The sequence below is a fragment of the Bacillus cereus group sp. BfR-BA-01310 genome, from assembly GCF_022664325.1.
GTDB lineage: Bacteria > Bacillota > Bacilli > Bacillales > Bacillaceae_G > Bacillus_A > Bacillus_A paramycoides.
This window is the reverse complement of sequence record NZ_JAKUHD010000002.1, coordinates 1-54,817: the sequence shown is the minus strand read 5'-3', so window position 1 is coordinate 54,817 and position 54,817 is coordinate 1. Positions and strand designations below refer to the sequence as shown.

Below are 54,817 nucleotides of genomic sequence, written 5' to 3'. Positions count from 1 at the left end.
AATTGGATCATCTAAGCTAATTTTACCAGCTGCTTTTGGACCAACCGCGATTTTTTCCATGTACATATCAGGAGCATGAAGAAGGTTTCCTTTATCTGCGATTGCGATAACTGCCATTGCATTTGCAAGACCTTTTGCAACGATGTTTGTACCTTCTAATGGATCAACGGCGATATCTACTTCTGGACCGTTACCTGTTCCTAGTTCTTCACCAATATACAACATCGGTGCTTCATCAAGTTCTCCTTCACCGATTACAACTGTACCTGCCATGTTTACTGAATCGAACATATCACGCATAGCTGTAGTTGCTGCATCATCTGCTTCGTTTTTCTTTCCGCGGCCCATCCACTGTGCGGATGCTAAGGCTGCTGCTTCTGTTACACGGACAATTTCTAGTGCGAGTTCACGTTCCAAGGTTGCATTCCTCCAATTTCAAAAATCATACAAATATAACTATAACAAATAACAAGGAAAAGGTGAATTCGAAAAATTGTCGATTTTTTCAGAAGAAAGCGTTACAATTAAAATGTAAATGCTTTAATTTCCAGGTAGGTGACATTCATGTACTTTGTAGACAGAAAGAAAATTGAACAAATGCTAGTATGTTTAGAACAGGCAACAAATACATTTCAAGAGAAAAAGACATATGAAACCGAGTTTGAATTTTACGCATTAGAGCGCATGTCGCATCTTATTATTGATTGTATATTAGATGTAGGAAATGCAATGATTGATGGATTTATTATGCGAGATCCAGGAAGTTATGAAGATATTATTGATATTTTAATGGACGAGAGAGTCATAAGTGGAGAAGAGGGAAAAGACATTAAAGAGATTATTCTTCTTCGAAAAATGCTTATGCAAGATTATATTCAAATGAATCATGATGAATTATATAAGACGATTCAAAAACATATCGCAGTGGTAGAGAAATACCCAGCGAATATTCGCAGTTATTTAGAAAAGGAATTAGGACCTGTATCTGCATTTGTACCAGAATAATTGTGCTTATAAGATCCCCAAAATACCTTTTGGGGATCTTATATTGTATATGAGAAGGAAAAGGGAGAAGGGTGAAATATGGGAGAAGCACGTACTACGAAAGAAGAGATTATACAATTATTGAAGGTAAAGGGCGAGCATACTGTAGCAGACTTAGCTGAAGCTTTAGAGATTACTGAGATGGCGATCCGTCGACATTTAAGTAAACTGGAGAAAGGTGAGCTAATCTATTCAAAGATGGTAAGACAGCATGTTGGACGACCAACATATTTGTATGGATTAAGTCAAAAGGGAGAAGATACATTCCCGAAAGAGTATAAGCAATTTGCTATTGATATGCTAGAAGATTTAGCTCGAATGGGCGATGAAAAAATACTTCGATACGTTTTACAAGCGAGAACGAAACGAATGGAAGAACAGTTGCAAAAGAAGATAAGTAATCAAAGTCATTTAGCCTATAAGGTACAGGAAATAGCTGCTATACAAGAGCGAAACGGTTATATGGTTCAAATAAAGAGAGATGGGGAGCATTCTTTCATACTTGAAAAGCAAAACTGTCCGTTAAAGGAAATTGCAGAGAAATTTCCGCAAGTGTGTGAAGATGAAAAAGATATGTATAAGCGGTTATTTGCAGGTGCAAATGTGAAAACATTAGCAAATATGTGTGAAGGCGATTGTAATTGCTCGTACCAAATAAAAGAGAAAAAATGAACGTTATGGGACGCTTTAGGGTAAAGCGTTTTTTTCTTTTGAAAAAGGGGTTAATATAAGAGTGGTATGAGAGATGTAGAACTCTAGCATAGAAGGAGAGACATGATAGATGTATAAAGGCTATTTAATTGACTTGGACGGTACGATGTATCGCGGGGAAGAACAAATTGAAGAAGCGAGCGACTTCGTAAAAGCGTTAGGAGAACGCGGCATTCCGTATTTATTTGTTACGAATAACTCGACTCGCAAACCAGAACAAGTTGCAGAAAAACTTGTTCGTTTCGATATTCCAGCGAAAGCGGAACAAGTATTCACAACGAGTATGGCTACAGCGAACTTTATTTATGAGCGCAAACAAGATGCAACTGTATATATGATTGGTGAAGAGGGCTTACATGATGCACTTGTGGAAAAAGGATTTAAACTTGTGGATGAAAATCCTGATTTCGTCGTTGTTGGATTAGATCGCGATATCACATATGAAAAATTAGCGAAAGCATGCCTTGCAGTGCGTAACGGTGCAACGTTTATTTCAACAAATGGGGACATTGCTATTCCGACTGAGCGCGGATTATTACCAGGTAACGGTTCATTAACATCAGTTGTAGCAGTATCAACAGGTGTGGATCCAATCTTTATTGGAAAACCAGAATCAATCATTATGGAACAAGCGTTAAAAGTGCTTGGTGTAGGAAAAGAAGAAGCATTAATGGTTGGGGATAACTACGATACAGATATTTTAGCGGGGATAAATGCTGGTATGCATACCCTTATTGTCCACACTGGAGTAACAACTGTGGAGAAGTTAACAGAATATGAAGTACAACCGACGCAAGTTGTGCATAACTTGACGGAGTGGATTGAGAAGATGTAATGAGAAACAGGTGACCTTTTGGGTGACCTGTTTTTTTATGCACAATTGCATATGTAATACATGTATAAGAAATATAAAATTAAGATGTGATGATATATAAAGGTGGGATAAAAGTGTATTGGATGTCATGTATTATATTTGTTTTTACATTATGTACTTTGTTCTTCGTTCTATGCAAGATATATAAAATAAAGGGTATGAAAAAAAGTGCTGGAAAACTTATTGCAACATATCCTCGGGTGAAACGACGTTGGATTGCGTCACTTGGACCAGCGTATTTCATCGGACAATGTATGTATACGTATGCTCAATACGTAAGTGGTGATATTGGTACAGCAGATCAGTTTCTCGTTCAGTCAGGTAGTTATGCTGTAGCAAGTTGTTTTATGACTTTATTAGCCATCCACCTTATTAAAAATGTACAAATATATGAAAAAGGTGTAATAGACGGATTAAACTTTTATTCATATGAAGCATTAAAAGGGTATAAAACATCTACATGGGAAAATTCAAAGGAAAATATTTTTTTATATCGCGGGCGAGAGAAAATGAATGATAATGTTAATTTACTTATTAGAGAAGAGGATATGGATGAGGTGGAAAATATCCTTCAAAGATATATTCCTAAACTAATGATGAAATAGAAAAACTCCGGTCTTATAACCGGAGTTTTTCATTTTTGTGGATATGCGAATAGTTATGTTTAACGTATTTGTGTAACTATTATGGTTACTTTTGTTGCGAGAGTCAAATAATAGATTGTGTATGTATAAAAAGACGCTAAAAATCGCCTTTCTATACTCCACTCATACAAAGAACAAAGAAGACGAATAAAATGATGATAATACCGATACCAAAGTTGAATACAAGAGTAGTATCCATATATGTAACCTCCTTGTTTGAAAGTAAAAAGCACTCTGGCTGGAGTGCTTTTTATTATCCGAATCTGTAGCAATTGACTTCATAACCTATATAGAGGGATTAATGTGTTTAAAGAGTCATATTACTGTATGTATTTATTTTAATGAATGAGCAAGTCCTGTTAAGAAAGAAATAGTGAAATATAGAAAAAAAGACACTCTTTCGAGTGTCTTTTTCGATGACATAATGTGTCAATTGCTTGAGTTTGATAAGACGCTAATTTCCGTTTAACGCCTTTTCTTTAATCAAGAAGTGTAGCAACAGCGATTCACATAAATTGTAGCACTTTTCAAATGGAAGTGCGTATGTAATTATGCATATTACGATTAGAGGAGAATCAATTGTAAAAAATGAATGAGTAAATATATGTAAATCAGTAGAGTGGTTGATAAGGAGTGAGATGAATGGATATACATAAGTTAACAGGAGAAGAAGCAAACGAAATAAATGCGTGGGTATACGAGGAACCGTATACGTTATATAGCTTTTCAGGAGATGCGGAAGTAATAGAAGAATTATTAGATGGGACATATTACGGTTGTTGTGATGAGAAGGGAGACTTAATCGGCTATTTTTGCTTTGGAGAAAATGCACAAGTGCCAGGCGGAAGAGATGCCAATTTATATGAGGGCGAAGATGTAGTAGATATCGGAATTGGAATGAAGCCGGAGTTAGCAGGGAAAGGGATGGGGGAAATGTTTTTTCAAGCAGGGATAGCATTTGCTGCTGAGGAATTCAATTCGAAAATGTTTCGACTGAGTGTGGCGACATTTAATAAAAGAGCGATTAGGCTATATAAAACAATTGGATTTCAACCAGGGCCTATTTTTTTGAGTCGGGGAAGAGAGTTTATGCTTATGGAATATGAAAGGCCGTCAGTATGAAACTGGCGGCCTAGAAAATGTTATTATCCGGTTAATGCCGGAGTGATGCGGGCTAATAATCAGTGAAGGAACAAAACCCTACTGATTACAGTTTCACTTTATTCCGAATGCTCAGCTCGGTGCGCTAAACGACTTGAAGCAGCGGCAGCGATTCCGCCAACGATATCATCAAGGAATGTGTGCACCTTTCCAGTTGATTTATCATTTAAGTACTCTAAAATACCCGGTTTTAATTTATCGATATATCCAAAGTTCGTGAAACCGATAGAACCGTACACGTTAACGATTGAAAGTGCGATAACTTCATCAATTCCGTATAAGCCTTCATCACGTTTTACGATATCTTGTAACGGTGCGCTTAACATTCCTTTTTCAGCAAGGACATCAAGTTCAATGCCTGTAATAAGTGCGTTTTGTACTTCGCGTTTGGATAGTACACGCTCAACATTATAGCGACATTCTGACATCTCTAATTTTGGATGGTATGTTTTTTGAAGAAAATGAACAAGTTCAGCAATATCGTCAATTGTTACACCGCGTTCTTGTAATAGTTGTAATGCTCTTTCTTGTAGTTGATTTGATTCTTTCATGTTTATCACCTTTTTTTCTTTTTAGTATTTATATACGTTTCGTTGCTTTATCATGTGCATAGGAATGAAAGGCGAGCACAAGCTCATATATATATAGAAAAACCATAGGTGGCGACTGCGATGATTCAGCATATTTATGAGCATTATCACATGCATGTTAAAGAATTAATCCCCCTTGGCCCCTATAAAAGCTTTTGGATTCGCAACAAAATTTATGTACTTGTTCCAATTGGAGAAATGGAGGAAGAAGTACTTGTAGAGATGAAAAAGCTCAGTGATTATATGAACCAGCAAGGGGATATAACTGTTGCGACTTTCGTTCCGACTATACACGGCTACTATGTGAGTGAGATAGAAGAAAAAAATTATTGCTTATTAAAAGGTATGCGTATGTTAGAGCGACATGCTACATCATTAGGAAGCGAGCTTTCTATATTCCATAAACGTGGTGCATTCTTTCCAGAAGAAGTTGAGCAATTAAGCCGCATTGGTGAATGGAAAGCGTTATGGGAAAAAAGGCTCGATCAATTAGAAAAGTTTTGGCAATCGCAAGTGATGAACCATCCTTCAGATGTATTCGATCAATTGTTTATTGAATCCTTCCCGTATTACTTAGGAGTTGCAGAAAATGCTATTCAATATGTTGTCGATACAGAAATGGATGATATACCACAAATAACTGACGCAGCAACCATTTGCCAGGAACGATTTACACCTTTATTATGGCATCAAACGAAGCGTCTCAAACTTCCTTTTGATTGGGTGTACGATCACCCAAGTAGAGATATAGCAGAATGGATTCGCTACATGATGATAGAAAAAAAGCAAGACTGGGAGCAAACGGTAGTTCAATTCATTACAGACTATGAGCGTAATTATTCACTATCCTCATTTGGTTGGCGCTTATTATTCGCAAGGCTCCTGTTTCCACTTCACTATTTTGAAACAGTCGAACGATATTATCAAACAGGAAACGAAGAGCAAAAAAGCATATATAGAGATCGCTTAGAAGCCATTTTACACGATGTGAACCGCTCTGAGCAATTTATGAAGCATTTTTATGAATCCTTTCGCTTACCAGTTGATAAGTTAGGGATTAGGAAATTAGATTGGCTATCTTAAAAGTATAAAAAAGAGGCCGATTGAGGTCTCTTTTTTATATCGCAATTTTATGTAATAAATTATGCTCCTACTTTTTGATCTGTACATATATTTAAAATGAGTTGATGTCTTTCAATTTTCTCATTTACCTTATTTAATAATTCTTGCTGAATTTCTTTAAATAAAAATTGATAGCTCGTATTCCATGTCGGTATAATGGGTGAAAGGCTTAATAAATATTCTTTTTTCTGTTCTAATTCTTGAAGTGTAGAAGAGATGTTTATAATTTTTGGCATGTGTCGTCCCCCTATGTTTTACTTTTCTTTCTGTGAACGATTTACTATATAAATAATTATCGCATTTTTTGAGAAGGATTTCCAATTATGTTTTATGATGTTAAAAGTGGTGAGGTGCGGATTTACTATTTGGAGAAGAAGTGCATGCGAAAAAAGAGACCAAAATTGGTCTCTTTTTGAGAAGGGGTTCTAAAGATCCGCTTCTGCTTTTAATTAAAATACTTGTTCTACTTCAATAACGCCTGGTACTTCTTCAAGTAGTGCGCGCTCGATACCAGCTTTTAGTGTGATTGTAGAACTTGGGCAGCTTCCGCATGCACCCATAAGGCGTAGTTTTACGATACCTTCTTCAATATCTACTAATTCAACGTCACCGCCATCACGAAGTAAGAACGGACGTAATTTATCTAATACTTCTAGTACTTGTTCTTGCATATTTGGGTTTTCCATTTTTATCGACTCCTTTCATCAGTTTTATTATAATCAAGATACAGAGGAAAATCTATTTTTTCTGTTCTTGTTTTATTGTCGAAATATTGTATCATGTTTACAACGTGTTTTTTCAGTATAGGGGTATAGAATGAATTTGTAAAACGATGTGCTTATGTAGTAAGCCATCTGAATATACTGTTAGAACAAAGAATTGGGGGAGAAGAAATGGTTAATGTTCAAGTGTATGGGGCGAAAGTAATTTGTGCAAGCTGCGTTGGAATGCCATCTTCAACAGAAACGTTTGAGTGGTTACAAGCGGCGATTGGTCGTAAATATGAAGGACAAGAAAATAAATTTAAGTTCGAGTATATTGATATTCAAGAAGATCAAGAAGATGAGGATAAACAAGCATTCGCAGAGCGAGTGGTGGAAGAAGATTTATTTTATCCAGTCGTTCTTGTAAATGGTGAAATCGTTGGAGAAGGAAATCCACGTTTGAAGGATGTTTACGAAGAAATCGAGAAATATTTATAAAGCATGAAGTCTTTGCGAATTTGCAAAGGCTTTTTTATATGGAGGGATAGATATGGAAAATGTAATAAAACATGCTTTGCCAGAAGAAGTAAAGCAGTTAATGAAGCGGTACATAGTAGAATTAAGAGAAATCTTTTCGGATGAAAAGTTAGTCGGCGTATACGTTTATGGATCCATTGCTTTAGGGGCATTTCATATAGAAACGAGCGATGTTGACTTTGTTACGGTAATAAGTGATTCCGTGAATGAAGCTGAAAAACAACAAATTATAGAACTGCATAAAAAACTTAGTAAAAATACGTTAGGTAAAAGAATGGACGGTATGTATATTCCGCTTGCTGACTTAGGAAAATATAATCATGAAATGGACGAGTACGTATATTGCGCAGATGGTAAGGCAGATATTGGCCATTGGGATATTAATGCGGTCACATGGTGGACGTTGAAAAACCAAGGTATTACTGTTATCGGGAAAGAAGCAGATGAACTCCCATTTCAAATAAAATGGGATGATGTAGTAAATACGATGAAATATAATGTAGAACATTACTGGAGTGAAAAAGCGAAGCGTCCCTATTTATTTTTTATAGAAGAATGGGTAGAATCAGCTGTCGTTACAATAGGGCGTATTTTATATACGTTAGAGCATAAAACAATCGTTTCAAAAGATAGAGGATTACAGTATATGTTAGAGCTTTATCCTCATAAGTGGGAACCTTTATTAAAAGAAGTAGAGCGAATACGACATAATCCAAAAGAAAAGCGAAAGCTCTCAAGTTGGAGAAGGGCTGATATGACGAAGAGGTATTTGCTTAGTGTGATAGAGGAGTGTAGGAGGAAGTGGTAGGAGAGGATAAAATGTTTCGAATGGGTGATCAGCCGAAGATTATGAAAGACTTAGCAAGTATAGCAGGTGATTTAGAAGAACTAGCGATTGATGGGAAAACGAAAAATATAGAACTGTTATAAAGGATTAGTAGAAAACGCAATGTGAAATTACATTGCGTTTTCTAGTAGTTTTTTCATATATATATCAACTTTATGAAAGAATATCGGCTCTTTTTTCTCATTATTAAGATGCACAGGGCAATGTAAATATTGCTGTAAGTAGTGATTTGCTTGTTCGTACTGTTTTAGATTGTAGAAAGCGAAACATGTAAGAAGCAAAAATGCTTTTTCTTGTAATATCGGAACGACAGATAGTATAGGGGGAATGGAATGTCTATTTGTTTTTACTAAACTGAAACCAATCTGGAATGATAGAAAGGTAATACGGAATATGTGTAGTTTCATGTGAAACATTATGCAATAGACGGTTGGGGTACAATGGTGGAATAGTAATTTGACATAAGTATCTGTAGTTAAAATAGGGAAAAGAACTCTAAAAGGGGCTCTTTTTTGTTAAATATATAAAATATTTAACATGGTGTATTAAATGTTTTATATATAAGCATTCTAATATATTTAATGGTAAAATGGAATATAAAATAAGGAATTGTCGGAATATATTCAATTTCTGTTCGTTTTCATGAAATATGGCTACTTTTTGTTAGATTCCTTCTTTTTATTTCTTTACAATAAAATTATATAGAAATAAGAAAAGGATGATGTATGTGAAGGAAACTGCTGTAGAGGGAAAAATTTCTTCGCCAGAATTACATAAAGTTGTGCGCAAGAATACGGCGTATTACGACTTTAAATGGGGACAAGTGAAGAATCCTGAGAAAGAAAATACGTGGAATTGGGTAGCATTTATCTTTCCGCATTTTTGGTTAGCTTATCGTAAAATGTATAAGTTATTTATTATACTTACATTAATAGGAGTACCTACTTTAATTACACCTGTTTTTATTGATATGCCAATGTGGATAGATTTTATAATATATGTTGGAACCATGCTATTTACTGGATGGCAAGGAAATCGTTTATATTATAAGCATATGGTTCGTATTTTACATAAGGCAGAAGATGTGCCTGATTATAAGAAAGAGTATTATTTACAATCAAAGGGCGGCGCTCATATCGGAGTTATGCTTGGTTTACAAGCGATAGTAATTGCGGTATTTGGTGCAATTAGTTTTGGCTTATCTTATTTACCAACTGAACCGAATATTAAAAACGTTGTTCGTTTAAGTCTTGAAGGAGATGCTTTAGAAACTATAACGGATAATCCAAATTGGAAGTATGTTAAGAAAGAAAAAGATTATGATGTAGTAGAATTTACTGGCTATGATTTTGAAGAAAAAAAGAATGTGAAAATTAAATTCGCTGTATATTTAAATGATGATTACTTCGAATGGCAAGAAGTGTATTTAAATAATAAGAAATTAAGTGAAGAAGAACAAGAAGAGTATCAAATTTACGTTGAAGAAAATATGTGGTTTTTCTAGAGAAAAACTCGTTTATTTAGAATAGAAAAGAAAAGAAGAATCTTGTGAAGGTTCTTCTTTTTATTTGTAGAAAACCGGAATACTAATTGAAATTTTGTAAAATACAATAAAAAATGAGAATTTGAGGTAGGCTTGTCAATAACGTGAGACTATGGCAGTATAAAGAAATGCTATACAAATTTTATTTATCGACATGTAAAAATCAGATTTGATTTTTACGTATAAATAATGAACGGAGGAAATGAACTTATGGCTACTTTACCAAATTGTCCAAAATGTAATTCAGAATATACGTATGAGGATGGCGTTCTTTTCGTATGTCCAGAATGTGCTCATGAGTGGGGCCAAGAAGCAGAGGCTGAAAATAATGATGGTGCAAAAGTTGTAAAAGATGCGAACGGAAACGTTCTTCAAGATGGCGATGCTGTTACTGTAATTAAAGATTTAAAAGTAAAAGGAACTTCTTCAGTTGTAAAGATTGGTACGAAAGTAAAGAGTATTCGTCTAGTTGAGGGAGATCACGATATTGATTGTAAAATCGACGGTTTCGGAGCTATGAAGTTAAAATCACAGTTCGTTAAGAAGGCGTAAGGTTAGTAAAGAAAAGACATTCCTTTAAGTACATCTGTTACTTATGGAATGTTTTTTTATTTTTAATTTAGGTAAAGGTTAACTTGAAGCAATTTACGGATGATAATAAACTGTGTGATTGGTCTTTGGGAGAATGGATGGAGACATGGGGAAATAGAAGAAAGCAAAGCTAGCTATGATTAGTCAGCTTTACTTTCTTCTATTTTTACGGAATTGCTAAAAAAGTCATTCATAAGTCGATCGTACAATTTTGAATTTTTGGGTATAGTATATAATTCTTTATCACCGTTTAATTTCATTCGTAAACTACCTGTTTTTGTGTTAAGCCAAAAGCGATAGTTCCCTTCATGGTATAAATTTTCGCTACTTTTCATTGTGCTCCTCCTACTTACAGCCATCTTATTTAATACTAGTTTTTTTATGAGTGCCTTTCAACTTCATTCAACTGACACCGCTTATTAAAGAACGTTTTATACCCAAGCTGTAAGAAGATAATGACAGAGAAAGCTGTACTTCCAGAAATGCCAAGTATAATTGCGATTTGATATTGAATAGCTGTAAATGGTGATACACCGGATAAAATTTGTCCTGTCATCATACCTGGAAGGCTTATAATTCCCATTCCGACCATGGAATTAATTGTTGGTAAAATAGCAGAATCAAAAGCGTCTCTTATAAGCGGAGCAACTGCTTGTTTTGGAGTTGCCCCGAGCATAAGTGCACCTTCAATATGATTTCTTTGCGATTTCATATTGTTTAAGAACGTATTTGCTCCGAGAGAAACTCCCGTCATTGCATTCCCGACTAACATTCCGGTAATTGGAACGATATATTGCGGAGCATACCAAGGATCGTGTCCGATAATAACAAAGATAAATAGTAGAAGCGGCCCGATTGATCCAGCAATCATGGAAATAGCGGCTACTCGTTTTAATTCTTTTGACATCGGAATATTAACTCGTTTATAAATGTTAAAAATTGCAAATGTAGTAATAGAAGTAATGAGAGCAATTGTATAAAATGGATTACTATTTTCAAATACGTATGTAAGGACATATGCAACAAGTACGAGCTGAATGGTCATACGGAATGTTGCAATTGTAATTTGTTTCTCACGCGGTATCCCTTTTAATTTCACAAGTCCGATTAAAATAAGAATGAAAATATATGCAGCGGCAAGTTGCCAAATTTGGAGTTCAATAACGCCCTTCAACTGAGAGCACTTCCTTTCGAGTAGCACCATTTGTTTTACTAATTTCAATAATATCGTCTGCAATTTCTTCTGGAAGTTGTTGCGAATGCGTGATGAAGATAACTGTTTTTTTCTTTTCTCTTGCTAGTTCAGTAAATCGTTTCATTACGCGGCGTTCAGTGTCACTATCTAATGCCGAAGTTGGTTCATCTAATAAATAGACGGGTGGATCCATTAGTATAATGCGAGCGAAAGCAAGTCTTTGCTTTTCACCGCCTGATAAAGAGGAGGCGCTATCTTCTAATTGTTTATCTAGGCTTACAGTCGTTAATGCGCCCTGTAAAGAATCGTCATTTGGAAATGGTTTTTCAGAAAGGCGAAGTCCCATTAATAAATTATCTTTAATCGTCCCATCAAAAATAGGCGGAGTTTGTCCGAGCATGACAACTTCACGGCGTAATTGAATGGGAGGATAATTTAAAATAGATTTTCCGTTATATTCAATTGTGCCGGATGTTGGGGATTGTAAATCATTTAGCATGCGAAGTAACGTGCTTTTTCCGCTACCGCTCTCTCCGATTATACAAGTGATATTTTCTTTATGAATTTGTAAGTAAGGGATGTTTAGAATATCTTTATATTTGATGTCTTTTAATATAAACATAAATTGCTCCTTTCTGATTCTAGTTATATCGTATCAAAAAGAGAGAAAAATAGAAAAATAAAGTGTATTTAGAAGGAACATCTTTTTTCTTTGCTTGTGGTGCTAGGGAGTCTTGAGACGGAAGTATTTAGCTCCGTTAATAAGTTTAGCAAACGATCTAAGTCTTGACTGAGAGAAATGACTTTATCGTGAGTAAATCCATATTTTTCAACGAGGTGGATTAATTCTTTCTTTTTCACTTCTATTCGATTATTTAGTTTTGTTAAGTTCATAAGTGAAACGGAATGCCCCCTATATGTATAGTATTTATAGCATAAAAAATAAGACCGAACGCATTCGGTCTTAAAGGAAATAATAAAAACAACTTACAAATAGCATACACTTTTCATCAATAGTTTTTAATATAAAAATAGAAAATTTTGCGAATCAATATTGAGAAAAATATTTCTAAAAATTATTATTTTGTACAAAAATTTTCTTTTTAGACGAATATAAAAAGGCTGTCTACTATGTAGGCAGCCTTTAAAGTATTAACCGTTATGATGTTTGTACATCCAAAGAATACCGGACTTCAATAATCTAGGAACACGTCCCATTAATGGTTGGTTTGCTAGTAAACCAAATCCGTGCTTTTTACCGAGAGAGCCGAGAACTCCTTTTAATTTAATAACAGGCAGTTCATCAGGAAGTGGTTCGTTATTCCAACGTTTTAATAATATTTGGACAATTTGTTCTCCTTGACCCTCAGCAAGTTGAGCAGATGGTGCGTGTGGAAGTGCTGCACAATCACCTACAACATAAACGTGCTCGTTGTTTGGAATATTGTGATATTTTGTTAAAACAACCCGTCCGCTACCATCTTGTTCAACTGGAAGATTTCGAACAACTACATTTGCTTGAATACCAGCTGTCCATACGATTGCATCACATTCAAGTGGTTCATCGTGGTTGTATACAATGTTTGGTTCCACTTTTGTGATGTTAGAGTTTCGTATAATGGTAACGTTATGTTTTACAAACCATTCTTCTACGTATCTACTTAACTTCTCTGGGTATGGGAATAAAATCCTATCTTTTCGGTCAAATAAATAGATTTTTAAATCAGAACGGCTCTCACGAAGTTCACTTGCTACTTCAACGCCGCTTAAACCAGCCCCAACGACAGCTACTGTTGCATTTGGTTCTAAGCTATTTAATTGTTCATATGTTTTGCGTGTTTGTTCAATCGATTGTAGGCTATGTGTATATTCCTTCGCCCCAGGAACGTTATGATATTTATCTTCACAGCCAAGCCCGATAATTAAATCATCATATTGGATTGTTTCGCCGCCATCGAGATGAACAGCTTTTGTTTCAAGATCAATATTTGTTACTGTACCATATTGAATATTGAGACGTGGATGTTCAGGAAACGGTATGCGAATATGCGTTTCTGAAATTGTACCCGCAACTAATGCATAATATTCAGTCTTGAAGCAATGATATGGTACTTTGTCGATTAATGTCACTTGTACATCATCTGGAAGCTGATTGTTTGGAAGTAGCCGCTGAAGAATTCTCATTCCACCGTAGCCGCCACCTAGTAGTACGAGGTGTTTCATGATGGATTACCCCTTTTCTGTTGAAATATCCCCTAATCATACAATTTTATATTGAAAAAATATTTTGACTTTACTCAATCAAATTATATCGAATTTGTGAACAAATAACAATGCATGAATGAATACTCTGTTGTACAATAAGAAGAAAAGTAAAGTAAACTGTTTTCATTTTCTAGTTACTATTTCATTATGAACAGCATGTTACATAAAAAAGGACATCTATTTTGAAGTGAAACAGTGAAGTAACTAAATGGTTTAGAATGTATAACGAACACAACAAGAAACAGCTTAGTTTTCTTCTTATAAATAAAATGAAATGGGATTAAGTAGATAAGGTTACTTATCCATTTTCACCAATTAGGCATGTACTTCGTTTTGAGGCGTATATGCTATTGCCCGCTAAAGTAAAGGGTAATTTGTTTAGAGATATAGGGGGGAGAGTTTTGATTAAACCATTAATCGAATTTTGTGTAGGTAACCTTGCAAGTGGCTCACAAGCAGCTTTAGAAAAATTAGAAAAGGATCCTAATTTAGACGTAATGGAATATGGTTGTTTAGGATATTGTGGTATTTGTTTTGAAGGTCCATTTGCACTTGTAAATGGTGAAGTTGTACAAGGTACAACAGTAGAAGAACTTGTAAATAATGTATATGATTATTTGGATGAAAATCCAATGTTTTAAGGCGTTGCAAATAGGCAACGTCTTTTTCTTTTGCCATTTATTCCGCTATTTGCGGTAATGTTTGTTTAAACAAAAAAAGGCCCTTTTTAGAAGGGCTTTTTTCTTACACGATTTGTGTAAGAATGGCTTATCGCCAAAACGTTGTCAAATATGAGAAACGGGGGACATTCATATTGTGTTCTAAAAGCATGCATTTTATACTTGAAATAATAAATTATTTTTGGAGTGAATAAAAATGAGCCAATTTTCTTTTACAAAAATGCATGGTCTTGGCAATAGTTATATATATGTAAATATGTTTGAAGAACAAATTCGCGAAGAAGATTTAGCTCTTGTAGCGGAAAAGGTTTCAAATATTAATACTGGTATTGGCGCAGATGGAATGATTTTAATTTGTCCTTCTGATGTAGCGCCAGTGAAAATGCGCATGTTTAATAATGATGGTTCAGAAGGAAAGAGCTGTGGTAATGGTTTACGCTGCGTAGCGAAATATGCGTATGAGCATAAACTAGTAGAGGAACCAGTGTTCACAATTGAAACGTTAGCTGGTATTGTTACCGCAGAAGTAACGGTAGAGGATGGAAAAGTTACATTAGCGAAAATTGACATGGGAGCACCTCGTTTAACACGTGAAGAGATCCCGATGCTTGGTGAAGGAGAAACACCATTTATTCGTGAAAACTTCTTATACAATAATCACCGTTATGCATTTACAGCTGTTTCAATGGGAAATCCGCATGCGGTTATTTTTGTTGATGATGTAGAAAATGCGCCTCTTACAACGTTAGGTCCAGTTCTTGAGACGCATGAAATGTTCCCAGAGCGAGTAAATGTTGAGTTCATCGAGATTTTAAACGATGAAGAGATGAACTTCCGCGTTTGGGAACGTGGATCTGGTGTAACACAAGCTTGCGGGACAGGAGCATGCGCCGCTGTCGTTGCAGCTATTTTAAATGGGAAAATGGAACGTGGTAAGGAAATTACGGTTCATTTAGCTGGCGGCGATTTAATGATCGCATGGACAGAAGAAGGGAATGTGTTAATGAAGGGACCTGCGGAAGTAATTTGCCGCGGAGTGTATGAGTACAAGATAGAAGCGTAAAGATGTATAATAGAATGAGAACAGAAAGGATGGTGTATTTCATGATTGAAGTAACAGAACAAGCAGCTTTTCAAATTAAAGATATGTTAAAAGATGCTGAAAATGGAGAGAAGTACGTGCGCCTTGCTGTACACGGCGGCGGATGTAGTGGTCTTTCTTACGGCTTAGGATTTGAAGTAGAACCAAATGAAGACGACACAGTTCTTGAGTTTTTCGGTGTTGAATTTGTTATCGATAAAGAAAGTGCTCCAATTGTTAAAGGAGTAAAAATTGACTATAAACAATCTATGCTTGGCGGCGGATTTACAATCGACAATCCAAACGCAATTGCATCATGCGGATGTGGATCATCTTTCCGTACAGCGTCGAATGCTGGTAAGCCGGAAGAGTGCTAAGTTTTTAGCAGAAATAGAGAAAGACCTTTTTAGCGATGAAATAAAATCGCTAAAAAGGTCTTTTCTTTTGTCGTAAAAAATCAAAAACGTCGCCGTCCAAATTTAGAAACCGACCTTAAGATATGTTGCATAACGAATTTTAAAATCTAATTTATTTTTGCATAGATGCATGTATCAGTTAGTTGTTTGCCGTCAGCTGAAAGATCTTCATTACGTAATATACCTTCAAGCTCAAAACCTAGTTTTTCAGGAATCGTACGACTTTTCGTGTTAGTACATTCACATCGTATTTCAATCCTTCTAAATTTAAATGATTGAAATCCAAGGTTTGTTAACGCACTTACTGTTTCTGTCATATATCCATTGCCACTAAATTGCGTGTTAATCCAGTATCCAATTTCACATTTAGAAATACTCCAATTAATTCCGTGAAGGCTGGCAGTTCCAACAAAATCATTTGTCTCCTTATGATAGATAAGATAGCGAAAGCTTTCTCTTTTCAAAAAATCTATATGCGCATTTCTCAGGAGAATTTCCGTTTCTTCAACAGTAGGGATTGACTGGAATAAAAACAACCATTGCTTTAATTCATTAATTGAATCTTTAATAGCTTGGTGTACTACATTCCCTTCACCAGCTTGAAGTGGTGCTCGAAGAATGAGTCTGTCTGTTTCTATTTGTAACGGAACATCTAATAAAATAGGGTTCATATAATTTCTCCTCTCGAAAACTTTAAATGATGACATAATGAAACTTATATAATAAAAAAACTTTCACCCCAAAGAAATAATTCTTGAGGACGAGAGTTGTAATTTCGTGTTACATTATTGCGATAAATAAATTAAAAAATATCCTATCTCACTAACAGGAGACCCCGTCACAGCATCACTATAAGTTATTATAGAATCGTGCGAAGCTCCTAGTCTTTCTTCATTAAGCACTTGATATACAGCAATACAGTAAAATTTATCTCCCATAAAGGGAATTCCTAAAAATTAGTAAACGGTAAATATATATTCAATTCATCACTTAGAAATCCCTTTTCACATATTGAAAACTAAACTACCAGTTGGTACAAAAAAATGGCTACCGAAGCAGCCTTAGGTTGTTCAACTAATGCATGTGTTAAAGGAGATTGCATGATAAAATCCGTAACAAGTGTCGTATATGATTGGTACTGCTTTATAAAGTCTTGAAAAATTAGCCGTGGATAATAAACGATTTGATTTCTTCTTTATTGATGCTGATAAGGAGAATTATGAAAATTACTTAACGTACTGCATTGAACTTGCTAAGCCGGGTGCATTAATTGTTACAGATAATGTTTTAGCTGGTGGTAGTGTAGTAGATGAAAGTGCGGAACAAAAACGTTATACAGAAGTTATGAAGAAGTTTAATGAAGTAGTAGCAAAGCATCCAAATTTAGAATCCGTACTGATTCCAATTGGTGATGGGATGACTGTTTCTAGAGTGAAGAAATAATTATTATCTTACAAAAGTGTAATGTTCATGTCATGTTTTTGAATTTCTTCTTTAGAGCGAAGGCTTTAATATGACAATATAAGAAAACATATGAGGTGAAGGAATTGAAGAGATATATTGCACTTTTTAGTATTTTAGTTGTATTTGCAAGCCTTTTAGTTGGCTGTGATTTAAACCGCATGGGGAAAGATGAGTACTACGTTCAAATTACAGTAGATGGAAAAGAGTATAATGGTAAATCTGATAATGGTGAGCCATATAAAGATTACCAATATAAGCTAACTGGTTTTGATAAAGATGGTAAAGAAAAAGAATTAGAATTTAATGCACAAAAAAACCTTCGTAAAGAAGCATTTCTACGCGTATACTACTCAGATAAAAAAGGTGTAACGGCTTGGGAAGAAGTGAAGAAAGACGAGCTTCCTGCGAAAGTGAAAGAAAAATTAGGTGCGAAATAAAGAATGAGGAAAAGGAATTGACGAGCGTAGTCAATTCCTTTTTTCATTCTCAAAATCTTCTTCTGAAATGACTTTAAATCCATTTCTTTTAAATAAAGCTGTTGTTACCCCGTAACCAGTTTGTTTATTGCCGTTAAATTCTCCTGTGTAAATAGTAGAACTACCACAAGATGGACTACGCTCTTTTAAAATAATATATTCTGGATTTAAATCTTTTATTTGTTCTAATGCTTTATAAGCACCATGCACGAAAGCCTCCGTGACATCTTGTCCCTCCTTCGTCATCACTTTTGCTTTTCCATCTAAAACGTCATCGCCATTCCCACCAATAATTTCAGCTGAAGGACGAGGTGTCGGTAAGCCGCCCAATACTTCGGGACAAACAAGTATCGTATCTTCGCTTTGTAATAATTCCTCTATTTTTGAAACGAGATTGTCGTTGCCGTCATACCGACAAGCAATACCACCTAAACAAGCGCTAATTACAATCATATTTTCATCTCCAATAAAAAAATATTAAATATCACGCCAAATTCCATTTCTGTTTCCTACATATAGATGAGGTGATAAAAATGGGAAACTTATATAACTTAATGAAACCATATAGTGAATTTCGAAGTAAAGAGGAGTTTAATGCATATCAAAAACAACTTTTTAAATGCTATCAATTTCAACTAAATAAGACAGATTCTTTAGTTATTCATTTTTTAGGAAAGTATGCGGTTAATGAAAAGAACGAAACCGTTGGTGTTGCTTGTCCATTAATGGAGACGATTGCGACGAAAATCGGAAAGAGTATTCGTACTGTACGCCGTTCGATTGCAAAATTAGAAGAAATGGGAATTATAAAGCGTATTGCGACAAAAGAGAGACATAAGCGCGGCGGATATAGTGCTAACTTATATGTGTTTCTTAAATCTGCGATTGACCGTATGGATGTCCGCATGGAAATGTCCGCATGTGAAAGTGGTGATCGTACGGATGGCTGTAGTGGAAATGAGCAAAAAAATGAGAGGGAAACAATTCTTTCTAAAAACATTCCACAAATAAAAGAGAAAAGAGTAATAACGTACGAGCTTGATGAGACGTATTGTCGCCATGATATACCAAAGTCTTTTATATACGCACTTATACCGATGACGAGTCATCCGAAGAAGATTAATACACTTTGGAGTAAAGTAGAGCTTGCTTATAAAAAAAGCGGATTACTAGAGCAATGTGTTTTATTAGAGCAGATCTTAGCTGATGAAGAAGTGCATGGAAATTTAATTTGGCGGGTGAAAAGTGTTGTGAGGGCGTATAAGTACGGAGAAATTCGTAAAGATGTTGGAGCGCTTTTGTATAGTACGATGCGAGATTTATTTTTAGAAATTGGATTAGAATGGGGAGCGGCTTTGAGGCGGAGTAAGGGGATACCGTTATTCGATCCATTTAAAAAAGAGTCATGCGTATAATACATGACTCTCGGTGACTAATCGAATTTCCTTACAACTGGAACACGAATTGCTACAAATAGTACGAAGACGATAACGGCAATTGCACCGCTTTTCATAACTGTTACAATTGGAATGCCTATCCCAAGTGCAAGCGATGTAAATGCGTAAGAGAGCGGGATGAATCCCATTGATGAAAGCATGAGTAAACTCATAACGCGTCCCATCATTTCTTCTTTTACTGTTGATTGAATCATTGCCATAAGTGGAACGATAGCCATTGCAATTGTAATGCCGTAAAACATTCCAGCTAATAATGCTTGCCAGAGTACGGTGCTAAAGTTGATGGATAGGAAGAATACACCAGACAGTAGCATCATGATAATACAAAATAGCCCGCGTCTACGATTAATATTTTTTAATCCGACAATGACAGCGCCTATTGCCATCCCGCCACCAACAGCTGCTTCTAAGTAACTAAACTGGAGTGAGTCACCGTGCAGCACGTTTTTGACGAAGAGTGGGAAGCCTACTTGCATCGGACCGATTAAAAATAAGTTTAAAAAGGCGCTACAAATAAGGAAAGTTGAAAGAAATGGTGATTCTTTTACATATGAAATTCCCTCTTTAATAGAAGTAAACATGCCTTTATCTGCTTCAGTTTTTTCGGGCACTGTAAATTGTATTTTTTGAACGAGTATTGCGGCGATAATAAGTAGCAGGATTGTAATTGAAAAAATTGTTTCATAGTTCGTAAATTTAATGAGAATTCCGCCAAGTACAGGGCCCAAGATAACCGATCCTTGGTTTGTCATTTGTGTAAGTGAATTCGCTTGTGTTAAACGGCTTTTTTCTACGAGTTCAGGCAGAATAGATCCGTCTGCGGACCAGAAGAAAGCATCAGCAAGTCCGAAGAATAAAGCGAACAAAGCAAATGTATATAGTGTTACATCACCGACGATGAACCATGTGAGAATGGTTGCGACAAGAATAGCACGAATAATATTAGAGTAAAACATAATGTTCTTTTTCGGGAATTTATCAGCTACTGCGCCGCCGACAATCATAAAAACGAGCCTTGGGACACTAAGTGCCACGAAAACAATACCGAGTGAAGCCTCAAGATTTAATGTTTTTGCTATGTACCATGTTTGTGAAAAAGTAAAAAAGGCTAAAGCAAAACTTGAAAAGAGAGTAGCTGCCCAAAGAAAAAGGAAATTCGTATTTTTCAATAACGGCTTTCCGCTTCCTTCTAAAGCAGATTTATTTTGTTGTAGTTCCTCCATATTGCTTCCTTTCTATGTACCAATTTTAGACTAAAACCTATTAACAATCGTTTTATACAGTTTCTAATATTTCTATACTGCACTTTCTCATTGTAGACAATAATAATGAATTTGCCCAGTAGCTATTTAACGACAAAAAAAGATGCCGAAGGGCACCTTTTTTTAAGCTAATGCAATATAAATATCTACTTGTGCGTTATTTGGATCCATTGCTCTTTCGTCATAAAGCTCAAAGTCTGTTGTGAAAGCACGTTTGTTTTCTTTCGACCATTGCCAAATATATTCCCAAGCCTCACAAATAACTTCGGATACAGGGCCTTTTCTTGTTGTAAATACTGCATACGTTGCGGCAGGTATTGTTAAAGCTGTCATATTTTCAGGAACATCTTCTAATGAAGAAACGGGCATGCCAATTGTAAATTTGTATGTACCAGTTTCATCTGATTCATAGTTTGAATAGAAGGAACATGTTTCTTTTGTTTGTTGATTTGGAATGTGATGCATGATTTGTTCTTGGAAGTAGCGATCCCAAAGCTTTGGAATTTTTCCTTCAGTAGACGCCTCTTCTTCGTTTGTCGTCGTAATAGAAACGCCGATAGCCCGGAAAGCTTCTTTTTTTACGATAATAGGTTCTTTCATTGTAAAACCTCCTTTATCAAGTAAGGAACGTTTGTTCTGTTTTATTGTAACATATTTTTGGGAAAAAGTAGTGTTTTTTAGGAGAGAGTATGAAATGAGGGAGTGCTTTACTATTAGCAGTTTAAAGGACTGAGATAATTTGGATTAAGAATCTTTATAAGAAAGAAAAGAACTCCTTTCATACGTGAAAGGAGTTCTTTTTATTTCTATATTAAAACATACTTGAGCTATGCATTGGTTGAAGTTTTGCGTTTGGATCAAAGTAAGCTTTTGCGTTGTTTACTGCTGTCGGTGCTTCCCCGAAGCCACAAGCAATGAGTTTTACTTTTCCTTCATATGTACAAATGTCACCAGCAGCGTAAATGCCCGGAATATTTGTTTCCATTTTCGAATTCACGAGAATGCTGTTCTTTTGAATGTCTAAGCCCCAATTTTTAATTGGACCCAGAGAAGAAACGAAGCCGTAGTTTACGATTACGTCATCAACATCGATGATAACTTTTTCTTCTGTTTTTACGTGTTGAAGAACGACTTGCTCAATAGTGTCATCACCAATAAGTTCAATTGGAACATACGGTGTGCTTACTTCTGCGCGGGAATTTATTAAGTTTTCTACACTATGTTCATGTGCACGGAATTTATCACGGCGATGGACGATTGTAACTTTGTCTGCAATCGGTTCTAACATCATTGTCCAGTCTACTGCTGAGTCACCGCCGCCAAATACAACGACACGTTTTCCAGCAAATTTATTCATATCATCAACGAAATAATGTAAGTTTTTCTTATCGTATTTTGTTGCGCCTTCTAATTCTAAGCGGCGTGGTTGGAAAGCACCATTACCAGCAGTAATAATGACAGATTTAGAATAGTGAGTTTGTTTATTAGTAACAAGTTTAAATATGCCATCAGCTTGTTTCTCAAGCGTATCAACAGCTTCTTCTAAACAAACAGTTGGATCGAATTTCTTCATTTGTTCTTTTAAGTTATCAACTAACTCTTGTGCGCGTACTTTCGGGAATCCAGCTACATCATAAATGTATTTCTCAGGATATAGTGCGGATAATTGTCCACCAAGTTGAGGTAAGCTTTCAATAATTTTTACACTTGCTTGTCTCATTCCGCCATAAAATGCAGTGAATAGTCCTGTTGGGCCACCACCAATTATTGTTATGTCGTAAACTTTTTGATTTTCTGTCACTTTCATTCCCCCTATAGATGGAAAATTAATATTGATTTCATATATTGTTCATATGTACACGAAAATCCTGCAAATGATGATACTTTCAAAATAAATGATAGCATACTTCAGTTAATAATACTTCTGAAAACGACTGAATTATAAGTAAGTTTATGCATAGACGTTTTAGAATTGTATAAAATATAGCGAAAGGAAAATACATGAAAAAAAGGATGGAAAACCCTTGAAAACGCTATGTTATTTTAAAATATTGATAATTCCCCAGACGCTTGAATTCTAGAATAAAACCGACTAATATAGGGAAGTATTATGTTAATTTTCTATGACAAATTTCGTACGATTTTTTGACTGCGTTTTGTTACGATATAGAATGTGATAAATTCCACATTCTTGACAAATAGAGATTTTAGTACTTGGTATTATTTTTTCATTACTATTATATAAAGAAAAGGGTTGTGATTTGGTGAAGACTCCAAAAATCGTAGTTTTAGGTGCAGGTTATGGTGGGATGATTACGACTGTTCGTCTGCAAAAAACATTATCTGTAAGTGAAGCTGAAATTACGTTAGTAAACAACAACAGCTATCACTACCAAGCAACTTGGTTACATGAAAGTGCAGCTGGTACATTACAGGATGATAAAATCTGTCTAGATATTCAAGACGTTATCGATACAAATAAAGTAAACTTTGTACAAGATACAGTAGTAGAAATTAAAGCTGCTGAAAAACGTATTATCTTACAAAATGGTGAATTAGAGTATGATTACTTAGTAATCGGACTTGGTTTCGAATCAGAAACGTTCGGAATTAAAGGATTAAAAGAGCATGCATTCTCAATCACTAACATTAATGCAACTCGTCAAATTCGTGAGCATATGGAAGAAAAATTCGCTCAATATGCGACTGAAAAACGCGATGAGTTAATAACAATCGTTGTTGGTGGTGCTGGATTCACTGGTATCGAGTACGTAGGTGAGCTTGCAAATCGTATTCCTGAACTTTGCAAAAAGTACGATATTCCACGTGAAAAAGCACGCATCATCTGTGTAGAGGCTGCTCCAACGGCACTTCCTGGTTTTGATCCAGAACTAGTAGAATACGCTGTAAAACAACTTGAGAAAAAAGGTGTAGAATTCCGCATCGGTACAGCAATTAAAGAAGCAACTGAAGAAGGAATTATCGTTGCAAACGGTGATGATTCTGAACTTCTTAAATCTGAAACTGTAGTTTGGGCTGCAGGTGTTCGTGGTAACGGTATTGTAGAAGAGTCTGGATTTGAAGCAATGCGCGGACGTATTAAAGTGGATGAGTTTATGCATGCTCCAGGTCATGAAGATGTATTCATGGTTGGTGACGCAGCGTTAATCATCAATGAAGAGATTAACCGTCCATACCCACCAACAGCACAAATTGCAATTCAACAAGGTTATAACATCGCACACAACTTAACTGTATTAGTTCGTGGCAAAGGTGAAATGAAAAAATTCGCATTTGATAATAAAGGATCTGTATGTTCATTAGGTCATGACGATGCAATGGGCGTTGTTATGGGTAAAAAGTTAACAGGTTGGAAAGCTTCCTTCATGAAGAAAGTAATCGATAACCGTTACCTATTCTTACTTGGTGGACCTTTATTAGTTCTTAAAAAAGGTAAATTAAAGTTCTTTTAATATATAGTAGAAAAAGCAGAAACGGCTATGAGCTGTTTCTGCTTTTTTTTGTATAATACACGTTTCCGATATAGTAATAAAAAGAGGATGAAAAGAGAAAGAAAGACTGGTGCAATACTGTCTTCAAGGCTTGTTGTGTCATGAAATGGATGAATCCAATGTCTGAATCCGAAAATGAGTCCAGCTTGAAGGGAAGCGAAAGAAATTACATATAGAATAATTACGTTTCCAGAGAAAGAAAATGCAGATTCGCGAAGCCATTGTTTCGTTTTCTTCATATGTGCTTCTCCTTCCGTATAGTTCTTTATTAACGTTATATCAAAAATATGGAAGGGGATATTACTCTAAGAAAGGAAAAGTCACAGTGTATTTAAAAATATAGTATAATATATAAAAAAGAAAGAATATTCTGTCCGTTTTGATGGAGGAGGTTACGTCATGGGGAAGCGAGGGAAAGTGTGGTTAGCTGTCAGTGGCTTAGTAGCTACAAAAGATGGGAGATGGCTATTCGTTAAGAAGAAATATGGTGGATTGAAAGGGCAGTGGTCTTTACCAGCTGGTTTTGTTAATGAAGGTGAGACTGTTGATGAAGCTGTGAAACGTGAAATTTTAGAAGAGACGGGCATTGTTGCCCATGTAAAGGGGATTATCGGTATTCGTTCGGGTGTCATTCGTAATGAAATTAGCGATAATATGATTATTTTTCTTTTAGAGCCAGAGGGAGAAGACGTTATTGTACAGGAGAAAGAATTGTCGGAAGTAGCTTTTTTACGTCCAGAAAATATTGCAGATGATCAAAATACTTCTGTACTCATTAAATATTTATTAGAAGGAAGAGCAGAGTCGCATCTTGAGATGGATAAAACATTAAATCCAGGAGAGCAATTTGGTTACACGGCTTATCATGTGTTTACGGCGTATGCGAAGGAGAGGGAGAAGAAGTGAGTATACCGGTACTACTTATTTCAATGATGTTGTTCTTTATTTTGTTTTTTGGCATTGGATTTTTACTCAACATGATTTTGCGGGCTACATGGGTAATGGTTATTGTTTATCCAATTATTTGTATGCTTATTATTAATAAAGCAAGTGTATGGGATTATTTTTCAAAACCAAAAGAAACATTTTCTTCATTTGGAACGAGTGTATCGCATTTAGGACAAGCAGATATGTTTATTTTATCTACTGGATTAGTAGGAGCAGCTTTAGCGGGAGTTGTAATAAAGAAACTTCGGAAAAGTGGGTATCAAATGTTTTAATCCCCAATTTCATTGGGGATTTTCTTTTGCATATTTCTTTATCGTATAGGGAATGATTAACGATGAAGGAGTGTGGAATATAAAAATGTTAAAACGATATTGTATTCGCATTATGATGACTTGTTTACTTGCATTCGCATTATGCGTAACATGGAAGGCTTTCACAGGAGTTTCTTTATTAGAAATTATAAAATCATATGAAGAAACGAGTGCAAAAGAAGTACATGCAGCAGAAATTGAGAAAAAAGTTGCTCCGAGTAAAGAAGTGATAAATGCTTTAGAACAGGCAAATGACTGGTCTAAATATCGTGTTATAGAAATGACTGCAACCGGCTATACATCAGGTGTTGAGTCGACTGGTAAGAGGCCGGGGCATCCAGAGTATGGTATTACATATTCAGGTGTCAAAGCGAAAAGAGATTTATATTCTACGATAGCTGCTGATCTACGTGTATTCCCAATTGGAACAATTTTATTTGTACCAGGTTATGGATATGGAGTTGTAGCGGATAAAGGCGGCGCTATTAAAGGAAATAGGCTTGATTTGTATTACGATACGGTTCAAGATGTGTATAGTCAATGGGGCAAGAAAAAAGTAAACGTATATGTAGTGAAAGTCGGAGATGGCAAGTTTACAGAAGAACAGTTAACGATGTTAAACCAAGATGAAACGATGCAGGTGTTTCGTGGTCAATATTTAAAACAAAGATAGTCTAGTGGCAATAACACTAGACTTTTTTTCTTGTCTTATTTTACCATAGAATATATTGGAGGTAGATTTATATGAGATGATAGAAGTTAGAATTATCGCATTTTATCGAAAATACAGTTATAATAGACGTAGAGAAATTTAGGGGGTCTAAACATGTTCCAAGTACAAAAAGAATTAGCAAGTCATGAAGCAGTAATTGTTGCTTTATTTGAAGAAGATAAAACGAGTAGTTTTGTACAAGAGCTGGACAAAGCGTTTGAGGGACAATTACAAGTTTTATTAGAAGAAAAAGAACTTTCTACTAAGAAGAAAGCCATTTCAAAAGTACATAGCTTAGGAAAAACAAATGTTAAACGTTATTATTTTGTTGGTTTAGGTAAGAAAGAGTCATACACAACAGAAACGTTACGTGCAGCTCTTAGTAAAGCATTTAAATCGTTACAAGTGGCAAAAGTACAAGATGCAGCAATCTTACTTGATTCTTTCGTAACGGAGAAATTAGACGCGATTGATGTGGCTCATATTGCATCTGAAGTATATTGCCTTGGCACATACGGATTACAAACATATAAAACGGATAAAAAAGAAAGTGTAGAGCTAGAAAAGCTTACTGCTATTACAGCAGAAGATGCGCAAGAAATTGAAGCAGCATTAACAGTTGGATATGTGCATGGACGTGCAACGAATTCAGCTCGTACACTTGTGAACATGCCGCCAAACGTATTAACAGCGACAAAGCTTGCTGAGTATGCAGTTGAGTTAGCTGAAAAATACGATATGGACTATAAAGTTCTTGAGAAAGAAGAGATGGAAGAGCTTGGTATGGGTGCATTACTTGCAGTAAACCAAGGTTCTACAGAGCCACCAAAAATGATCGCTCTTATTTATAAAGGAAAAGAAGAGTGGACGGATGTAATTGGATTCGTTGGAAAAGGGATTACATATGATACAGGCGGTTACTCTTTAAAACCTCGTGAAGGCATGGTTGGTATGAAGGGAGATATGGGTGGTGCAGCAGCAGTTCTTGGTGCGATGGAAATCATCGGTGAACTTCGCCCTGAGCAAAATGTAATTGCTGTGATTCCATCAACTGATAATGTTGTAAGTGGTACAGCATTTAAGCCAGATGATGTTATTACATCTATGAACGGAAAAACAATTGAAGTATTAAATACGGATGCAGAAGGTCGTCTAGCATTAGCTGATGGCATTACGTATGCGAAGAAACTTGGTGCAAATTACCTTGTTGATGTTGCAACGTTAACAGGTGGTGTAATTGTTGCACTTGGAAATCATACAACGGGTGCAATGACGAACGATGAAGAGTTGTTTGAACAAGTGTTAGAAGCATCAATGGAAACGGATGAGCCGATTTGGCAATTACCGATTTTTGAGCGTGATAAAGAACGTGTTCGAAACAGTAAATTTGCTGATCTAAATAACTCACCAGGTCGTGAAGGACATGCGGTTATGGCAGGTACATTCTTAGGTGAATTTGCAGAAGAGACACCATGGGTGCACTTAGACATCGCTGGAACATCTGAAACAACAGGTGCACATGATTTAGGCCCGGCTGGAGCAACAGGTGCGATGGTTCGTACACTTGCAACACTTGTTGAACGTTTCGGAGAAGAATAAATTTTGAAGAAAAGGCTGTCTCAAATTTTTGGGACAGTTTTTTCTATTGATACGGTACATTTTTAGGTAAGTCGATATAATTTCATTTACTATTGTACTGTTCAAAAAAATGTTACATAGTGAAAGGCATGTTTTATAAAGAACACATACGTAAGGCTCCATTTAAAGGAAATGAAGTATGACTGTTATTAACATAAGTGCATCACTTTTTTCTGATAAACCAATTCTATCTCTGTGACGTGTTCCTAGCTCATGGTCAACTTAATGGAAGAATAGTAGTAGCAGAGACAATATGGTTATCTTTAATGAGAATAGTACTATCATGAAGGGGAGTATCTGGATAAAAAATGATTCAAGTAACGGGCGGTTAAATGAACATTTAATGTAGTTTCAGCTGTGTTTTTTAGAAATACCATTATAGATGAGAGAACCCTTTATTGTTATTTAATAGCTGATTTTCAATGTTAAATTTATATGTTATAATCTTTCCTGTACTAGAAAGAAATAACAATTGAATAGGGAGGGACGGAAGAGAGTGAAAGGAATAGAAGCTCTCTTATTATTATGAGAGAAGGAACTTTATCTCAACAGAATATAGTTGTATTGTTTTTTAAACAGTTGCGCCCGAAGCAATGGACTAAAAACTTGCTTGTATTTGCAGCGCTAGTCTTTTCTATAAAACAAGTATCTTTAACTATGGTAGCACAAGCTGCAATTTGTTTTGCGTTATTTTGTGCGATATCTGGCTGTGTCTATATTTTAAATGATTTTATGGATATTGAGGCGGATCGACAACACCCTGTTAAACGATATCGACCGATGGCATCGGGTGCTTTAAATCCGTATTTTGCTATTACTGCAGGCTGCGTTATTTTAGTAGCGTCTTTAGTAGTTTCATATGTATTAAACCCATTATTGTGTTTAGTGTTAGCTGTATATTTCACTTTAAATGTAGCGTATTCAATTCGTCTAAAGCATGTTGTAATAATTGATATTTTAATTATTGCAGCTGGATTTGTTTTACGGGCATTAGCCGGGGGATTAGTCATTCAAGTGCCATTTACACCATGGTTTTTATTATGCACATTATTACTGTCACTATTCTTGGCTATTAATAAAAGAAGACATGAATTAGTGTTGTTACAGGCTAATAAAGGTTCTCATAGAAAAGTATTAGAAAGTTACTCTCCTGCTTTATTAGATCAATTAAGTACAATTGTTACATCAGCAACAATCGTTACTTACGCTATTTTTACTTTTAATGCAGGGAAAAGTATCTATTTAATGTGGACAATCCCATTTGTAATTTACGGGATCTTTCGTTATTTATATTTAGTTCACATGGAAGATAAAGGTGGAGAACCTGATAAAGTTTTATTAGAGGATCAGCATATTCTAATAACAGTGTTGTTATACGCGATAACAGTTATTATTATACTATTGAACTTTTAATTACTCTATTCGGGTTTGTTAAAACGTTTAAGAAGAGTGTCTTAAACGTTTTTTATTTGGAATAAAAACAGTTAAGGAGTATAGAGATGCAACAATTTTTAATGATTATGTTATCAGTTTGTATGGGAGTCGTAGGACAAATTTTATTAAAGTTTGGTGCAATGAAATCGCAAAATTCAGCGGCTTTAGGTATTATGAATTTTGTTAATTTACCAAACTTTTTTGGATTAGCTTTTTACGGTTTAAGTGCATTATTATGGATGATTGTACTGAGAAAGGTTGATCTAAGTTATGCCTATCCAATGGTGAGCTTCGGATATGTATTTGTTATTATTGCGTCAGCACTATTATTTGGTGAAACTATCAATTTCATGAAAATTGCTGGAATGGTATTTATAGTGGTTGGAATTTTATTTATTGCAAAATCATAGGAGGTAAAGCAATGGGAACATATTTATATTGTGTACTTCCATTTATAGCTTGGGTAGCTTCGGGAGTATTGAAATTTTTAGTGAATTATCTTCGTTCTGGAAAAGATGCTTTTCGTTTAGTTGGAAACGGTGGATTTCCTAGTACACATACAACGATTTTATCAAGTATGGTCATGACAATAGGGTTTCATGAAGGTTTTAATACACCGATGTTTGGAATAGGAATGGCGATTTTAACAATTGTTATCATTGATGCCACAGGACTTCGACGTACAGTTGGTAAACATGCAAAAATGTTGAATAAACATATTAGTTCGGAAGAAGAGAAATTAAGAGAGCGCCAAGGACATCATTGGCATGAGATTTTTGGTGGATTGATGTTAGGAACAGTTATTGGGTATGTAGCACATTTAATTATGGTATTTTTACCTTAGAGAGGAGAAGAAGTATTGAATATTTGGAATGGTTATAAAGGAAAGGGAATATTAGCCCTTGTCCTTTTCGTTTTTTATTGTTCATTTTATTCTTTTATCGGTTGGAAAATGGAAAACGACTCTAAGATTTTAACAGCTTCCTGGTATGATATGTATTTTTCTTTTGATCAGGGTTATTATATTTTAAGTTTTTTCTTGTCTAAACTACCGATTGCAGATGAAGTGTTGTTTCGACATCCATTTTTAAATTTTATAACTGAGGGAATAGCAACAGTGCTATCGTCACTAGGTGTAAAAAATGTAGTGCAAGGTATTATATTTTTTCAAGCGTTCTTAAGTACGGTAAGTGTAGTTATGATTTACATGTTATGCTGTAAAATTTGTAAGAACACAATTGTTTCTTTCCTACTAGCGGTCATGTACGGATTTTCAGCTACTCTGTTAGTTATTACGTGGACACCAGAATCTTTTGTCTATGCAAATTTCACATTGGTACTTATGTGCTTTGTGTGCTATCCATTCATTACAGGAGAAAAAGAAGCGAAAACGGGATTCAGCATTGCTAATATGTTATTGGCAATAGGAATATCGGGGGTTACATTAACTAATTCGTTTATGTGGTTTTTAGGTAGTGTAATGAGTTATAAAACAATAAAGAAAAGGGTCATTTGGACTGGTATTTCGATCGTTGTGGTCGTTTTGCTCTTCGTATTAGTAATTATAGAAAATAATATATCACTTATTGATGTGATCAATACTAATATTAAATTTACAGGGAATCAAGGTTTTTCAGAGGAATATGTAGGGTCTAAGTATATACTAGTATTTCATTTGTTATTGGGATCTTCATTCATCTTTGGACCGTTTTCGGAGGTTACTTTAAGACAAGGTGAGCAATTTGCGCAATTAAATATGCTCCCATCGCATACTATAATGGGTTGGATTGCGATTGTATCTGTGTATGCTTCTCTAATGGTAGTTGTCTGGAGGAATTTTAGAAAAGAACCTTTCGTAAGGTTTTTAAGTTTATGTTTATTATTTAATATTGTTTTACACGGAATTGTTGGTTTCGGAGCATCTGAAGCATTTATTTATGGCGCGCATATGGTATTTACAATACCTTTATTATTGGCATATGGCTTTAAAGTGATGAGACGTATAAAAGTAGTTGCTCTATGTGTGATATTGATATTAATAATGATAAATAATTTTGATAGTATGTTATATTTCTATCATTTTGCAGTCTCGAATTATTCTTTATAATAAAATAGATTTTTAATAAAAGGGTACTTTAGATAGGATTTCTAAAGTACCTTTTTTACTATTTCTTAAAAATAGATATAAAACAAAAGTCCGAAGTATCACAGAGCAGAAAAATATAATCGTCATGAAAGAGGTCTGAACATGTTTCAAGTACAAAAAAATTAGCAATTTATGAAGTGGGAATTGTTGCACTTAAAACATTGCTGAAATATTTGAAATGATAGGAACACATGATTTAGGACCAGCTGGAGCAATAGTACATACATTTGCAATACTTGATGAGCATTTTATAGAAGAATAACTTTTCTTATTGATACGGTATACCTATTTGTTAGTAAGTCGATATAACTTCATTTACTATTGTACAGTTCAAAAAAGGTGCTAAATGGTGAAAGACCTTTCTTATAAAGAAATCGTATATAAGGTCCCATTTAAAGCAAATGAAGTACGGCCCGTTTCTTCAGAGACAACTAATATAAGTGCATCACTTTTTTCTGATAAGCCAATTGCAGCTCTGTGGCGTGTCCCAAGCTCAGAATCAATCTCTGTACTTGTTGTTAACGGAAGAATATTAGCAGCTGAGACAATATGATTATTTTTAATAAGAACGGCTCCGTCATGAAGAGGATTACCTGGATAAAAAATCGATTCGAGTAGTGGAGCGGTTAAGTGTGCGTTTAGTGTCGTTCCAGTTTGAATGAAAGAATCAAGAATATCGTTTCGTTCCACAACAATAAGAGCACCGTGTTTTCGGGTGCTTAAATGTTGAACAGCTGTTGTGATAAAATGCGAACTTTCCGTATAAGGTGATAAGTATGCTTGAATATAATATGTAGCCGCTAACGTCTGTACGTTCGTTAACATATGATGAATATCTTCCATTTTACATAAAATACATTCATCTTCTTTATCGATTGCTTGTCTCATATTTGATAATTCTTTTTCGGCAATTTCGATCATCTGCTTTGTTTTTATTTTGAGCTCTTCTGACAAGCCCCATTCATGCATAATCCTCATTCCCTTTGGTGGAGTATTTAACCATAGTGTATACAAATATTTATAGTAAAATCCTGCTAGAGTTTAAAAAATATTGAGATACAGGTTGTTTTTTTCATATAATGAAGTTATGACACGTGAGAGGGGATAGAAGGATGAATTGGAAACAAGAATTTAGTCGATGGCTTTCATATGCAGAATTAGATGTAGAATTAAAAGAACAGCTAGAAAAAATGAGACAAGATGAGAAGAAGATTGAAGATAGCTTCTATAAAAACTTAGAGTTTGGTACAGGTGGTATGCGCGGTGAACTTGGTGCTGGTACGAATCGTTTAAATGTATATACAGTTCGTAAAGCAACAAAAGGATTAGCAGTATTTATTGAAAAATTAGGTGAAGAAGCGAAAAAACGCGGTGTTGTTGTAGCGTATGATTCTCGTCATAAATCACCTGAATTTGCAATGGAAGTAGCTGCTACACTTGGTGCACACGGTATTACAACATATGTATTTGAAAGCTTACGTCCAACGCCAGTGCTTTCTTTCGCAGTTCGTCATTTACATACAGTAAGTGGAATCGTTCTTACGGCGAGTCATAATCCACCTGAATATAACGGTTATAAAGTATATGGTGAAGATGGTGGGCAGTTGCCTCCAAAAGAAGCTGATGAGTTAATTAGCTACGTAAATGCAGTGAAAGATGAATTAACAGTTGAAGTTGCTGATGTGGAGCAATTAAAAGCTGACGGTTTATTACATATAATTGGACAAGAAGTAGATGATGCATATGCAGCAGAATTGAACAATGTCATTATTAATAAAGAAATGGTACAAAAAGTTGGTAAAGATTTAAAAATCGTCTTTACTCCCTTACACGGAACGTCAAATATTTCTGTACGCCGTGGCCTAGAAGAAGTTGGATTTACAGATGTAACGGTTGTGAAAGAGCAAGAGTTACCAGATCCAAACTTCTCTACAGTAAAATCGCCGAATCCAGAAGAGCATGCAGCGTTTGAGTATGCAATCCGTGACGGTGAAAAAGTTGGCGCAGACGTGTTAATCGCAACTGATCCTGACGCAGACCGTCTAGGCGTAGCAGTTCGTAATCACGATGGTGAGTTCCAAGTATTAACTGGTAACCAAACAGGTGCATTAATGCTCGATTACTTATTATCACAAAAGAAAGAAAATGGAACTCTTCCGGCAAACGGTGTTGTGCTAAAAACAATCGTAACGTCTGAAATTGGCCGCACAATCGCAAAAGCATACGGTTTGGATACAGTTGATACGTTAACTGGATTTAAATTTATCGGTGAGAAAATTAAACAGTATGAAGAAAGTGGACAATATGAATTCCAATTCGGTTATGAGGAAAGCTATGGTTATTTAATTCGTCCATTCTGCCGTGATAAAGATGCGGTACAATCTGTCTTATTTGCATGTGAAGTAGCTGCATACTACAAAGCGCAAGGAAAAACGTTATATGATGGTCTATTAGAAGTATTCGAGAAGTATGGTTTCTTCCGTGAAGATCTTGTATCGTTAACGTTAAAAGGAAAAGACGGTGCGGAACAGATTCAAGAGATGATGGCAACATTCCGTGAAAATCCTCCGAAAGAAGTAGCTGGCTTCACAGTCGTTGCGGTTGAGGATTATAAGGCAAGCATTATTACAACTTTACAAGATGGAAATAAGGAAGAGATTCACTTACCGAAATCAAATGTGTTAAAATATAAATTAGAAGATGGTTCTTGGTTCTGCTTACGTCCATCTGGCACAGAGCCAAAAATTAAATTCTACTTTGGTGTACAAGATGATTCCTTACAAAATAGTGAACAAAAGTTACTTACTATTAAAGAAGATATTATGAATCGTTTATAATAGAATAGAGTGCTACTGATAGGAAAAGAGGAGAACGGAGAACGACCTCCTCTTTTCTTATAGTTTTGTATGATGTAGAGGATTATTAAGAGTTGATGTTATAAATTTGCACCTTACTAAGAGAATTAGAATGAAAAGCGAGGGTATTTGTCATGAAAAAAGTGAGAAAAGCAATTATCCCGGCAGCGGGATTAGGAACACGCTTTTTACCAGCAACAAAAGCAATGCCAAAAGAAATGTTACCGATAGTAGATAAACCAACTATCCAATACATTGTAGAAGAAGCAGTGAAATCAGGAATCGAAGATATTATTATCGTTACTGGTAAAACAAAGCGCTCTATCGAAGATCATTTTGATAACGCATTTGAACTAGAGCAAAACTTATTAGAGAAGAAAAAATATGAACTACTTGAGAAAGTGCAAGCTTCTTCTAAAATGGTAGATATTCATTATATCCGTCAAAAAGAACCGAAAGGGCTAGGACATGCTGTTTGGTGTGCACGTAAATTCATCGGTGATGAGCCATTTGCAGTATTATTAGGTGATGATATTGTTCAAGCTGAAACACCATGTTTACGTCAATTAATGGACGAGTATGACAAAACACTTTCTTCTGTTATTGGTGTACAAACTGTTCCTGAGGCAGAAACACATCGCTACGGAATTATCGATCCGTTAGAGCAAGAGGGACGTCGTTATCAAGTTCGTAATTTCGTTGAAAAACCAGCGCAAGGTACTGCACCTTCAAACTTAGCGATCATGGGACGTTACGTTTTAACTCCTGAAATCTTTATGTTCTTGGAACAGCAACAAGTTGGAGCGGGTGGCGAAATTCAGTTAACGGATGCAATTCAAAGCTTAAATGAAATTCAACGTGTATTTGCGTATGATTTCGAAGGAAAGCGTTATGACGTTGGTGAAAAATTAGGATTTGTTCAAACAACAATTGAAATGGCATTGCAGCACGAAGAATTACGTGATGATATGCTTGTCATGATGAAGAAAATTTTAGATGAGCAAACGAAGCAAGAGTCTTAATATAATAAAAAGGAGTTGTTCCTATGGGAACAACTCCTTTTTATTATGAAATCGTCGAATGAGAATGTTGATAGGCTGAACGGCGTACAGCATAGTATATGCGAGGTGCGATAATAGCACCGATAATAGTAAATGCAATATCTTTTACTGCAAACCACATCATAATCATCCAAGCGGCTTTATAACTCATATTACCGCCCATGAAAATATTGACCGCCCCGTACATATAAGTAGTACCGATAATATACGTTAAAATGATTCCGGCGAAAGAAGCAATTGCAAAGGTGCTGAATGTTGGTCTTTCTTTTCGTTCCACTAGTTTTCCTGATACGTAAGCAACGATAATAAATGCGATAATAAAACCACCAGTAGGATCTAAAAGTGCTCCAAATCCAGCCTTGAAGTTAGCGAAAATTGGCGCACCTGCTAATCCAACAAGCATATAAACAGTCATTGATAATGCCCCAAGTCTACTTCCAAGAAGAAGCCCTGCTAAAATTGCGAAAAATGGTTGCATAGATAATGGAACGCCCGCTATTTGTAGGAATGGTGCCCAAGATACAATATTTGCACCAATAGCCATAAGAGCGACGAACATGGCAGCCAATGCTAGATCTAAAACATGAAATCTCCTCATATTGTTAACCTCCTGTTGTGTTTAGGTTAACAATATCGTAGCGAAAATATTTACTTGTTGTCAATCAAAATATTTTGATAAGAAGACTTTAAATAGTCTCTCAGCAATGTATATGGAATACGAAATTGCGGGATTCCGCTTGAATAAGGAGCAATTTCATATAAAGGGAAGTAAATAACGAGATTATCTGGTTCTAAAAAGTAGTGGAACTTTTTAGCGCTCATTACCTTTTCGGCAGCGTCAGGAAAATAAATGCTTTCATTTTGTTTAATTTGTCTTACAATCTCTGTACGAATTGTTTCTTTATATTTCTCCTCTTGTTGAAATAGATCGTCTAAGTGTAATAATTTTTTTTCGTTTAAATCAAATGTATTTGCTTTCCACGTATAAAGTCCGTGCGCTCCTCCTGTATATTGATAGTAATTCACATATAGGCTGAGAAAAGGTGGTTTGTTTAAAGCTACTTTATAGTCAACATTTGCAACGTATGGATGGAAAGGTGTGCTAGATCCTTCTGTTTCTTTATAATATTTCTTCGCTTCTTTCTCTAACTTACTTTTAAATTTATCAGTAGAATTTTTGTAATAGGAATTCAGCTTATTTTGAAATTGTGAATCAGAAAAATTGTGAAAAGAAGGCCTATTAATTTGATATTCTATATAAGGTTTCTTCCCTTTTTGCGTTACAGTCTTAACATCAATTGTCAGGTTAGATGCTTTGGCTGGATGCGTACAATTTGGTACAATAGTCAGCAAGGAGAATATAAGCAGTAGTATACAAAATTTTTGTTTCATTTAGGTGAAACCTCCTTATATAAGTGTTATAGGTAGTTTGAAAGTAAATAGGTAAAAATATACATTTAATTAAAAGTGAGAGAAGGGGGGAAACGATATGTCAAAAACTTTAATGGATTCGCTTGGAATTGAGTTGTTAGAAATGACAGAAGATAAGGTAGTTGCTACGATGCCGGTGGATGGACGCACGCATCAGCCGTTTGGCTTTTTACATGGCGGTGCATCTGTTGCTTTAGCAGAAACTGTGGCAAGTGTTGGTTCATACAATTTAATTGATCAAGAAAAATGTATTTGTTTCGGATTAGAAATTAACGCAAACCATATTCGTTCAAAGCAAGATGGAATTGTAACAGCGATCGGAACACCGATACATAGAGGACAAACAACGATGGTTTGGGATATTCGTATCATTGATGAAAATGACGATTTATTATGTATTTCAAGATGTACAGTAGCAATTAAAGAAAAACGTGAAAAATAGAAAAGAGGCGGCTCTTATGAGCTGCCTCTTTTTTATAATTAGAACTGGATTTTCTTCTCTAAGAAACCTTTTAGTTCGCTAATTGGCATACGAACTTGTTCCATTGTGTCACGGTCACGTACTGTAACAGCTTTGTCTTCAACTGAGTCGAAGTCATATGTGATACAGAATGGTGTACCGATTTCGTCTTGACGACGGTAACGTTTACCGATAGAACCAGTTTCGTCAAAGTCTACCATGAAGTCTTTAGCTAGTTCTGCGAATACTTCAGTAGCACCTTCAGATAGCTTTTTAGATAATGGTAAGATCGCTGCTTTGTATGGTGCTAAAGCAGGGTGGAAACGAAGAACTGTACGAGAATCATTTTCTAATTGCTCTTCTTCATATGCATCACATAAGAATGCTAATGTTACACGGTCTGCACCTAGAGATGGCTCGATGCAATATGGTACGTAACGCTCATTCGTTTGTGGATCAATATAGTTAAAGTCTTCGTTAGAGTGTTCCATGTGACGTTTTAAATCGAAATCTGTACGAGATGCAACGCCCCAAAGTTCGCCCCAACCGAATGGGAATCTGAATTCAATATCAGTTGTTGCATTACTGTAGTGAGATAACTCTTCTTCACCGTGGTCACGAAGACGCATGCTTTCTTCAGTCATACCAAGTGAAAGTAACCAGTTTTTACAAGTTTCACGCCAGAATGCGAACCACTCTAAATCTTCACCAGGTTTACAGAAGAATTCAAGTTCCATTTGTTCGAATTCACGTGTACGGAATGTGAAGTTACCAGGTGTAATTTCGTTACGGAAACTTTTACCGATTTGGCCAATACCAAATGGAAGTTTCTTACGCATAGAGCGTTGTACGTTTTTAAAGTTTACGAAAATACCTTGTGCTGTTTCAGGACGAAGGAAGATTTCGTTTGTGCTAGACTCTGTAACACCTTGGAATGTTTTGAACATTAAGTTGAACTGACGGATTTCCGTGAATTCTTGACTACCGCAATCTGGGCATTTTACTTCATGTTCTTTCATTAAGTCAGCCATTTGGTCGAAAGTAAGACCGTCAACGACCATTTCGATGCCTTTTGCATCTAATGCATCTTCAATTAATTTGTCAGCACGGTGACGAGCTTTACATTTTTTACAGTCGATCATTGGGTCATTAAAGTTACCAACGTGACCAGAAGCGATCCAAGTTTTTGGGTTCATTAAGATAGCAGCATCTAACCCAACGTTGTATGGAGATTCTTGAATGAATTTTTTCCACCAAGCTTTTTTAACGTTATTTTTTAATTCGATTCCAAGTGGACCGTAATCCCAAGTGTTTGCAAGACCACCGTAAATTTCAGAACCAGGGAAAACAAAACCGCGATGTTTCGCTAAGTTTACAACTTGTTCCATTGAATACATAATAAAATCCTCCTTTTGAAAGTTAACGTATTGGCGATGACGTGATGGGTACTTGTGAAACGAGCTATTTCCGCCTCACATTTTGAATGAGCCGCTTCTGCTTTTAAATTAAATACAAAAAAGCTCGTCTCTAGGCAATTCTGCCTAGGGACGAGCTTGTATATACCCGCGGTTCCACCCTAGTTGATGCGCATTTCGCACATCCACTTTCATCACGTATTGCTCGAGACTGCCGTTTCCTTGCGGTTTCAGGCTTTCACTATCCCTGAATCGCTTTTGTGCAAGTACTTATAAGTCCGTCATCGCTACTTATATTAATAATAATGAACATATTCTATCACGTTCTTTTTTAAATCACAATAGAGGAACGTGCCTATCTATGATAGAGTCTCGCCTATTTTTTCGTTATTTATTCCGTAAGTTTGTTTAATGTGCTTAATTGCTTCACGTTTACTTAACGGAGCGAGTTTGTTAGTTTGAACGTATTCCCAAACTACATCAGGCCTTGTTTTTGCGTATTCACGAAGGACCCAGCCGATCGCTTTTTGAATGAAAAATTCTTTTGATGAGTTCAGTTGTCCGATAGTCCAGAAAAGGAGTTCTTCATCCATCTTTTGTTTATATTTCAGCTGGAATAAAATAGCGGCACGTTGTAGCCATATGTTTTCTGATGCAATCCATTTTGGAATATATGCGGAAATTAATTCTGGATGTTTTAAAAAGATGTCACCTAAAAATGTAGGGACGATGCCGTCGACAGTATCCCACCAAGATTTTGTAACAATAAGCTCTTCTAAAAAGGGGATATGAGTTTCATTTATATGTTTTCTATATTTTTGTAGTATGTCGAGTGCGGCAGCTTGAAATTCACGTTCTGGTAAGTCCCAAAGCTCACGTACGATAATTTGAAAGTCCTTTTTATCTGGGAGAGTATGTATTTGAATGACGTCTTTCAATAATTGTCTTCGCTCGGGAGTTTGAATACCGAGAAAGGGGAAGTGATTTTTCATATAACGTGCCATCGGTTCTGCTTTTTCAGGATTTTTATGAGCTGTAAAATGCTCTTGTAATGCTTTTACAAATGGATGCATAAGTACGTTCTCCTCTCTTATTGTCTTTCTCATATTATTATACAGAGAGTTTGGATGAATTTTAAAACATAACTTGTAGGTTAATGAAATATGTTGAGAAGAGAGAGGAGAGGATAAGATGGAAGATCAAGGCGTACTAGCAGGTTTCTTTGCTCTTAGTTTTGCGTTTATTATTGTCGTTTTACTTTGGATCATTATTTCGTATTTGTTAACGGCTTTTGCACTTTATACGATGGCGAAAAATGATGGTGCAACTGATGGTGTTCTTGCGTTTATTCCTTTTTTAAATAGTAAGACGTGGGGGGACTTAGCGAAAGATAAATTGCCGGATTTCTTGAAAGAAGAAGCAGGATGGAAAGTATTCGGCATATATGTCGCATGCTTTATTTTTAATTATGTACCAATTATAAGTTTGCTAGCAATGGCTGTGTCGATTGTGCTGTCTATTTATCTCATCTACGCTATTTTAGATAGATACGGAACGAATGCCATACTATTTACTATCATTCATACAATTACATTTTCGGTGTTCTTGCCGATTCATTTATTCATTATTCGAAATGAGCCGGTGAGGTATAACGAGTAGATTTGTCATTCTTTGTTGATAAGTCGATATAATGAGAAAATAGCTGATATATTTGAAATTGCGCTTATATATTGAGCTTTGTTCCAGAAAAAAAGCGCCCTGCTTGGCAGGGCGCTTTTTCTACTACATAAGGTAGCGTAAGTAAATGTAAATGTGAGAAATGATTAATGAAACGATCATAATTGGGAAACCGACTTTTAGGAAGTCCATGTAGCTAAATTTATGCCCTTCACGGCTAGCGATACCGGCTACGATTACGTTAGCGGAAGCCCCGATTAATGTTCCGTTTCCACCTAGGCAAGCACCTAATGCTAATGCCCACCATAGTACGTCGATTTGTGCGTCAGAAGGTGATAAACCTAGCCCGACTGCCATATCGTTAATAAGTGGGATCATTGTTGCAACGAATGGAATGTTATCGATTGTTGCAGAGGCGATACCAGATACCCATAGAATAAGGATAGATGCGTGAGAAATATCTCCACCTGTTATTCCAATTACTTTTTGAGCTAACATTTTGATAAGACCGATATCGATAAGTCCTCCAACGAGTACGAATAGTCCCGCGAAGAAGAAGATTGTTACCCACTCTACACTAGCGAATACCTCTTCAATTTCATGTTCTTTCACACCGATTAGCATAAGTACAGTAGCGCCAGTTAAGGCAATGATAGCTGCATCAATATGGAAAATGGAATGAGTCATGAAACCTAAAATAGTAAGTCCAAGTACTGTTAAAGATTTTTTCATTAATACTGGATCTTTAATGTATTGTTTTTCATCTAAGCTCATTAATTTTTTAACTTGTACAGGATCAGCAATTAATTGCTTACGGTACATGAAGTAAAGCATTGTCGCTGTAACAGCAATGATAATAATTACGATAGGTGCTAAGTTTAATAAGAAAGCATTGAAATCTAAATGCTTATTTGCAGAACCAATCATAATATTTGGTGGATCACCAATTAATGTTGCTGTTCCTCCGATGTTTGAAAAAATAATTTCAGAAAGTAAATATGGAACAGGATTTACTTGCAGTATGCGCGTAATAGATAAAGTAACTGGAACAACAAGAAGTACTGTTGTAACGTTATCTAAAAATGCGGAGCCAAGCGCGGTAAGTAAGGAAAGTGAAATTAAAATTTTAATTGGATTTCCTTGTGCTCCTTTTGCAGCTTTAATGGCAACGTATTGGAAGACCCCTGACTTACTTGTAATGTTTACTAGAATCATCATGCCGATGAGTAACGTAATAGTTCCCCATTCAATATGTTTCGTAAAGGCGTTGTGTAAGTCAACGACACCCACAATTACCATGAGTGCTGCACCAAGAAGTGCGATGACAGCGCGATTAATTTTTTCAGAAATAATAATGGCATATGTAATTAAAAAGACTGCGATAGCAAAATAATACTGCCAGTTTGCGAGCTCTTGCGTTGTTTCGTGCAAAACTCTCATCTCCTTTCGTTCACTTTTCTTAGTGTGTCAAAAATATTCTAGAAGAAACACACATAACGTCATTATAAAGTAGGAAAATGGCGGATGTAAATGAAAGGGGCTATTTTGTCATATTTTCTGCATAGGTCATTTTTTCTTATTTTTTAAAATATTTGCGGGCATTTGACATATATATAAGATACATCCAATCCGAATATTTAAAATGGAATCAGCGTTCGAGCTTGTTCGTGTAGGAGTATCAAATAGAAAGGAATGACAAAAATGATAAGGAAGGGATCGTATGGATGAACAACGATTTTTATTTTTAGACTTTGAGTTTACGATGCCCCAGCATAGAAAAAAACCAAAAGGTTTTTTTCCAGAAATTATTGAGGTAGGACTCGTTTCAGTTGTTGGTTGTAAGGTGGAAGATACGTATTCGTCACATGTCAGGCCAAAAACATTTCCGTCCTTAACAGATCGATGTAAAAAATTTTTAGGAATTAAACAAGAAGTAGTGGACAAAGGAATTTCTTTTCATGAACTTGTTGAGAAACTTGCCGAATATGAAAAGAGATGCAAACCGACAATTGTAACGTGGGGAAATATGGATATGAAAGTATTGAAGCATAACTGCGAAATGGCGGGAGTAGCATTTCCATTCTTCGGACAGTTCCGTGATTTATCGCTTGAGTATAAGAAGTTTTTTGGGGAGCGAAATCAAACAGGGTTGTGGAAAGCGATTGAGGCGTATGGAAAAGTAGGAACAGGAAAGCATCATTGTGCGCTGGATGATGCGATGACGACATATAATATTTTTAAGTTAGTAGAAAAAGATAAAGAGTATTTAGTCAAACCAGCACCTCCAACATTAGGGGAGCTTGTTGATTTTTCGAAAGTGTTAAAGAAAGTCAGTACACAGTAACGACCAAATTGCACAATATGTAATTTGGTCGTTTTGTTTTTTTAGAGTTTGTAATCTTGCTTCAATTGTTGAAGTGTTTCTAGACTACGCCCTGCAAAAGGTGAATCATCTTCAGAAAATGAATTCATTTGAGTTTCTAATGCTAATTTTAGTGACTCTGTATAATCCGGGATTTCTCCTTCATATTTTTTCACCATTTGCTCTGTAATGTTCGTCTGTTCACGGAAAGCTAAAGCGCGTCTTTCATGGAAAAATGGTACATCAGCTTGTTTTACATTATGTAAATCACCCTGCACTGGATGTTTTAAAACAGCTAATACTTTTACGACGTAACTGCCAGGGCGGCTATTTGTAATTTCGCCGATATATTTTCCAGTTTTATAAATACCAGTAACGATTTCACCAATTTCAAATGTTTCTCTCATATTTTTCACCTCAAATTAATAGTAAGGAAAGTGCGTGAAGGAGTCAAAGAAATCATTCGTTCACGGAATGTCCTTGAGAATATGAATGGGTTCAACTATAATTTAAAATAATATGACAGAAAATTCTGATGTTGATTTTTATGAATCCCCTGATAAGGAGTGTTCCATATGATGCCTTTATATTTTCCGGAAGATAAAACAGAATATATTATTCCAGGTATTGTTTGTGTTCTATTTATCATCGGTGCGATTGCTACGTGGCGTATGTTCATTCGTGTATCAAAACGAGAAGCAGAGCGATTACAGAAAGTAGAAGAGAAGCTTTTAGCTGAGAAGAAACACTAATTCATTTTTGTATGTTTCCCTCTATGCTCGGACAATCTAAGGGCAGAATGTATTTTGGAGGGAATAGAATGAAAAGACGGCTTTTTTTCAGTTGTTGTTTGTTATTTCTGATGGCGGGTTGTGACCAAGGAAAGCCGAAAGAAATTGATGTGAAATTACATAATGCTTCAGGTGATGAAGTTGGGACTGCAAAAGTCGTTCAACAAACAAGTGGAGTGAAGATTAAGATTAAAGCGGAAGGTTTTACACCAGGCCCGCATGGAATACATGTACACGAAATTGGAGAGTGTAAAGCACCTCGTTTTGAATCATCTGGGAATCATTTTAATCCAGATAAGAAAAAGCATGGACTCCTCAATCCGAAAGGTGCAGAAAACGGTGATTTACCGAACGTAGTTGCAGACGGTTCTGGAAAGATTAAAGCGGAAATCGACGCGCCGCATATAACACTTGAAGAAGGGAAAACGACGATTCATAGAAAAGATGGAGCGTCTATTATAATTACAGAAAACCCTGATGATGGTATGACACAACCAGCAGGAAAATCTGGGAATCGAATTGCTTGCGGTGTTATTGTTAAAAAAGCGTCAGAAATGAAGAAAAAATAGAAGCTACCATTAAGGTAGCTTCTGTTATATTATGATGAAAATGTATTGCGAAGTCTGTTTAAAATCTCTTCTAAGACGGACCTTGGACAGCCGATGTTGATTCGAATATGTTCAGTTCCACCCAATCCATATTTCTCACCAGGTTCAACGATGATTTTTCCTTTCTCTTCGAGTAATGTTGTTCGCTCATTTTGAGAAAGGTTCAAGCGTGAACAATCAATCCACAGTAAAAAACTACCTTCTGGTTTCATTACAGAAAGAGTTGGTATGTGGTTTTGAATATACTCACAAGCAAATCGAGCGTTCTCTTCAACGTATAATCGAATTTCACTTAGCCAATCATTACATTCTGTATATGCACTTTGCATTGCTGTATAAGCAAATATATTTAATCCGTGGAATCCTTGTCTATATTGAATAGACGTAAAGGCATTACGGAGTTTTTCATCCGGAATAATAATGATAGATGCTTGTAACCCGGCGATATTAAATGTTTTGCTCGGAGCCATACAAGTAATTGTGCGCGCTGCTAATTCTTCAGATAAAGAGGCAAACGGTGTATGGGTATGACCTGCGTAAATAATATCAGCGTGAATTTCATCCGCAACAACGGTTACATTATATTTTGTACATAACGTACCGAGCTTTGTTAGTTCCTCTTTCGTCCAAACGCGTCCGATAGGATTGTGAGGGCTACAAAGAAGCATCAGCTTTACACCTTGTTGAAATTGCGTTTCTAAATGCTCGAAGTCTATCGCATATGTGCCATTTTGTTTCTGTAATGGACTTTCACATAATTTCCTGTTATTCGTTGTGACCATTTCAAAAAATGGTGGATAAATAGGAGGTTGTACGAGTACGGATTCTCCTTCTTTCGTTAAAGCTTGTATGCTCGTACTAAGAGCTGGAACGATGCCTGCGCTAAATACAATCCACTCTTTTTGTATATCCCAATTGTATTGGCTTTGTGTCCAATTACAAATAATATCTCCAATATTTTCGGGAGGAAGTGTATAGCCGAAAATAGGATGTTCTATCCGTTTTTGTAATGCAGTTTGAATTGGTTTTGGTACTTCAAAATCCATATCGGCAATCCAAGCGTGAATGAGTTCTTCGTTTTTATATGTATCCCATTTTGTACTATGTGTTCCGCGACGATTTACCGTTTTATGAAATAGCTGCATATGTTTTCCCCTTTCTTCTGTAAAACCGTTAAGTTATGAAAGTTCGCTCTCTTCTTATAGAATAGCGGATGTGATACGATAAAGAAAAGCATTAAAAAGTGAAAAGGCGGGAAGCAGATGGGTGCATATGAAAAGATGATAGAGGTTGTGAAAAATTGGGATCCGTTTCAAATGGGACCGGAGTTTTACGAAACAGAAGCGAGCGATGTTGTGAACGTTGCAAGTGTGTTTGACGATCCAAAATATATCGCAAAGAAGATTCAACATATATACTTTATGTCTTTTGAGGAAGTGCCTGCGCTTGAAAAATGTGAGAAGTTAGCTGTGGAATTACTTGTACTAAAAGAAGGCGGAAGTTGTTCATTATAGGCTGTCGGAATTTCCGACAGCCTTTTTGTTTATTTTAGTTCGTTCGGATTAATTAAAGTTTCACTTTACCCCGCTTTATCGCGCAGAAAATGCCATGATTTCTTCATAAACATGTTCGGGTTTTTCTTCAGGTAGTAAGTGACCTGTATTTTCGTAAGAGATAAATGTTGAATTAGGTAAATCTTTGTGTAAGCGACGTCCTACCTGTAAAGGGACGACGCGATCTTTTTCACCCCAAATGAGTAATATTGGCGTTTCGATTTTTTGTAATTCAGTTGAAGATAAGTCACCTTCACGGTCTCTTATCATTCGAGTTAAGGCAGGGAATATACGATTATCATAAAAAGGAGCAGCGTAGCCTTCCATCATTTCATTATCAATTAATGAATGGTCATGAACGACATTCATTAAGTTATGAACGATGCCTCTTCGAATAATCCAGTTCTTCACGTATAAATGGAAGAACGGTAAATAAGAAGAGTACAGTAAAGGTAAATTTGCGCGTGCTAAATAACTAGAACTGCATAGTAAAATCGTCTTTGAAATTAATTCAGGGCGTAGGCGGTTTACATAGAGGGAAATTTGTCCACCCATAGAGTGACCAACTAATACAATATCCGAGAGAGCTAGATGTTCTATCAGATCGATAATAATAGCCGCTAAATTGTGATAAGAATACTTAAAGAGATGAGATTTATCACTTTTTCCGAATGGAGGTAAATCCAGGGCAATTACTCTACCTTCTTTCATTAATAAAGGAATGAGGCGTCGATAGCTAAATGAGGAAGATAGGAAGCCGTGAACGAGTACGAAAGTAGGTCGCCCTTTATTAATATTATTATTATGTTCATACAATTCGTAATGAATAGTAGTGCCGCGAGTGGAAAAAGTGAAGTAAGGGCATTTGCATTCATGGTTCATTTTTTGTCACTCCATTGATTTTTGTTCATATCATCTCCAAGTAAGAAAAAAATATGTTAACAAAAAAAGGCAAGATGACTATGCCATCTTGCCTTACATTTATTTATCCCGCTATTTGTGGGAGTCGTGCTAATAATCAGTGTGGATGGACAACTCCACCAATGATTAAAGTTTCACTTTATTATCCACGCACAATATTAGGTGGTGTTTTTCCTTGTAATCCTGCCACTAAATTTTTAGCAGCTGTCATTGCCATTTGCTGTCTCGTTTTTAATGTTGCAGATCCGATGTGCGGTAAAGTCACAACGTTTTGCAATGATAAGAGCGGATTATCTTTTTGGATAGGCTCTTGTGTGAATGTATCGATACCAGCTGCAAATATTTTCTTTTCTGCTAATGCATGAATTAATGCAGTTTCATCTACTGTTTTCCCTCGAGAGGCATTAATGAAGATTGCTGTTTCTTTCATTAATGAAAATTCTTTTTCTCCGATAAGATGATACGTTTCATCTGTTAATGGAGTAAGAAGAATAATAAAATCAGATTGTTTGATTAGCGTTTGTAAATCACAATATGTAGCGTCAAATTTTTGCTCAGCGTCTTCCTTACGACGACGATTATAGTAAAGAACGTTCATATCAAATCCAAATTTCGCACGTTTTGCGACCGCTTCCCCGATTCGCCCCATTCCAATAATACCGATTGTACTATGGTGCACATCTAGTCCGAAGTGTTCTTTTCCGATTTCAGCATTCCATTCACCGTTTTTTACATATGAATCAAGTTCACACACGCGGCGACCAGCAGATAACATAAGAGCGAAAACGAGGTCAGCTACCGTATCATCTAATACGTATGGTGTATTCGTTCCGATGACATTTCGACTTTGCATTGCTTTTAAATCAAAATTATCGTAACCAACAGAAATGTTGCTCACTACTTTTAAGTTAGGAGCGGCTTGTAACAACTCTTCATTTATGGCTGAGCCGAAATTAAGTAATCCATCTTTATCTTTTATTTTTTCTAATAAAACATCACGAGGTACTTTCTCATTTTGATCCCATTTTTCGTAATCGCAGTGTTCCGATAAATAAGATTCTACAAATGTTGGAACTGGCTCAGCAATATATACTTTTGGTCTCACGGTTCCATCCCCTTTCATCTTTATCCCGATTGGTGCGGGATAATAATCAGTGGGGATGGACAACCCCCACTGATTAAAGTTTCACTTTATTTTTACATAATTCTCTAAAAAAATCTTCTTTTCAAACAGGAAAGGCTATTTGTATAATTTAGACACAAACAAAAGAGAGGATGAGTTATATGATGACTGAAAAGGAATTAGAATTGTTAGCTTGCCTTGAAAAAAATAGTCGTTTATCTGTAGAAGTATTAGCGAAGCTGTTAAGTATAGATGTAGAAGAAGCGAAAAAGATGGTTGCAAAATTAGAAGGTGAAAAAATTATCGTGGACTATGTAACACATATCGATTGGACAAAAGTGAAAGAACATACTGGTTTAACAGCAATGATTGATGTGAAAGTTACACCGAAGCGTGGTGTTGGTTTTGATGCGGTTGCTGAACAAATTTATCGCTATTCAGAAGTGAAATCAGTTTATTTAATGTCTGGTACATATGATCTTTCTATTACGTTAGAAGGAAAAACGATGGGCGAAGTAGCGATGTTTGTTTCTGAGAAATTAGCAACAATTGAATCCGTTGTTTCTACGACAACTCATTTTATTTTGAAGAAGTATAAACATGAGGGCATTATTTATGAAAAAACTGATGATGATAAGAGAATTGTGGTGACACCATGAAGCAATTTGAACTATCTAGAGTAGCAGAATCTTTACAACCATCCGGCATTCGAAAGTTTTTTGATTTAGCGTCGAGTATGAAAGGTGTTATTTCACTCGGAGTGGGAGAGCCTGACTTTGTTACACCTTGGAATGTAAGGCAAGCATGTATTCGTTCTTTAGAGCAAGGATATACAGCATATACAGCAAATGCAGGATTATTAGAGCTCCGTCAAGAAATAGCAAAGTATCTAAAAAAACAATTTGCAGTATCTTATGATCCAAATGATGAAATCATTGTTACAGTTGGAGCGAGCCAAGCGCTAGATGTAGCGATGCGCGCCATTGTAAATCCTGATGATGAAGTACTTATTATTGAACCAAGCTTCGTTTCGTATGCACCGCTTGTTACGTTGGCTGGCGGAGTCCCGGTTCCAGTAGCGACTTCATTAGAAGATGAATTTAAAGTACAACCAGATCAAATTGAAGCAGTTATTACAGCAAAAACAAAAGCGATTTTACTTTGTTCTCCAAATAACCCAACAGGTGCAATGTTAAATAAATCCGAATTAGAAAAGCTAGCAGTCATTGTGGAGAAATATAATTTAATCGTATTATCTGATGAAATTTATGCAGAGCTCGTATATGACGAAGCGTATACAAGTTTCGCGAGTATTAAAGATATGCGTGAGCATACGATTTTAATTTCAGGATTTTCAAAAGGGTTTGCGATGACAGGATGGCGTCTTGGTATGATTGCAGCCCCTGTTCAATTTTCAGAATTAATGCTCAAAATCCATCAATATTCAATGATGTGCGCACCGACGATGTCTCAATTCGCAGCACTTGAAGCATTGCGTGCAGGAAATGATGAAGTAATTCGAATGAGAGATAGTTATAAAAAGCGTCGCAACTTTATGACGACATCTTTCAATGAAATGGGCTTAACATGTCATGTACCGGGCGGAGCATTTTATGTCTTTCCTTCCATTGCTTCAACTGGACTATCTTCAGCAGAATTCGCAGAACAGTTATTATTAGAAGAAAAAGTGGCTGTTGTCCCAGGAAGTGTATTTGGAGACAGTGGTGAAGGATTCATTCGTTGTTCATATGCGACATCGCTCGAGCAACTTATGGAAGCAATGAAGAGGATGGAACGGTTCATAGAGAATAAAAAAAGGACAAAACACAATACGTTTTGTCCATAAAAGGGGGGGAATACTAGAAAGCCATGTGTTAGTATTCTATCCCAATATTGGAGAATTATACGTATTATAGGAAATTTCTTCATGAATTTTGAATGAGTTCTATCATAGTGGTATAATTTACTAATATAAGGTGTACTTATTCTAGATAGCTTTACTGAGGATAAGTATTAACCAATCGGATATTTAACAATAAATACATCTGCTTTGCTATCTACAATTGTAGAGAAAATGGTAAACGTATGGGAGTGTTTCATATGTCAGAACAATATACAACAGGAGTGGTTGTAACAGGGAAAGTGACTGGAATTCAAGATTACGGTGCATTTGTAGCGTTAGATGCAGAAACACAAGGACTTGTGCATATATCTGAAATTACAAATGGATATGTAAAGGATATTCATGACTTTTTAAAGGTCGGCGATACAGTAGAAGTAAAAGTACTTTCAATTGATGAAGAGCACAGAAAAATGAGTTTATCGTTAAAAGCGGCGAAAAGAAAACAAGGAAGGGTTCTTATACCGAAGCCAACCGATAAAGGGTTCAATACGCTGCGTGAAAAGCTAACGGAATGGATTGAAGAATCAGAGTTAACAAAGTAAAAGAGGAGCGCATATGAGCGTTCCTCTTTTACTTTGTCTTATGATATATATTTGCAAATATGATTGCATGCAATCATATTCGTATGTCGGAGATGAAAAAGACATACTGACTATCGAATTTCATTTGTTTCTGGGTGAGTACCAAGATTTTCGGATGGTTTAAATAGTAAACCAAGATTGATAAGCCCAGAAATACCAACGATGCCATAAATAATACGTGCGAGAGCTGAACTTTGTCCACCGAAAATGGCAGCCACTAAGTCAAACTGGAAGAACCCGATCAGTCCCCAGTTAACAGCACCGATTACAGTGAAGACTAATGCGATACGTTGCAGAGTACTCATGAAAAAGCCCCCCTTAATGTGAAGCATGAGCAAGCGAAGAGTTAATAAGAAAATGTAACTCCTTTATAGAATGGTATAGTTTTGGTGTTTTTATACATAAAAAATGTACGAAAAAGGATGTATATACATCTATACCGAAAAAAGCGAATTTTTATGCAAAAAATGAACTTTTTCTAAAAAATAAACAATGGTTACGTTTACAATTGTTGAATCGCTTGATTTACAACTTTAGTTTCGCTAAAGTGAATACAGAAATACATATACATAATTGGAGGGAAAAAGATGAGTACACATGTAACGTTCGACTATTCTAAAGCGTTATCCTTCATCAGTGAACATGAACTAACTTATTTACGTGATGCAGTAAAAGTATCACACCATGCAATCCACGAAAAAACTGGAGCTGGGAACGATTTCCTTGGGTGGGTAGAGCTTCCGCTTCAATATGACAAAGAAGAATTTGCTCGCATTCAAAAATGCGCAGAAAAAATTAAAAATGACTCTGACATTTTACTTGTTGTAGGTATCGGTGGTTCTTACTTGGGAGCACGTGCAGCAATCGAAATGTTAAACCATTCTTTCTACAACACGCTTTCTAAAGAACAACGTAAAACTCCACAAGTGCTATTTGTTGGACAAAACATTAGCTCCACTTACATGAAAGATTTAATGGACGTACTAGAAGGTAAAGACTTCTCTATTAACGTTATTTCCAAATCAGGTACAACAACAGAGCCTGCAATCGCATTCCGTATTTTCCGTAAATTATTAGAAGAGAAATACGGCAAAGAGGAAGCTCGCAAACGTATTTATGCAACTACAGATAAAGCGCGTGGTGCTTTAAAAACATTAGCTGATAACGAAGGTTACGAAACATTCGTTATTCCAGATGATGTTGGCGGTCGTTTCTCTGTATTAACACCAGTAGGTTTATTACCGATCGCAGTAAGTGGCCTAAACATTGAAGAAATGATGAAAGGTGCAGCTGCTGGTCATGATGACTTCGCGACATCAGAACTTGAAGAAAACCCAGCTTACCAATACGCAGTAGTTCGTAATGCTCTATACAATAAAGGGAAAACAATTGAAATGCTTGTTAACTACGAGCCAGCACTTCAATACTTCTCTGAGTGGTGGAAACAGTTATTTGGTGAAAGTGAAGGAAAAGATCAAAAAGGTATTTTCCCATCTTCAGCAAACTTCTCAACTGACTTACACTCATTAGGTCAATACATTCAAGAAGGTCGCCGTGATCTATTCGAAACAGTTCTTAAAGTAGGTAAATCTACACATGAACTAAAAATCGAATTAGATGACAACGATTTAGATGGATTAAACTACCTTGCTGGTGAAACTGTAGACTTCGTAAACACAAAAGCATACGAAGGTACATTACTTGCACATAACGACGGCGGAGTACCAAACTTAATCGTAAACATTCCAGAACTAAACGAGTATACATTCGGTTACCTTGTATACTTCTTCGAAAAAGCATGTGCGATGAGCGGCTACCTATTAGGCGTAAATCCATTTGATCAACCAGGAGTAGAAGCATACAAGAAAAACATGTTCGCTCTACTTGGAAAACCAGGATTCGAAGAACTAAAAGCAGAATTAGAAGAGCGTTTAAAATAAAAAAACTGTTGGGGACGAGCCCCAACAGTTTTTTTTATGGAATTTTTTGACGAGTAGCCGACATTCCGGATTGAATCTCATATATATTCAGAATGGAATGGGTATGCTAAAGGAAAGGTCTAGGAGGGATTGATTTGATTCCGATTCAATCAAATTTAGTAGGGCGTACATATGCGTTATATAAGTTAGAAGAGGTCATGAAGCCACTTGGATATAGTATTGGTGGCAATTGGGATTATGATAAAGGATGCTTTGATTACAAAATTGACGAAGAAGATGGTTATCAATTTTTACGAGTGCCATTTACGGCTGTGGATGGAGAGCTAGATGTGCCTGGTGTAGTAGTTCGTCTTGAAACACCGTATATTATTTCGCACGTATATCAAGACGAACTAGATAATGAAGTAAATACGTTAGCTGCTGGGACAAGCTTAGATCAGTTTGCTGAACCGAAAGATCCAGATGGAGATGTGAAAAGAAAGTATATCGATATTGGTAAAGTGCTAGTGCAAGAACTAGAAAAGCATTTTTTTAATGGCGAATAACAATGAGTACGTCACTTTCAATGATAATAAAAGAATGAACTGGATTAATCATATATTGTTCATCACGCTTTATACCCAATAAGAGGATATTTTGTTTTAAAAGAGTGTAGCTGCAATTAGCGAAAGTTTGTCCTATACATGATGGAGCTAGTTCCATCAGTTGTAATTTGTTATCAGAGATTTCATCGTAGAGCGAAAATAATACACCGGAAATAGAAGGGAATAAAAGGGAGGCGGTAAATACATAGCTTGTCAATTTATTTCCTTCTATAATTTCTGATGCCCCTGCTCTCGTTGCATTTTGTATTTGCTCTGAAGTAAGTAGTTCGGCAATACAGTGAATGTTTGGATTAAGTCCTTTTGCAGTTAAGATATTTAAAATGGACTGTGTATCTGCTAAGCTTTCATTTTTTTCTTTATCAGCCGTTATTAATATTGTGTGTGCTGTTGTAATGTTTGCTTTATGTAAAGTCTGATCGTGGTGTGGACAGCCTTTTATAAATTCTAAATGATGAAATGGTTTTGGAAGTAAAGAGAGTGTTTCATCAATTAAAACGATATCAAGATTTGGTTGTAATACATGCATTTGTTTCACAACGTGTTTGGCACGTTCATTCCAACCAACGATAATCATATGTCCGCTAGAAGTAGCCGCTTCTTCCCCTTTAATCTTCATATATTGTTTACTAATCATTTCGGTAGCAAATAGAACCATATAATAAGAACAAAATCCAGTTCCTAATAAAATAATGCCTATTCCAATAAGTTTCCCTATCGTTGTATGCGGGGCAAAGTCACCATAGCCAACTGTGAAGATTGTAACGATTGACCACCAAATCCCATCGAACCATGTAATAAAGTGAGTGGGTTCTAGTGTATGTATAAGAAAACCAGAGAAAGTAGTAAGTACAATAATAAAACAAATTAAACGAAAAATAATGGAATCACGAAATGTATCTACTAAGTTCGGGCGCGATTTCAATTTTGTATTCCTCCTTACTTTGCAGGACTACATTCATTGTTACCATTATAGAAAAAAGAAAAACTCCCTAATTAAAAAGAGAGCTTGTTTCATGTTACATACTTTCGACTTCAGTTTGTTGAACACTTTCGAGGTGTTGCAGGGCGTAGTAAACATCAGCGGTATGTCTTTTTTGATCGATAGACAATTTAAGATGTAAATAGTGAGAACCACTTTCTAATGTTTTGAGCTTCATATTTTTAACCTTTATATCCATTGCTTTTATTTCCTCAATGACAATAGGGATATTGTCCATATCTCGTACAACAAGTTTGACGGCAATATCGCGTTGGCGTAATGACCTAGGGCCTAAAAAATTCATAGCTAATGGGATAAGTTCTACACTAATCATAAGGAAACACATCCCGAAAATGGCTTCGAGATAAAAGCCAGCTCCGACGGCAATACCGATACCAGAAGCACCCCAAATCATAGCTGCGGTAGTTAGTCCTGCAATACTATCATTTCCTCTTCGTAAAATAACACCAGCACCTAAAAAACCGATTCCTGACACAATTTGAGCCGCTAGTCGAAGTGGATCCATATTCATATGGTCAGTGTGTGGTAAATTGTAAGCTGCTTTAATAGAAACAATGGTTAAGAGGCAGCTAATAATAGAAATAACTAAACAAGTTTTTAAACCGAGTGGTTTACGTTTTAATTCGCGTTCTAAACCGATAGCGAATCCTAAAATAGCTGAGAGACCTAGTTTTATTAATAAATCGGTGTAGTCCATGTATATTCCTCCTTGTATGATATGGTATATGAATAAAACGTTTATATAGAAAGAAATGTTTTTGGACAGAGTGACTTTCTATAGAATATATGTAGGAATTACTTAGAAATGAAAGAGATATTTCGTTTAAGTATATGATATTAAAAAAGAAATGTAGTTGTTTTAAAAAAAGTTTTCAAAAGGTGTTGTATTTCGTTTTTCTGCATGCTATATTAATAAACGTCGCTGATGCAGAAACGCAGAAAACGACAAAAAAGAAATTAAAAAACTTAGTTGACATCGAAAAACGAAGATGTTAACATAAGGAAGTCGCAAATGAGCGACTAAGTAGTTCTTTGAAAACTGAACGAAACAAACAACGTGAAACGTCAATTTTTATTTTAGATGCTAGACAAACTAACTTTATTGGAGAGTTTGATCCTGGCTCAGGATGAACGCTGGCGGCGTGCCTAATACATGCAAGTCGAGC

The 54,817-nt window shown here is 35.9% G+C and carries 65 protein-coding genes, 1 rRNA gene and 4 pseudogenes (1 of these 70 cut by a window edge); 40 read left to right on the top strand and 30 right to left on the bottom strand.

All coding sequences use genetic code 11. From position 1 onward, the window contains the following. On the bottom strand, window positions 1-417 hold the start of the coding sequence (gene glpX / locus MR109_RS05360; RefSeq protein ID WP_000439096.1) for a class II fructose-bisphosphatase. 555 nt of this gene lie to the left of the window's left edge; only the first 417 of its 972 coding nucleotides appear in the window; it begins with the start codon at window positions 415-417; its stop codon lies off the left edge, out of view. Between the two features lie 147 nt (window positions 418-564). On the opposite strand from glpX, the gene MR109_RS05355 reads away from it, so the two are divergent. The 5 genes from MR109_RS05355 (at window position 565) to MR109_RS05335 (ending at window position 4,395) form a co-directional block, all read left to right on the top strand. Continuing rightward, on the top strand, window positions 565-1,005 hold the full coding sequence (locus tag MR109_RS05355; RefSeq protein WP_025149589.1) for a DUF86 domain-containing protein: 441 nt from the start codon (window positions 565-567) through the stop codon (window positions 1,003-1,005). 78 nt (window positions 1,006-1,083) lie between these two features. Further along, the gene (locus tag MR109_RS05350; RefSeq protein ID WP_242271242.1) at window positions 1,084-1,716 is read left to right on the top strand and encodes a helix-turn-helix transcriptional regulator; all 633 of its coding nucleotides are present in this window, start codon (window positions 1,084-1,086) and stop codon (window positions 1,714-1,716) included. Window positions 1,717-1,825: 109 nt separating this feature from the next. Then, entirely contained in the window at window positions 1,826-2,590 is a 765-nt protein-coding gene (locus tag MR109_RS05345) for a TIGR01457 family HAD-type hydrolase (protein ID WP_002174045.1), read from the top strand. A gap of 113 nt (window positions 2,591-2,703) precedes the next feature. Continuing rightward, window positions 2,704-3,234, top strand: a complete 531-nt coding sequence (locus tag MR109_RS05340) for an iron ABC transporter substrate-binding protein (protein ID WP_242271241.1) — start codon at window positions 2,704-2,706, stop codon at window positions 3,232-3,234. A gap of 681 nt (window positions 3,235-3,915) precedes the next feature. Further along, entirely contained in the window at window positions 3,916-4,395 is a 480-nt protein-coding gene (locus MR109_RS05335) for a GNAT family N-acetyltransferase (protein ID WP_242271240.1), read from the top strand. A gap of 98 nt (window positions 4,396-4,493) precedes the next feature. Here MR109_RS05335 and MR109_RS05330 read toward each other — a convergent pair whose 3' ends face one another. Further along, window positions 4,494-4,985 carry a phosphatidylglycerophosphatase A family protein gene (locus tag MR109_RS05330; RefSeq protein ID WP_048375346.1) on the bottom strand — a complete coding sequence of 164 codons (492 nt, stop codon included), beginning with the start codon at window positions 4,983-4,985 and terminating at the stop codon, window positions 4,494-4,496. Window positions 4,986-5,105: 120 nt separating this feature from the next. On the opposite strand from MR109_RS05330, the gene yutH reads away from it, so the two are divergent. Then, complete coding sequence (gene yutH / locus MR109_RS05325) at window positions 5,106-6,107, top strand: spore coat putative kinase YutH (protein ID WP_242271239.1); 1,002 nt, start codon at window positions 5,106-5,108, stop codon at window positions 6,105-6,107. Between the two features lie 59 nt (window positions 6,108-6,166). Here yutH and MR109_RS05320 read toward each other — a convergent pair whose 3' ends face one another. Continuing rightward, window positions 6,167-6,382 carry a carbonic anhydrase gene (locus tag MR109_RS05320; RefSeq protein WP_242271238.1) on the bottom strand — a complete coding sequence of 72 codons (216 nt, stop codon included), beginning with the start codon at window positions 6,380-6,382 and terminating at the stop codon, window positions 6,167-6,169. A 213-nt stretch (window positions 6,383-6,595) separates the two neighbouring features. Further along, entirely contained in the window at window positions 6,596-6,832 is a 237-nt protein-coding gene (locus MR109_RS05315; RefSeq protein WP_000431179.1) for a NifU family protein, read from the bottom strand. 207 nt (window positions 6,833-7,039) lie between these two features. Here MR109_RS05315 and MR109_RS05310 point away from each other — a divergent pair, with 207 nt between their 5' ends. From MR109_RS05310 to MR109_RS30180, 3 genes and pseudogenes are all read left to right on the top strand, one after another. Continuing rightward, a complete protein-coding gene (locus tag MR109_RS05310) occupies window positions 7,040-7,348 on the top strand; it encodes a YuzD family protein (RefSeq protein ID WP_242271237.1) in 309 nt (102 codons plus the stop codon). 52 nt (window positions 7,349-7,400) lie between these two features. Beyond that, window positions 7,401-8,195 carry a nucleotidyltransferase domain-containing protein gene (locus MR109_RS05305; protein ID WP_242271236.1) on the top strand — a complete coding sequence of 265 codons (795 nt, stop codon included), beginning with the start codon at window positions 7,401-7,403 and terminating at the stop codon, window positions 8,193-8,195. Window positions 8,196-8,206: 11 nt separating this feature from the next. After that, a pseudogene (locus MR109_RS30180) lies at window positions 8,207-8,314 on the top strand (leucine-rich repeat domain-containing protein); the annotation flags it as partial. A 30-nt stretch (window positions 8,315-8,344) separates the two neighbouring features. Here the strand turns inward: MR109_RS30180 and MR109_RS05300 are convergent. Beyond that, a pseudogene (locus MR109_RS05300) lies at window positions 8,345-8,666 on the bottom strand (DUF4304 domain-containing protein); the annotation flags it as partial. Window positions 8,667-8,952: 286 nt separating this feature from the next. On the opposite strand from MR109_RS05300, the gene MR109_RS05295 reads away from it, so the two are divergent. Then, window positions 8,953-9,738: a DUF2628 domain-containing protein gene (locus tag MR109_RS05295; protein ID WP_277930958.1), complete on the top strand. Its 786-nt coding sequence runs from the start codon at window positions 8,953-8,955 to the stop codon at window positions 9,736-9,738. 249 nt (window positions 9,739-9,987) lie between these two features. Next, entirely contained in the window at window positions 9,988-10,329 is a 342-nt protein-coding gene (phnA, locus tag MR109_RS05290) for an alkylphosphonate utilization operon protein PhnA (RefSeq protein ID WP_002174031.1), read from the top strand. Window positions 10,330-10,508: 179 nt separating this feature from the next. Here phnA and MR109_RS05285 read toward each other — a convergent pair whose 3' ends face one another. The 5 genes from MR109_RS05285 to MR109_RS05265 form a co-directional block, all read right to left on the bottom strand. Then, window positions 10,509-10,703 (bottom strand): hypothetical protein, encoded by a 195-nt coding sequence (locus tag MR109_RS05285; RefSeq protein ID WP_002174030.1) that lies wholly within the window; start codon window positions 10,701-10,703, stop codon window positions 10,509-10,511. Window positions 10,704-10,747: 44 nt separating this feature from the next. Continuing rightward, window positions 10,748-11,542: an ABC transporter permease gene (locus tag MR109_RS05280; RefSeq protein WP_098473690.1), complete on the bottom strand. Its 795-nt coding sequence runs from the start codon at window positions 11,540-11,542 to the stop codon at window positions 10,748-10,750. Next, entirely contained in the window at window positions 11,526-12,185 is a 660-nt protein-coding gene (locus tag MR109_RS05275; RefSeq protein WP_071718345.1) for an ABC transporter ATP-binding protein, read from the bottom strand. The genes MR109_RS05280 and MR109_RS05275 overlap by 17 nt, the downstream gene beginning before the upstream one ends. Before the next feature lie 68 nt (window positions 12,186-12,253). Next, window positions 12,254-12,457: an aspartyl-phosphate phosphatase Spo0E family protein gene (locus tag MR109_RS05270; RefSeq protein WP_242271234.1), complete on the bottom strand. Its 204-nt coding sequence runs from the start codon at window positions 12,455-12,457 to the stop codon at window positions 12,254-12,256. Window positions 12,458-12,715: 258 nt separating this feature from the next. Further along, complete coding sequence (locus tag MR109_RS05265) at window positions 12,716-13,786, bottom strand: NAD(P)/FAD-dependent oxidoreductase (RefSeq protein WP_242271233.1); 1,071 nt, start codon at window positions 13,784-13,786, stop codon at window positions 12,716-12,718. Window positions 13,787-14,229: 443 nt separating this feature from the next. Between MR109_RS05265 and MR109_RS05260 the strand changes: the two genes are divergently transcribed. The 3 genes from MR109_RS05260 (at window position 14,230) to MR109_RS05250 (ending at window position 15,966) form a co-directional block, all read left to right on the top strand. Then, a complete protein-coding gene (locus tag MR109_RS05260; protein ID WP_025149573.1) occupies window positions 14,230-14,469 on the top strand; it encodes a YuzB family protein in 240 nt (79 codons plus the stop codon). Between the two features lie 235 nt (window positions 14,470-14,704). Then, a complete protein-coding gene (gene dapF, locus MR109_RS05255) occupies window positions 14,705-15,571 on the top strand; it encodes a diaminopimelate epimerase (protein ID WP_178941051.1) in 867 nt (288 codons plus the stop codon). A 41-nt stretch (window positions 15,572-15,612) separates the two neighbouring features. Further along, entirely contained in the window at window positions 15,613-15,966 is a 354-nt protein-coding gene (locus MR109_RS05250; RefSeq protein ID WP_098305444.1) for a HesB/IscA family protein, read from the top strand. A gap of 146 nt (window positions 15,967-16,112) precedes the next feature. Here MR109_RS05250 and MR109_RS05245 read toward each other — a convergent pair whose 3' ends face one another. Next, window positions 16,113-16,676 carry a GNAT family N-acetyltransferase gene (locus tag MR109_RS05245; protein ID WP_242271232.1) on the bottom strand — a complete coding sequence of 188 codons (564 nt, stop codon included), beginning with the start codon at window positions 16,674-16,676 and terminating at the stop codon, window positions 16,113-16,115. Between the two features lie 445 nt (window positions 16,677-17,121). On the opposite strand from MR109_RS05245, the pseudogene MR109_RS05240 reads away from it, so the two are divergent. Beyond that, a pseudogene (locus tag MR109_RS05240) lies at window positions 17,122-17,448 on the top strand (O-methyltransferase); the annotation flags it as partial. A 104-nt stretch (window positions 17,449-17,552) separates the two neighbouring features. Further along, window positions 17,553-17,906 (top strand): YxeA family protein, encoded by a 354-nt coding sequence (locus MR109_RS05235; protein WP_242271231.1) that lies wholly within the window; start codon window positions 17,553-17,555, stop codon window positions 17,904-17,906. A 30-nt stretch (window positions 17,907-17,936) separates the two neighbouring features. On the opposite strand, the gene MR109_RS05230 is transcribed toward MR109_RS05235, so the two are convergent. Beyond that, window positions 17,937-18,398 carry a 2-thiouracil desulfurase family protein gene (locus tag MR109_RS05230; RefSeq protein ID WP_002174020.1) on the bottom strand — a complete coding sequence of 154 codons (462 nt, stop codon included), beginning with the start codon at window positions 18,396-18,398 and terminating at the stop codon, window positions 17,937-17,939. Window positions 18,399-18,478: 80 nt separating this feature from the next. Here MR109_RS05230 and MR109_RS05225 point away from each other — a divergent pair, with 80 nt between their 5' ends. Then, complete coding sequence (locus tag MR109_RS05225) at window positions 18,479-19,360, top strand: helix-turn-helix domain-containing protein (protein ID WP_242271230.1); 882 nt, start codon at window positions 18,479-18,481, stop codon at window positions 19,358-19,360. 17 nt (window positions 19,361-19,377) lie between these two features. Here MR109_RS05225 and MR109_RS05220 read toward each other — a convergent pair whose 3' ends face one another. The 3 genes from MR109_RS05220 to MR109_RS05210 all read right to left on the bottom strand — a co-directional run bounded on the left by MR109_RS05220 (window position 19,378) and on the right by MR109_RS05210 (window position 22,465). After that, window positions 19,378-20,625, bottom strand: coding sequence for an MFS transporter (locus MR109_RS05220; RefSeq protein WP_048375318.1), 1,248 nt, complete (start codon window positions 20,623-20,625; stop codon window positions 19,378-19,380). A 162-nt stretch (window positions 20,626-20,787) separates the two neighbouring features. Next, window positions 20,788-21,264 (bottom strand): GyrI-like domain-containing protein, encoded by a 477-nt coding sequence (locus MR109_RS05215; RefSeq protein ID WP_048375316.1) that lies wholly within the window; start codon window positions 21,262-21,264, stop codon window positions 20,788-20,790. 211 nt (window positions 21,265-21,475) lie between these two features. After that, on the bottom strand, window positions 21,476-22,465 hold the full coding sequence (locus tag MR109_RS05210; protein ID WP_025149563.1) for an NAD(P)/FAD-dependent oxidoreductase: 990 nt from the start codon (window positions 22,463-22,465) through the stop codon (window positions 21,476-21,478). A gap of 463 nt (window positions 22,466-22,928) precedes the next feature. Between MR109_RS05210 and MR109_RS05205 the strand changes: the two genes are divergently transcribed. Further along, a complete protein-coding gene (locus tag MR109_RS05205) occupies window positions 22,929-24,137 on the top strand; it encodes an NAD(P)/FAD-dependent oxidoreductase (protein ID WP_002174015.1) in 1,209 nt (402 codons plus the stop codon). Here the strand turns inward: MR109_RS05205 and MR109_RS05200 are convergent. After that, window positions 24,134-24,415: a hypothetical protein gene (locus MR109_RS05200; protein ID WP_242271229.1), complete on the bottom strand. Its 282-nt coding sequence runs from the start codon at window positions 24,413-24,415 to the stop codon at window positions 24,134-24,136. The two genes, MR109_RS05205 and MR109_RS05200, sit on opposite strands and share 4 nt — an antisense overlap. 160 nt (window positions 24,416-24,575) lie before the next feature. Here MR109_RS05200 and MR109_RS05195 point away from each other — a divergent pair, with 160 nt between their 5' ends. The 4 genes from MR109_RS05195 (at window position 24,576) to pepA (ending at window position 27,746) form a co-directional block, all read left to right on the top strand. Next, window positions 24,576-25,082, top strand: a complete 507-nt coding sequence (locus tag MR109_RS05195; RefSeq protein WP_025149562.1) for an NUDIX hydrolase — start codon at window positions 24,576-24,578, stop codon at window positions 25,080-25,082. Beyond that, window positions 25,079-25,396 (top strand): YuiB family protein, encoded by a 318-nt coding sequence (locus MR109_RS05190; protein ID WP_002174012.1) that lies wholly within the window; start codon window positions 25,079-25,081, stop codon window positions 25,394-25,396. Before MR109_RS05195 ends, MR109_RS05190 begins: the two co-directional genes overlap by 4 nt. Before the next feature lie 85 nt (window positions 25,397-25,481). Beyond that, complete coding sequence (locus MR109_RS05185) at window positions 25,482-26,108, top strand: 3D domain-containing protein (RefSeq protein ID WP_002174011.1); 627 nt, start codon at window positions 25,482-25,484, stop codon at window positions 26,106-26,108. 153 nt (window positions 26,109-26,261) lie between these two features. Continuing rightward, window positions 26,262-27,746 carry a cytosol aminopeptidase gene (pepA, locus tag MR109_RS05180; RefSeq protein ID WP_242271228.1) on the top strand — a complete coding sequence of 495 codons (1,485 nt, stop codon included), beginning with the start codon at window positions 26,262-26,264 and terminating at the stop codon, window positions 27,744-27,746. A gap of 133 nt (window positions 27,747-27,879) precedes the next feature. On the opposite strand, the pseudogene MR109_RS30365 reads toward pepA, so the two are convergent. After that, window positions 27,880-28,135: pseudogene (locus tag MR109_RS30365) on the bottom strand (diadenylate cyclase); the annotation flags it as partial. Window positions 28,136-28,310: 175 nt separating this feature from the next. On the opposite strand from MR109_RS30365, the gene MR109_RS05170 reads away from it, so the two are divergent. From MR109_RS05170 to MR109_RS05155, 4 genes are all read left to right on the top strand, one after another. Continuing rightward, window positions 28,311-29,198 carry a decaprenyl-phosphate phosphoribosyltransferase gene (locus MR109_RS05170; protein ID WP_088033435.1) on the top strand — a complete coding sequence of 296 codons (888 nt, stop codon included), beginning with the start codon at window positions 28,311-28,313 and terminating at the stop codon, window positions 29,196-29,198. An 86-nt stretch (window positions 29,199-29,284) separates the two neighbouring features. Beyond that, window positions 29,285-29,629, top strand: coding sequence for an SMR family transporter (locus MR109_RS05165; protein ID WP_178941059.1), 345 nt, complete (start codon window positions 29,285-29,287; stop codon window positions 29,627-29,629). Between the two features lie 11 nt (window positions 29,630-29,640). Then, on the top strand, window positions 29,641-30,063 hold the full coding sequence (locus MR109_RS05160; RefSeq protein WP_033714045.1) for a divergent PAP2 family protein: 423 nt from the start codon (window positions 29,641-29,643) through the stop codon (window positions 30,061-30,063). 15 nt (window positions 30,064-30,078) lie between these two features. Further along, the gene (locus tag MR109_RS05155; protein WP_242271227.1) at window positions 30,079-31,326 is read left to right on the top strand and encodes a DUF6080 domain-containing protein; all 1,248 of its coding nucleotides are present in this window, start codon (window positions 30,079-30,081) and stop codon (window positions 31,324-31,326) included. A gap of 402 nt (window positions 31,327-31,728) precedes the next feature. On the opposite strand, the gene cdaS is transcribed toward MR109_RS05155, so the two are convergent. Continuing rightward, window positions 31,729-32,334, bottom strand: a complete 606-nt coding sequence (cdaS, locus tag MR109_RS05150; protein WP_178941061.1) for a sporulation-specific diadenylate cyclase CdaS — start codon at window positions 32,332-32,334, stop codon at window positions 31,729-31,731. A 143-nt stretch (window positions 32,335-32,477) separates the two neighbouring features. Between cdaS and MR109_RS05145 the strand changes: the two genes are divergently transcribed. Together MR109_RS05145 and galU are read left to right on the top strand one after the other, a co-directional pair. Beyond that, complete coding sequence (locus tag MR109_RS05145; protein WP_242271226.1) at window positions 32,478-34,202, top strand: phospho-sugar mutase; 1,725 nt, start codon at window positions 32,478-32,480, stop codon at window positions 34,200-34,202. 152 nt (window positions 34,203-34,354) lie between these two features. Next, complete coding sequence (gene galU / locus MR109_RS05140) at window positions 34,355-35,242, top strand: UTP--glucose-1-phosphate uridylyltransferase GalU (RefSeq protein WP_048375303.1); 888 nt, start codon at window positions 34,355-34,357, stop codon at window positions 35,240-35,242. A gap of 43 nt (window positions 35,243-35,285) precedes the next feature. On the opposite strand, the gene MR109_RS05135 is transcribed toward galU, so the two are convergent. Both MR109_RS05135 and MR109_RS05130 read right to left on the bottom strand, forming a co-directional pair. Beyond that, window positions 35,286-35,879, bottom strand: coding sequence for a biotin transporter BioY (locus MR109_RS05135; protein ID WP_071718331.1), 594 nt, complete (start codon window positions 35,877-35,879; stop codon window positions 35,286-35,288). Between the two features lie 50 nt (window positions 35,880-35,929). Beyond that, entirely contained in the window at window positions 35,930-36,673 is a 744-nt protein-coding gene (locus MR109_RS05130) for a DUF3298 and DUF4163 domain-containing protein (RefSeq protein WP_242271225.1), read from the bottom strand. A 97-nt stretch (window positions 36,674-36,770) separates the two neighbouring features. On the opposite strand from MR109_RS05130, the gene MR109_RS05125 reads away from it, so the two are divergent. Next, window positions 36,771-37,154, top strand: coding sequence for a hotdog fold thioesterase (locus tag MR109_RS05125; RefSeq protein ID WP_002174004.1), 384 nt, complete (start codon window positions 36,771-36,773; stop codon window positions 37,152-37,154). A gap of 38 nt (window positions 37,155-37,192) precedes the next feature. Here the strand turns inward: MR109_RS05125 and MR109_RS05120 are convergent, their stop codons facing one another. Further along, the gene (locus tag MR109_RS05120; protein WP_000287156.1) at window positions 37,193-38,569 is read right to left on the bottom strand and encodes a glycine--tRNA ligase; all 1,377 of its coding nucleotides are present in this window, start codon (window positions 38,567-38,569) and stop codon (window positions 37,193-37,195) included. 377 nt (window positions 38,570-38,946) lie between these two features. Then, window positions 38,947-39,660 (bottom strand): DNA alkylation repair protein, encoded by a 714-nt coding sequence (locus MR109_RS05115; RefSeq protein ID WP_242271224.1) that lies wholly within the window; start codon window positions 39,658-39,660, stop codon window positions 38,947-38,949. A 118-nt stretch (window positions 39,661-39,778) separates the two neighbouring features. On the opposite strand from MR109_RS05115, the gene MR109_RS05110 reads away from it, so the two are divergent. Then, a complete protein-coding gene (locus MR109_RS05110; protein ID WP_048375293.1) occupies window positions 39,779-40,246 on the top strand; it encodes a hypothetical protein in 468 nt (155 codons plus the stop codon). Window positions 40,247-40,369: 123 nt separating this feature from the next. Here MR109_RS05110 and MR109_RS05105 read toward each other — a convergent pair whose 3' ends face one another. Beyond that, window positions 40,370-41,695, bottom strand: a complete 1,326-nt coding sequence (locus MR109_RS05105; protein WP_048375292.1) for an ArsB/NhaD family transporter — start codon at window positions 41,693-41,695, stop codon at window positions 40,370-40,372. Between the two features lie 289 nt (window positions 41,696-41,984). Here MR109_RS05105 and kapD point away from each other — a divergent pair, with 289 nt between their 5' ends. Continuing rightward, a complete protein-coding gene (gene kapD, locus MR109_RS05100; protein ID WP_048375290.1) occupies window positions 41,985-42,608 on the top strand; it encodes a 3'-5' exonuclease KapD in 624 nt (207 codons plus the stop codon). 41 nt (window positions 42,609-42,649) lie between these two features. On the opposite strand, the gene kapB is transcribed toward kapD, so the two are convergent. Beyond that, window positions 42,650-43,033 carry a kinase-associated lipoprotein KapB gene (kapB, locus tag MR109_RS05095; RefSeq protein ID WP_242271223.1) on the bottom strand — a complete coding sequence of 128 codons (384 nt, stop codon included), beginning with the start codon at window positions 43,031-43,033 and terminating at the stop codon, window positions 42,650-42,652. Window positions 43,034-43,201: 168 nt separating this feature from the next. Here kapB and MR109_RS05090 point away from each other — a divergent pair, with 168 nt between their 5' ends. Continuing rightward, window positions 43,202-43,378, top strand: a complete 177-nt coding sequence (locus tag MR109_RS05090) for a hypothetical protein (RefSeq protein WP_176547726.1) — start codon at window positions 43,202-43,204, stop codon at window positions 43,376-43,378. 68 nt (window positions 43,379-43,446) lie between these two features. Then, window positions 43,447-43,986 (top strand): superoxide dismutase family protein, encoded by a 540-nt coding sequence (locus tag MR109_RS05085; protein WP_071718327.1) that lies wholly within the window; start codon window positions 43,447-43,449, stop codon window positions 43,984-43,986. 29 nt (window positions 43,987-44,015) lie between these two features. Here the strand turns inward: MR109_RS05085 and MR109_RS05080 are convergent, their stop codons facing one another. Then, the gene (locus MR109_RS05080) at window positions 44,016-45,170 is read right to left on the bottom strand and encodes a MalY/PatB family protein (RefSeq protein ID WP_242271222.1); all 1,155 of its coding nucleotides are present in this window, start codon (window positions 45,168-45,170) and stop codon (window positions 44,016-44,018) included. Window positions 45,171-45,287: 117 nt separating this feature from the next. Between MR109_RS05080 and MR109_RS05075 the strand changes: the two genes are divergently transcribed. Next, on the top strand, window positions 45,288-45,539 hold the full coding sequence (locus MR109_RS05075) for a YugE family protein (protein WP_048375283.1): 252 nt from the start codon (window positions 45,288-45,290) through the stop codon (window positions 45,537-45,539). Window positions 45,540-45,614: 75 nt separating this feature from the next. On the opposite strand, the gene MR109_RS05070 is transcribed toward MR109_RS05075, so the two are convergent. Both MR109_RS05070 and MR109_RS05065 read right to left on the bottom strand, forming a co-directional pair. Then, the gene (locus tag MR109_RS05070; protein ID WP_242271221.1) at window positions 45,615-46,460 is read right to left on the bottom strand and encodes an alpha/beta fold hydrolase; all 846 of its coding nucleotides are present in this window, start codon (window positions 46,458-46,460) and stop codon (window positions 45,615-45,617) included. Window positions 46,461-46,641: 181 nt separating this feature from the next. Beyond that, the gene (locus tag MR109_RS05065; protein ID WP_218652304.1) at window positions 46,642-47,622 is read right to left on the bottom strand and encodes a 2-hydroxyacid dehydrogenase; all 981 of its coding nucleotides are present in this window, start codon (window positions 47,620-47,622) and stop codon (window positions 46,642-46,644) included. Between the two features lie 161 nt (window positions 47,623-47,783). Here MR109_RS05065 and MR109_RS05060 point away from each other — a divergent pair, with 161 nt between their 5' ends. The 3 genes from MR109_RS05060 (at window position 47,784) to yugI (ending at window position 50,067) form a co-directional block, all read left to right on the top strand. Beyond that, window positions 47,784-48,281, top strand: coding sequence for an Lrp/AsnC family transcriptional regulator (locus MR109_RS05060; protein WP_178941065.1), 498 nt, complete (start codon window positions 47,784-47,786; stop codon window positions 48,279-48,281). Continuing rightward, window positions 48,278-49,468, top strand: coding sequence for an aminotransferase (locus MR109_RS05055; RefSeq protein ID WP_242271220.1), 1,191 nt, complete (start codon window positions 48,278-48,280; stop codon window positions 49,466-49,468). The genes MR109_RS05060 and MR109_RS05055 overlap by 4 nt, the downstream gene beginning before the upstream one ends. A gap of 254 nt (window positions 49,469-49,722) precedes the next feature. Further along, the gene (gene yugI, locus MR109_RS05050; RefSeq protein WP_002173990.1) at window positions 49,723-50,067 is read left to right on the top strand and encodes a S1 domain-containing post-transcriptional regulator GSP13; all 345 of its coding nucleotides are present in this window, start codon (window positions 49,723-49,725) and stop codon (window positions 50,065-50,067) included. Between the two features lie 110 nt (window positions 50,068-50,177). On the opposite strand, the gene MR109_RS05045 is transcribed toward yugI, so the two are convergent. Next, window positions 50,178-50,411: a DUF378 domain-containing protein gene (locus MR109_RS05045; RefSeq protein ID WP_048375277.1), complete on the bottom strand. Its 234-nt coding sequence runs from the start codon at window positions 50,409-50,411 to the stop codon at window positions 50,178-50,180. 282 nt (window positions 50,412-50,693) lie between these two features. Here MR109_RS05045 and MR109_RS05040 point away from each other — a divergent pair, with 282 nt between their 5' ends. Next, entirely contained in the window at window positions 50,694-52,046 is a 1,353-nt protein-coding gene (locus MR109_RS05040; protein ID WP_242271219.1) for a glucose-6-phosphate isomerase, read from the top strand. Window positions 52,047-52,180: 134 nt separating this feature from the next. Continuing rightward, window positions 52,181-52,591 (top strand): YugN-like family protein, encoded by a 411-nt coding sequence (locus MR109_RS05035; RefSeq protein ID WP_048375275.1) that lies wholly within the window; start codon window positions 52,181-52,183, stop codon window positions 52,589-52,591. Here the strand turns inward: MR109_RS05035 and MR109_RS05030 are convergent. Both MR109_RS05030 and MR109_RS05025 read right to left on the bottom strand, forming a co-directional pair. Further along, window positions 52,578-53,573 carry an ion channel gene (locus tag MR109_RS05030; protein WP_098473711.1) on the bottom strand — a complete coding sequence of 332 codons (996 nt, stop codon included), beginning with the start codon at window positions 53,571-53,573 and terminating at the stop codon, window positions 52,578-52,580. The genes MR109_RS05035 and MR109_RS05030 overlap by 14 nt on opposite strands. Before the next feature lie 94 nt (window positions 53,574-53,667). Next, a complete protein-coding gene (locus MR109_RS05025; RefSeq protein WP_002173983.1) occupies window positions 53,668-54,348 on the bottom strand; it encodes an MgtC/SapB family protein in 681 nt (226 codons plus the stop codon). A gap of 402 nt (window positions 54,349-54,750) precedes the next feature. Here MR109_RS05025 and MR109_RS05020 point away from each other — a divergent pair. Then, window positions 54,751-54,817 (top strand): 16S ribosomal RNA (locus tag MR109_RS05020); the annotation flags it as partial.

Excerpts from the sequence above, each read along its gene's own strand:
- MR109_RS05355 (WP_025149589.1), top strand. The coding sequence starts at position 565 with ATGTACTTTGTAGACAGAAAGAAAATTGAACAAATGCTAGTATGTTTA.
- MR109_RS05350 (WP_242271242.1), top strand. The coding sequence starts at position 1,084 with ATGGGAGAAGCACGTACTACGAAAGAAGAGATTATACAATTATTGAAG.
- MR109_RS05345 (WP_002174045.1), top strand. The coding sequence starts at position 1,826 with ATGTATAAAGGCTATTTAATTGACTTGGACGGTACGATGTATCGCGGG.
- MR109_RS05335 (WP_242271240.1), top strand. The coding sequence starts at position 3,916 with ATGGATATACATAAGTTAACAGGAGAAGAAGCAAACGAAATAAATGCG.
- MR109_RS05330 (WP_048375346.1), bottom strand. The coding sequence starts at position 4,985 with ATGAAAGAATCAAATCAACTACAAGAAAGAGCATTACAACTATTACAA.
- yutH (WP_242271239.1), top strand. The coding sequence starts at position 5,106 with ATGATTCAGCATATTTATGAGCATTATCACATGCATGTTAAAGAATTA.
- MR109_RS05320 (WP_242271238.1), bottom strand. The coding sequence starts at position 6,382 with ATGCCAAAAATTATAAACATCTCTTCTACACTTCAAGAATTAGAACAG.
- MR109_RS05315 (WP_000431179.1), bottom strand. The coding sequence starts at position 6,832 with ATGGAAAACCCAAATATGCAAGAACAAGTACTAGAAGTATTAGATAAA.
- MR109_RS05310 (WP_242271237.1), top strand. The coding sequence starts at position 7,040 with ATGGTTAATGTTCAAGTGTATGGGGCGAAAGTAATTTGTGCAAGCTGC.
- MR109_RS05305 (WP_242271236.1), top strand. The coding sequence starts at position 7,401 with ATGGAAAATGTAATAAAACATGCTTTGCCAGAAGAAGTAAAGCAGTTA.
- MR109_RS05295 (WP_277930958.1), top strand. The coding sequence starts at position 8,953 with ATGATGTATGTGAAGGAAACTGCTGTAGAGGGAAAAATTTCTTCGCCA.
- phnA (WP_002174031.1), top strand. The coding sequence starts at position 9,988 with ATGGCTACTTTACCAAATTGTCCAAAATGTAATTCAGAATATACGTAT.
- MR109_RS05285 (WP_002174030.1), bottom strand. The coding sequence starts at position 10,703 with ATGAAAAGTAGCGAAAATTTATACCATGAAGGGAACTATCGCTTTTGG.
- MR109_RS05275 (WP_071718345.1), bottom strand. The coding sequence starts at position 12,185 with ATGTTTATATTAAAAGACATCAAATATAAAGATATTCTAAACATCCCT.
- MR109_RS05270 (WP_242271234.1), bottom strand. The coding sequence starts at position 12,457 with ATGAACTTAACAAAACTAAATAATCGAATAGAAGTGAAAAAGAAAGAA.
- MR109_RS05265 (WP_242271233.1), bottom strand. The coding sequence starts at position 13,786 with ATGAAACACCTCGTACTACTAGGTGGCGGCTACGGTGGAATGAGAATT.
- dapF (WP_178941051.1), top strand. The coding sequence starts at position 14,705 with ATGAGCCAATTTTCTTTTACAAAAATGCATGGTCTTGGCAATAGTTAT.
- MR109_RS05250 (WP_098305444.1), top strand. The coding sequence starts at position 15,613 with ATGATTGAAGTAACAGAACAAGCAGCTTTTCAAATTAAAGATATGTTA.
- MR109_RS05245 (WP_242271232.1), bottom strand. The coding sequence starts at position 16,676 with ATGAACCCTATTTTATTAGATGTTCCGTTACAAATAGAAACAGACAGA.
- MR109_RS05230 (WP_002174020.1), bottom strand. The coding sequence starts at position 18,398 with ATGATTGTAATTAGCGCTTGTTTAGGTGGTATTGCTTGTCGGTATGAC.
- MR109_RS05225 (WP_242271230.1), top strand. The coding sequence starts at position 18,479 with ATGGGAAACTTATATAACTTAATGAAACCATATAGTGAATTTCGAAGT.
- MR109_RS05220 (WP_048375318.1), bottom strand. The coding sequence starts at position 20,625 with ATGGAGGAACTACAACAAAATAAATCTGCTTTAGAAGGAAGCGGAAAG.
- MR109_RS05215 (WP_048375316.1), bottom strand. The coding sequence starts at position 21,264 with ATGAAAGAACCTATTATCGTAAAAAAAGAAGCTTTCCGGGCTATCGGC.
- MR109_RS05200 (WP_242271229.1), bottom strand. The coding sequence starts at position 24,415 with ATGAAGAAAACGAAACAATGGCTTCGCGAATCTGCATTTTCTTTCTCT.
- MR109_RS05195 (WP_025149562.1), top strand. The coding sequence starts at position 24,576 with ATGGGGAAGCGAGGGAAAGTGTGGTTAGCTGTCAGTGGCTTAGTAGCT.
- MR109_RS05185 (WP_002174011.1), top strand. The coding sequence starts at position 25,482 with ATGTTAAAACGATATTGTATTCGCATTATGATGACTTGTTTACTTGCA.
- pepA (WP_242271228.1), top strand. The coding sequence starts at position 26,262 with ATGTTCCAAGTACAAAAAGAATTAGCAAGTCATGAAGCAGTAATTGTT.
- MR109_RS05170 (WP_088033435.1), top strand. The coding sequence starts at position 28,311 with ATGAGAGAAGGAACTTTATCTCAACAGAATATAGTTGTATTGTTTTTT.
- MR109_RS05165 (WP_178941059.1), top strand. The coding sequence starts at position 29,285 with ATGCAACAATTTTTAATGATTATGTTATCAGTTTGTATGGGAGTCGTA.
- MR109_RS05160 (WP_033714045.1), top strand. The coding sequence starts at position 29,641 with ATGGGAACATATTTATATTGTGTACTTCCATTTATAGCTTGGGTAGCT.
- cdaS (WP_178941061.1), bottom strand. The coding sequence starts at position 32,334 with ATGCATGAATGGGGCTTGTCAGAAGAGCTCAAAATAAAAACAAAGCAG.
- MR109_RS05145 (WP_242271226.1), top strand. The coding sequence starts at position 32,478 with ATGAATTGGAAACAAGAATTTAGTCGATGGCTTTCATATGCAGAATTA.
- galU (WP_048375303.1), top strand. The coding sequence starts at position 34,355 with ATGAAAAAAGTGAGAAAAGCAATTATCCCGGCAGCGGGATTAGGAACA.
- MR109_RS05135 (WP_071718331.1), bottom strand. The coding sequence starts at position 35,879 with ATGAGGAGATTTCATGTTTTAGATCTAGCATTGGCTGCCATGTTCGTC.
- MR109_RS05130 (WP_242271225.1), bottom strand. The coding sequence starts at position 36,673 with ATGAAACAAAAATTTTGTATACTACTGCTTATATTCTCCTTGCTGACT.
- MR109_RS05125 (WP_002174004.1), top strand. The coding sequence starts at position 36,771 with ATGTCAAAAACTTTAATGGATTCGCTTGGAATTGAGTTGTTAGAAATG.
- MR109_RS05120 (WP_000287156.1), bottom strand. The coding sequence starts at position 38,569 with ATGTATTCAATGGAACAAGTTGTAAACTTAGCGAAACATCGCGGTTTT.
- MR109_RS05115 (WP_242271224.1), bottom strand. The coding sequence starts at position 39,660 with ATGCATCCATTTGTAAAAGCATTACAAGAGCATTTTACAGCTCATAAA.
- MR109_RS05110 (WP_048375293.1), top strand. The coding sequence starts at position 39,779 with ATGGAAGATCAAGGCGTACTAGCAGGTTTCTTTGCTCTTAGTTTTGCG.
- kapD (WP_048375290.1), top strand. The coding sequence starts at position 41,985 with ATGGATGAACAACGATTTTTATTTTTAGACTTTGAGTTTACGATGCCC.
- kapB (WP_242271223.1), bottom strand. The coding sequence starts at position 43,033 with ATGAGAGAAACATTTGAAATTGGTGAAATCGTTACTGGTATTTATAAA.
- MR109_RS05090 (WP_176547726.1), top strand. The coding sequence starts at position 43,202 with ATGATGCCTTTATATTTTCCGGAAGATAAAACAGAATATATTATTCCA.
- MR109_RS05085 (WP_071718327.1), top strand. The coding sequence starts at position 43,447 with ATGAAAAGACGGCTTTTTTTCAGTTGTTGTTTGTTATTTCTGATGGCG.
- MR109_RS05080 (WP_242271222.1), bottom strand. The coding sequence starts at position 45,170 with ATGCAGCTATTTCATAAAACGGTAAATCGTCGCGGAACACATAGTACA.
- MR109_RS05075 (WP_048375283.1), top strand. The coding sequence starts at position 45,288 with ATGGGTGCATATGAAAAGATGATAGAGGTTGTGAAAAATTGGGATCCG.
- MR109_RS05070 (WP_242271221.1), bottom strand. The coding sequence starts at position 46,460 with ATGAACCATGAATGCAAATGCCCTTACTTCACTTTTTCCACTCGCGGC.
- MR109_RS05065 (WP_218652304.1), bottom strand. The coding sequence starts at position 47,622 with ATGAAAGGGGATGGAACCGTGAGACCAAAAGTATATATTGCTGAGCCA.
- MR109_RS05060 (WP_178941065.1), top strand. The coding sequence starts at position 47,784 with ATGATGACTGAAAAGGAATTAGAATTGTTAGCTTGCCTTGAAAAAAAT.
- MR109_RS05055 (WP_242271220.1), top strand. The coding sequence starts at position 48,278 with ATGAAGCAATTTGAACTATCTAGAGTAGCAGAATCTTTACAACCATCC.
- yugI (WP_002173990.1), top strand. The coding sequence starts at position 49,723 with ATGTCAGAACAATATACAACAGGAGTGGTTGTAACAGGGAAAGTGACT.
- MR109_RS05045 (WP_048375277.1), bottom strand. The coding sequence starts at position 50,411 with ATGAGTACTCTGCAACGTATCGCATTAGTCTTCACTGTAATCGGTGCT.
- MR109_RS05040 (WP_242271219.1), top strand. The coding sequence starts at position 50,694 with ATGAGTACACATGTAACGTTCGACTATTCTAAAGCGTTATCCTTCATC.
- MR109_RS05025 (WP_002173983.1), bottom strand. The coding sequence starts at position 54,348 with ATGGACTACACCGATTTATTAATAAAACTAGGTCTCTCAGCTATTTTA.